The sequence below is a fragment of the Nitrospirillum goiasense genome (assembly GCF_034427435.1).
Classification (GTDB): Bacteria; Pseudomonadota; Alphaproteobacteria; order Azospirillales; family Azospirillaceae; genus Nitrospirillum.
Map to the genome: position 1 here is coordinate 1487428 of NZ_JAXQNP010000003.1, position 57671 is coordinate 1545098.

Sequence of the window (57671 nt, forward strand, 5' to 3'; positions counted from 1 at the left end):
GTCCTCCGGGCAGAAGCCGAAACCCAGGCGGATGGCGTCGCGCGGGCTGCGCAGGGTGACGGCCTTGCCGTCGACGACCAGTTGGCCCTGGTCCGCCGCCTCCGCCCCGAACAGCAGCAGGGCGGTTTCCGTGCGGCCGGAGCCGAGAAGGCCGGCCGCTCCCAGCACGGCGCCGGCATGCAGCTCGGCATCGAACGCCCCGACCAGGCGGCGCCGGCCCAGGCCCTGCGCCCGTACCAGCGGGGTGCCATTGGCCGCGGTCTTCGCCGGGCGGCGGCCCAGATGGCTTTCCGCCGTGGGGGCCTTGCCCAGCATCATGGCCACCAGCTCCAACCGCGGCAGTTCGGCGGTCAGCCGTTCGCCCACCAGCCTGCCGTTGCGCAGCACGGTGATGCGGTCGGTCAGGGCGTAGACCTGGTCCAGGAAATGGGTGACGAAGACGATGGCCAGGCCCTGGTCGCGCAAGGTGCGCAGCAGGGTGAACAGCGTCTGCACCTCCGCCGTGTCCAGGCTGGCGGTGGGCTCATCCAGGATCAGCACCTTGGCCGACAGGTCGACCGCGCGGGCGATGGCGATCAATTGCTGCACGGCGGTGGAAAAGTCGGACAGCGGCCGGCTGGCATCGATGGTCAGGCCGAAGCGGCGCAGCAGGGCCGCGCCCTCCCGGTTCATGCGCGCGCGGTGGACCAGGCCCCAGCGCGTCGGCTCCCGCCCCAGATAAAGGTTCTGCGCCACCGACAGGTTGGGCAGCAGCGTGATCTCCTGATAGACGGCGGCGATGCCGGCCTGGACGGCGCCACCGGGGCCGTCCGGATCGATCTCCACCCCATCCACGGCGATGGTGCCGCCGTTGCGCGGCTGGGCGCCGGTCAGGAGGTTGATGAGGGTGGACTTGCCGGCGCCATTCTCCCCCAGCAGGGCATGGATCTCGCCCGCCCGCAGGGTCAGGTCCACGCCGTCCAGCGCCCGCACGCCCGGGTATAGCCGTGTCAAACCCCGGGCCGCCAGCACCACCGGGGTTTCAGGACTGGCCATCAGTACAGATCCTTGCGCCGGGCGTATTCGGCGGCGGCGGTGTCGGGCTCATACAGCTTGGACGGCGTCTGCACCCACTTGGGCGGCGGGGCATGGTCCTTGCGGTAGGCCAGCAGGATGTCATAGGCGCGCGGCGCCATGTCCGGGGCCAGTTCCACCGTGGCGTTGGCGTCGCCGTCGGCCATGGCCTTGAAGATGTCGGGCACGCCGTCGATGGACACGGTCAGGATGTCGGTGCCGGGCTTCAGCCCCGCCTCCTTGATGGCCTGGATGGCGCCGATCATCATGTCGTCGTTGTGGGCGTAGACGGCGCAGATGCTGCCCGGCGCCTCCGCCTTCAGGAAGCCCTCCATGACCTCCTTGCCCTTGGCGCGGGTGAACTCACCCGACTGGGTGCGCACCAGGTGCAGGTTGGGGGCGGTGGCGATGGCCTCCTCAAAGCCCTTCTTGCGGTTGGCCACCAGGCTGGCGCCCACGGTGCCCTGGATTTCCACGATGCGGCAGTCGCGGCCCTGCACCTTGCCCGCCAGCCAGCGGCCGGCCACGCGCCCCTCCTCGATGGTGTCGGAGGTGACGGCCGTCAGATAGAGGTCGACGTTGGGCGTGTCGATCTGCCGGTCCAGCAGGATGACGGGGATGTTGGCGGCCTTGGCCTCGCCCAGCACCTCATCCCACCCGCTGGACACGACGGGGGCCAGCAGGATGGCGTCCACGCCCTGGGCGATGAAGGAGCGCACGGCCTTGATCTGGTTTTCCTGGCGCTGCTGCGCGTCGGAGAATTTCAGGGTGATGCCCCGCCGCTCCGCCCCCTGGCGGGCCAGCTTGGTCTCGGCGGCGCGCCAGCCGGATTCCGACCCGATCTGGGAAAAGCCCACGGTCAGGCCCTTCTTGTCGCCGCTGTCGCACCCGGCGGCCAGGCCGCCCAGGAAAACGGCGGCCCCGATACCCATGATCCGGCGTGACAGTGTGCGGCGTCTCGGCAGCGTTTTCATATCCATCCCTGTTCCTGTTCGTCCTTGCCGGCGGGGGCGCCGTAGGGCTTATCGTGCGAATAGGCCCACGGGCGCGGCCTTCACGGGCGCGATCTGTTGTTATGGGTCATATGATATTATTTATGGGGGCGGCTCAAGCCCCTTTGCGGCCCCATCGCACTGGGACGCGCCTCCCCCGAAAAGGGCTTGGAAGGAACAGAAATAGTATTATTAAATGAGCACGTCCAGCCCCGCCATTCCCGGCCCGGGCGGGAGGCTCATCACAGTCACTTAAAACAATCGTCAGGGAAACACCCATGGTCCTGCGTCTGCTTCAATTTATCGATGCCACCGGTGCGCGCGCCGTCGCGGCCCGCCAGGATGACGGCCCGGCCCACACGGTGCCGGGTGCCGCCAGCGTTTATGAACTGGCGCAGCGGGCCATCGCGGCGGGCACCGGCCTGGCGGTGGTGGTCGACGCGGCGGGCGCGGGTGATGTCGTCGACCTGGGGGCCGTGGTGGCCGAGGGGCGTCTGCTGGCGCCGCTGGACCATCCCGATGCCGCCCATCTGCTGGTGAGCGGCACCGGCCTGACGCACCTGGGTTCCGCCGAGGGGCGGGACAAGATGCACAAGGACCTGGCCGATCCCGCCAAGCAGACCGACTCGATGCGCATGTTCCGCCTGGGCCTGGAGGGCGGCAAGCCGCCCGTGGGTCAGGTGGGGGCACAGCCGGAATGGTTCTTCAAGGGCGACGGTGGCATCATCACCGCGCCGGAGGCACCGCTGGCCTCCCCCGCCTTCGCCCTGGATGGCGGGGAGGAGCCGGAGATCGTGGGTCTGTACGTCATCGGTCCCGACGGCACGCCCTTCCGCCTGGGCTACGCCCTGGGCAACGAGTTCTCCGACCATGTCACCGAGCGGCAGAACTATCTCTATCTGGCGCATTCCAAGCTGCGGCCCTGTTCCTTCGGGCCCGAGCTGCTGGTGGGGCCGTTGCCCGCCGACATCCGGGGCACGACCCGCATCGTCCGCGATGGCCAGGTGGCGTGGGAGAAGCCCTTCCTGTCGGGCGAGGCCAACATGTGCCACAGCCTGGCCAACCTGGAGCACCATCATTTCAAGTACGCTGGCTTCCGCCGTCCCGGCGATGCCCATGTGCATTATTTCGGCACCGCCACCCTGTCGTTCAGCGATGGCTTCACCACCCGTCCTGGTGACCGGTTCGAGGTGGAGGCGGCTGCCTTCGGCCTGCCTTTGCGCAATCCGCTGACGGTCAAAGCGCCGGAAGCGGTGACCGTGGCCGCTTTGTAAGCGGCTTTCCTAGCCCCGCCAGCGCTGGTGGGGTTGCCTGCCCGATGACGAATACCGCAGCCGCCCTCCCGCCCCGGGGAGGGCGGCTTTTGGCGTTTGTACGGCGTGCTTCCGTACAAGCCTTTGAAAATATGCACATTTTTGTTCTCTCTGATGCATCCGTGCCACACCGCCGGATAAATCATACGATATACGATATAAGATATTTGACAGGTTTATGGCATTTGCGGGACGCTGACCCAGCGCGCACTAACGGGGGTGCGCGGTCTGGGAGATAAAAATGCGAAAGACTCATGCGAAGTCCGCCCCTGGGGCGGCGCTCCGCTCGGGCCGTGCGTCGGCCCTGGCGGCAGGGGCCGCCGTGGTGGCCTTGATGGTGGGTGGTCAGGCGCTGGCGCAGACGTCGGCCGCGGACGACCTTCAGGAAATCGTCGTCACCGGTTCCCGCATCAAGCAGGCGAACCTGACGACCGCCAGCCCCCTGACCACGGTGGGCCAGCAGGAACTGCAGTACCAGGGCACGACCAATATCGAGAGCGCCCTGAACCGCCTGCCCCAGGTGACGGCGGATTCGAACGAGAACGGCTCCAACGGGTCGGACGGCACGGCCCGCGTCAACCTGCGCAACCTGGGTTCCAACCGCAACCTGGTGCTGATCGACGGCCAGCGCATGCTGCCGGTCGAGATGAACGACCTGAACTTCATCCCCACCGCGATGGTGGAGCGGGTGGACGTGGTGTCGGGCGGCGCCTCGGCGGTCTATGGTTCGGACGCCGTGTCGGGCGTCGTGAACTTCATCCTGCGCAAGAACCTGGACGGTGTCCGCGCCGACCTGCAGTACACCATCGCGCAGCATGACAATGGCAACACCGCCCTGCGGTCGTTGAGCCAGGCCAAGGGCTTCCAGACGGCGCCCGACGAGGTTTGGGACGGCATCAAGAAGAACGTCAGCGTCGCCGCCGGCAAGAACTTCGACAACAACAAGGGTAACGTCACCCTGTTCGCCGGCTATCAGTACGCCATGCCGGTCACGCAGAATAAGCGCGACTATTCCAACTGCGACCTGAACCTGGCCACCGCTGACACCTTCACCTGCGGCGGTTCCAGCAACAACGCCTATGGCCTGTTCTATCCGCTGTCGGGTCCCAACGCGAACACTACGCTGGTGAACGCCAAGGACGGCAGCAAGACCTGGGTGCCATACAACAGCAGCTTCGCCTACAACTACACGCCCACCAATTACATCCAGCGGTCGGACAAGCGCGAGAACGCGGGCGTACAGGCCCATTATGAATTTGCCAAGGAAGTCGAAGCCTACGGCAACTTCATGTACATGAACGACCACACCTTCTCGCAGGTGGCGCCATCGGCCCTGTTCCAGGGCACGACCTTCAACATCAACTGCGACAACCCGCTGATGTCGGCATCGCAGGCGTCCACGCTATGCGGCACCGCCGCCGGCACGCCCACCGACGCCCAGAGCTTCATCGGCTACCGCCTGACCGGCCCCGGCAGTCAGCCGCGCCGTGACGACCTGCGCCATATCGATTATCGCGGCACCTTCGGCCTGCGCGGCGAGGTCTGGGACGGCTGGAACTACGACGCCAATTTCCTGTATTCCAAGACCATCGTGAATGAGACGTACCTGAACAACGTCGACAACACGAAGGCCCAGCGCGCGCTGGAGGTGGTGAACGTCAACGGGGTGCCGACCTGCAAGTCCGTCATCGACGGCACCGACCCGACCTGCGTTCCCATCAACGTGTTCCAGTACAACGGCATCAGCACCGCCGGTTACAATTACCTCTATTCCCCCAGCCACACCCATGACGCTGAAACGGAAAAGGTGGCCAGCCTGTCGCTCACCGGCGACCTGGGGCAGTATGGGGTGAAGAGCCCCTGGGCCAACAAGGGCGCCGCGCTGGCCCTGGGCTTTGAGCACCGGGAAGAGACGCTGAACTTCACCGCCGACGCGGTGGCGCAGGCCGGCGGCACCATGCCGTCCTCGGGCGCCCTCAGTGTCAACGAAGGGTACATGGAACTGCAGGTCCCCCTGGTCCAGGACAAGCCCCTGGTGCAGGATCTGCTGTTCAACACCGGCTATCGCTATTCCAAGTACGATTACCTGGACAGCGGCGTCAGCACCTACAAGTTCGAGCTGCAATACGCCCCGGTGACGGACATCCGCTTCCGCGGCAGCTATAACCGCGCCGTCCGCGCGGCCAGCATCTCTGAACTGTACGCGCCGCAGTCGGTGGGCAACGTCTCGGCCCAGGATCCATGCGCCGGGTCCAGCCCGACGGCCTCGCTGGCGCAGTGCGCCCTGACCGGCGTCTCGGCCGCCCAGTATGGCAAGATCGCCGAGTGCCCGACGGACCTCTGCTCCGCCCAGGGCGGCGGCAACCCGGCCCTGAAGCCGGAGACGGCCGACACCTTCACCGCCGGCGTGGTGCTGACGCCGACCTTCCTGCCCAATTTCTCGGCCACGCTGGACTATTACAACATCACCGTGGACGGCTACATCGCCGGCGTGGATGCCCAAACGGCCATCAACCAGTGCGCCACCACCGGCAGTTCCTACTTCTGCGGCCTGTTCCACCGCGATCCCAAGTCCGGCGTGCTGTTCGGCACCGACGGCTACATCAAGTCCACCAACCAGAACACCGGTTACCTGAAGACCTCCGGCGTCGACGTCGACCTGTCGTACAAGCTGGATCTGGAGGACGTCGTCAACCACAACTGGGGCAGCCTGGACTTCAACCTCAATGGCACCGTGCTGCTGACCAGCGAGACGGAGCAGTTGCCGGGCCTGGGCACCTATGACTGCACCGGCCTGTTCGGCCCCACCTGCGGCCAGCCCAGCCCGCGGTGGCGCCACCAGTTCCGCACCACCTGGTCCAGCCCCTGGGTCCCGGCCACGGTGTCGGTCAACTGGCGCTTCATCGGCCCGACGACGCTGTCCAGCAACACGGCCAACGCCTTCCTCACCTCCGACTATGTCGGCATCAACGCCCGGCTGCCGTCGTACAGCTACTTCGACGTGGCGATGACCTACAAGATGACCGACTACCTGTCGCTGCGCGCGGGTGTGAACAACATCCTCGACCGCGACCCGCCGGCCATCTCGTCGGGCCTGCTCAGCAGCTTCGGCAACGGCAACACCTACCCCGGCATCTACGACCCGCTGGGCCGCGTCATCTTCGTTGGCGCGACGGTGGAGTTCTAAGGCCTGGGCCTGGAACGAAGATATCCCCGCCCGGGTGGTCCCGGGCGGGGTTTTTTGTTGGAAAGCGGGCCATCCGCGCCACAAAATGTCGTTTGAAACGGCTAGGGCAGTTAAGCTGTTGACGCCCGCGCTGATCGGTGTCCAAACAGCTTCCGGCCAATGTGCGCCCGCCCCAGGGCAAGGGGGCGGCCGGTTGGTCTCAGGGGGCTAAAACACGTTCTAGATGGGGACTGCTTTATGACGTTCTGGACGCGCCGTAAGGCGTTGGACGCTTTGGCCCACGTGGACCAAAGCCGGCAGTTGCGCAAGACCTTGAGCTGGCCGCACCTGGTGGCCCTGGGCATCGGCGGCATCATCGGCACCGGCATCTACACCCTGACCGGCATCGGCGCCGAACGCGCCGGCCCCGCCGTCATCCTGGCCTTCGCCGCCTGCGGCATCCTCTGCGCCTTCGCGGCCCTGACCTACGCCGAAATGGCCACCATGATGCCGGCTGCCGGCAGCGCCTACACCTACACCTACTCGGTGCTGGGCGAGGGGCTGGCCTGGATCGTCGGCTGGTCCCTGGTGCTGGAGTACGCCGTCACCTGCAGCGCCGTGGCGGTGGGCTGGTCCGGCTATATGGTCGGCCTGCTGGAAAGCATGGGCATACACCTGCCCAAGGAGCTTATCGCGGGTCCTTATGCCGGGGGTTGGATCAACCTGCCGGCCGTCGTCATCACCGCGCTGGTCACGGCGCTGCTGGCCAAGGGCGCCAAGGAAAGCGCCACGGTGAACATCGCCCTGGTCGCCATCAAGATCATCGCCCTTGCCGTGTTCGTGGGCCTGACCGTGTTCAGCCTGGTGCCGGAGAATTTCACCCCCTTCATGCCCTATGGCTTCGTCTCGCACATGGACGACGCCGGCCACGTGCGCGGCGTGATGGCCGCCGCCGCCATCGTCTTCTTCGCCTTCTTCGGCTTCGACGCCGTGTCGACCTCGGCGGAGGAGGTGAAGAACCCCGGCCGCGACCTGACCATCGGCATCCTGGGTTCCATGGTCATCTCCACCATCATCTATATGATCGTGGCCGCCTGCGCCGTGGGCGCCTGGCCCTTTGCCGAGTTCGCCGCCAGTGGCGAGCCGCTGGCCTTTATCCTGCGCAGCCTGAACCACCCCGGCGCCGCCTGGGCCATCGGGGCCGCCGCCATCGTGGCCCTGCCCAGCGTCATCCTGGTGATGATGTTCGGCCAGACCCGCGTGTTCTTCGTCATGTCGCGTGACGGCCTGCTGCCGCGCGGCCTCAGCGACCTGGGGCCCGACCGCCGCTCGCCGGTGAAGGTCACCCTGCTGGTCGGCCTGTTCGTGGCCTTGTTCGGCGGCTTCCTGCCGCTGGCCACCATCGCGGAACTGTCGAACGCCGGCACCCTGGCGGCCTTCATCTCCGTGTCGGTCTGCGTCATGGTCCTGCGCGTGACCAAGCCGGACTTCCCCCGCCTGTTCCGCTGCCCCGCCGTGTGGGTGGTGGCCCCGCTGGCGGTCATCGGCTGCCTCTACTTCCTGTATTCCCTGCCGGGCACCACGCTGCGCAACTTCGCCATCTGGCACGTGATCGGCCTGGTGATCTACCTGGCCTACAGCCGCCGGACCAGCCTGCTGAACAAGGCGTAACAGGGATATTGACTTGGTAAGGAAGGCCGCCTGCCCCGATGGGTCGGCGGCCTTTTTTCTATTTCCGCCGCGCCTCGCCCCAGGCCTTGGCCTGGCGGATGTAATCGGCCATGGCGGCGCGTTCCTTGGTGAAGGTGTCATCGACCACCGTGATGGTGGGGATGGCGCGCTGATGCGGCGGAATCTCGGACTTGTAGGTGCCGAAGCCGGCCTCGTGCACGCCGGTGCTGCCCCGGCCGGGGGCCGGGCGGCTGAGATGCTGGTAGTTGCGGATGTGATCGTCGCAGGCGGCCGGGGCCAGGGTGTAGCGGGCAACATGGCTCATGGGGATGAAGGCCATCTGCGCGTCGTACAGCATCTCCCCCACCGGCGGGATGCCGGGGTGGCGCTGGGCCAGGTCCGCCACCAGTTGCCGCGTGCCTTCATGCATGTCGGCCTTGGTGTTGTTGATGGCCGCCCCGGCGATATCCAGGAAATAGCCGTCGACGCCGAACTGCGTGATGGTGGCCGAGATACGCTCCCCCAGCCAGCGGCGCCAGGACGCGACGCCCAGGTTCATGAAGGGCATCCACCCCTCGCCCGAGCGGTCGTTGTCCCAATCCACCCAGTTCAGGTCGAAGGCATCGCCGTCCACCCGCTCCGTCGTCGCGTCGGCGAACAGCTTGAACTCCTCCCACACCTTGTTGGCGCTGTTGGTGCCGAACATGGGGACGATGCGGAAGCCCAGCTTCTGCGCCTGGCTGACCAGGCGTTTGAAGCCGTCCACCCCGCCCATGCGCGGGTCGGGCTGGTACAGCGGATAGTTCCAGTAATAGCGGCCGTCCCAGGCCGGCAAGAAGACCATGACCCGCTTGGGATCGATCTGCGTGGCGGCCCAGCGCAGGATCTCCAGCATGCGGGCATAGTCGTTGAAGATGTAGCCGGTCCAATGCGCGCCATGGATGCTCAGCACCAGGTCCACGTCCCGCATCCACGCCGGCATGTCGGCCCGCGTGGCCAGCTTGGGAATGCCGTAGGTCTTCTCCACATGGGCGAAATGATCGGCCGCCGCCGCCGCGTAATCCGCCGCCGGGCCCACCCGCCACGGTGGCGTCGCCAGGCTGTTGGCCTTGGCCCAGCCCTCGCCCTCATGGATCAGTTCCACGCGATAGCCGTCCGGCCCCGGCTGGAAGAAGAAGCGGCAGGTGCGCACCGCTGTCTGCCGCGCCGACAGGGCGTAGTGCCGGCCATCGGCGGTCTTCAGAATGGCCAGGGGGGTGGCCATGCCCTGGAAGAAATTGGGATACTCGAAGACCTTCTCGTCATCCTTCAGGTCGGTGAAGTCCTGGCCGGAGACGGAAATTTCGCCCCGCGGCAGGCCGCGCGCCACGGTGGTGATGGATTTCACCGGGTGCTGGGCCTCCGCCCGCACGGTCCATTGCACCGTGCCGTCGCCCTCCACCGTGAACTCGGCCACCAGCTTACCCGGCGCCTTTTCCTGGCCGCCGGCCCACAGGAAGCCGTCGCAGGTCAGCGTGGTGCGGTTGCCGTCGCGCACCACGCGCGTCACCGTGGGGTCGATGGCATAGGCGTTCTCATAGGTCTGCACCCGAAAGCCCATCAGCAGGGGGCCCACCTGCACCGACGCCTCGGGAAAGTCGAAGCTGAACTGCAGCACCGCCTCGCCCTTGGCGGGGGTGTAGACGCCGCTGCGCGAGGTCAGCAGTTGCAGGTCCGGGCTGGGGGCGGCACCCGCACCCGGGGTGGCCGCACCGCCGGAGGCGGTGGTGGCGAGCGCCACGGCGGTGCCGGCGCCGCTGGTCAACAGGGCGCGGCGGGTGACACCGTGGGGCTGGGGGAAGGGGGGCACGGATGACGTCTCCTTGTTCCTGCTTGTTATTTTCCGGCGGCTTATTTTCCAGCGGCGGGGTGAACCCGAATGGTTTACAACCAAGCCGTCGCCCGATAGTAATATTATACGACTTTAAAAAACACCACAGGGAGTGCCCCGAGGAATGACCCGTATCCTGCGCCCCGCCGGACGTCTCGCCGTTGCCGCCTTGCTGGCCGGCACCGCCTTGGCCACGGCCACCGCCGCCATCGCCGCCGGCTCCTCCGCCACCGTGGCGGTCCAGGTCGACCATCCGGGCGCGGTCATCGCGCCGGCCATCTACGGCCAGTTCGCGGAGCATCTGGGCACGCAGATTTATGGCGGCATCTGGGTGGGGCCGGATAGCCCCATTCCCAACATCCGCGGTTACCGCAAGGATGTGGTCGAGGCGCTGAAGAACCTGCATGTCCCCGTGGTGCGCTGGCCCGGTGGCTGCTTCGCCGATGAATATCACTGGCGCGACGGCATCGGGCCCAAGGATCGCCGGCCGGTCATCGTGAACACCAACTGGGGCGGGGTGGAGGAGAACAACGCCTTCGGCACCCATGAGTTCATGGACTTCTCCGAACTGATCGGCGCCGGCACCTACGTCAACGGCAACCTGGGCAGCGGCAGCGTGCGCGAAATGGCCGACTGGGTCGCCTACATGACGGCGGACAACCACGGCTCCCTGGTCCAGGAACGCCGGGCCAACGGCCGGGACAAGCCCTGGACCCTGAACTGGTTCGCCGTGGGCAATGAGGTCTGGGGCTGTGGCGGCAACATGCGGGCCGATTATTATGCCGACCTGCTGCGCCAGACCCGCACCTTCCTGAAGCCGGGCGCCGGCCAGCCGACGAAGTTCATCGCCGTCGGCCCCAGCGACGACGACACCGCCTGGACCGAAACCATCATGGCCCGCGCCGGCAAGGAGATCGACGCGCTGTCCATGCACTATTACGACGTGGCCTCCTTCAACATGGTGCCCAAGGGCACCTGGGCCAAGAAGGGCTCCGCCACCGAGTTCGGTGAGGCGGAGTGGTTCGCCAGCATCTTCGGCGCCTATCAGATCGGCACCTACATCAGCCACCACAGCGCCATCATGGACAAGTATGATCCGGAGAAGCGGGTCGCCCTGGTGGTGGATGAATGGGGTACCTGGCATGACCCGACCCCCGGCAGCAACCCCGGCTTCCTGCAGCAGCAGAACACCCTGCGTGACGCGGTGGTGGCCGCCATCAGCCTGAACATCTTCCACGCCCATGCCGACCGCGTGCGCATGGCCAACATCGCCCAGATGGTCAACGTGCTGCAGGCCATGATCCTGACGGACGGGCCGCGCATGGTGCTGACCCCCACCTACCATGTCTTCGACATGTACAAGGGCTTCCAGGGCGCCACCAGCCTGCCCGTGACCGTGACCGGCCCGGACTACAGCCAGGGCGGCCGCGCCGTTGCCGCCGTCAGCGCCTCCGCCGGCCGGGGCACCGACGGCGTCACCCGCCTGGCCCTGACCAATGTCGACCCCAACAAGGCGGCCCCCGTGCAGGTGACGTTGGCCGGGTTGAAGGCGGGCAAGGTCACCGGCCGCATCCTGACGGCCCCGGCCATGAACAGCGACAACACCTTCGACCATCCGCAAACCGTGGTGCCGGCGGCCTTCAGTGACGCCAAGCTCTCGGGCGACACCGTCAGTGTGACCCTGCCGGCCAAGTCCGTAGTCGTTCTGGAACTGAAATGACCAAGCGTTTCCTTGGGCACGCCCCTGGGCGTGTCCTCGGTCTTGTCCTTGCCGTCCTGGCCGGTGTTCTTCTCACCGGCCAGGCGTTGGGCGCTGACCTGACGGGCGACTGGGTTTTCCAGGCCGCCCCGTCCTTTCCCCGTTTCACCAAGATGGTCATTCGCCACGATGCGGATGGCCTGCGGGGCACCATCACGTCGGAGTGGTATGGCGACTTGCCCATGCTGGATCTGAAGGCGGTGGGCGGGGGCCCGGCGGGGGAAAGGCTGGTCTTCCACATCGACAACGGCAATCCCAAGCTGAAGCCCCTGGATCTGACGCTGTCGCCAGATGGGGCGGGCGTCCGGCTGACCGGCCAGGTCTGGTACGAGAAGCAGGAGGCATCCGCCCACCGCGCCACGGCGGCGGAGATGGCGGCCCTGGCCTTCCCGACCTACCCGCTGCCCGCCCCGGCTTACGTGCCCGGCAACGGCCTGGCGCGCACCCCGCCCATGGGGTGGAGCAGCTGGAACAAGTTCGCCGAGGCCATCGACGACAAGACGGTGCGGGAGATCGCCGACGCCCTGGTGCGCAGCGGCCTGCGCGATGCCGGCTATGTCTACGTCAACATCGACGACGGTTGGCAGGGCGACCGGGGGCCCGACGGCGTGCTGCGTCCCAACGCCAAGTTCCCGGACATGAAGGCCCTGGCCGATTACGTCCATGCGCGGGGGCTGAAGCTGGGCATCTACAGCTCCCCCGGTCCCAAGACCTGCGCCGGCTATGCCGGCAGCTACGGCCATGTCGAACAGGACGCCCGCACCTGGGCGGAATGGGGCGTCGATTACCTGAAATACGACCTCTGCTCGGGCGAGGGCTTCTACCATACTGCGGAGACGGTGCGGGCGGTGTACCAGCAGATGGGCGCGGCCCTGGTCGCCGCGGGGGCCGCCACCGGCCGCCCCATCGTCTACAGCCTGTGCGAATACGGCCGGTTCGATGTCGGCGCCTGGGGCCGCGAGGTGGGCGGCAACCTGTGGCGCACCACCGGGGATATCGAGGACAGCTACGCCAGCATGGCGGCCATCGGCTTCGACAAGAACGGCGTGCCCCACCACACCGGCCCGGGCGGCTGGAACGATCCCGACATGCTGGAGGTCGGCAACGGCGGCATGACGACCGAGGAATACCGCACCCACATCAGCCTGTGGGCCCTGACGGCCGCCCCCCTGCTGATGGGTAACGACGCCCGGTCGATGACCCCGGACACGCTGGCCCTGCTGGGCAATGGCGAGGTCATCGCCATCGACCAGGACCCGCTGGGCCGCCAGGGCTTGCCGGTGCTCAAGCGGGATGGGATGGAGATCTGGACCCGGCCCTTGGCCGACGGCTCGGTCGCCGTGGGGCTGTTCAACCGCACGGACACGCCGGTGACCCTCAGCGCCGACTGGTCCGCCCTGGGCCTGGGCGATCACCCGCGCGTGCGCGACCTGTGGGCCCACCGCAGCGTGGCGCCGGATGCCGCGCGTACCGTGCCCGCCCACGGCGTCGCGCTGTTGCGGGTAAAACCGTAGGTGGTAGCGTTAACATCGCATCGGGCATTTTTATTCGGGAAATGCTATGGTGGGGAATGGCGTTCCGCCATATCCCCGCCTTCCGACTGAAAACGCCGCATGAGCATTGTCGTTCGCAGCCTGCCCGACCAGGCCTATGAAATCGTGCGGGAGCACATCCTGCTGGGCACCATGGCGCCGGGCACGCCGGTACAGCAGGGGGCGGTGGCCAGCCAACTGGGCATCAGCAAGATCCCCTTGCGTGAGGCCTTGAGCCGGCTGGAGCAGGACGGCCTGGTCACCTCCTTCCCCAACCGGGGCTATGTGGTGAACAGCCTGACGACGGCGGAGGCGACGGAGGTGTTCGCCCTGCGCCTGAAGCTGGAACCGGGGGCGTCAGCCGATGGCGCCCGCCGCGCCACCCCCGCGGACCACGATAACGCCCGTGCCGCCCTGCTGGCGCTGGAGCGGGAGCAGGGCACCGCCGGCACCGGCCATGTCACCCACAACCGCGCCTTCCACATGGCGCTGATCCGCCCCACTGGCGGCATCACCGTGCAGTTGATGGAACGCCTGCACATCCTGTCGGAGCGCTATGTCCGGGTGCACCTGGAACCCCAGGGCCGTGACGGCCGGGCGCGGGACGAGCACCGCGCCCTGTTCGACGCCTGGATGGCCGCCGACGCCCCGGCGGTGGAAGCGCTCACCGCCCGGCACATCCAGGGCACGCTGGACGATTTGCAGCGGGAGCTGGCGGGGTGAGGGCCTATGAGATTAAATGGTATCTTATCTGATGGCGACTTAGAAATTTACTGCGGAAAAATGGGGAATTGGGGTTTTCACAAGGAGTTTCGGCGCAGATGGCGTGACGCATCAATTCGAATACCGAAGTCTTTTGGCTAGAGATTCCAACGTATTGATATTTTGAATCTTTCACTCTATTTTTAGTTTTGTTCGATCGGAAATTCTCCTGCGGAGACTCTGAGATCGGCTTTGGAGCTCTCTATGTGAAAGCTCCTATTGTTAACATTAAATTCAATACCTTTCTTGATGGAGATCATAAAGAATGAATGACGGTACAAATTCGGGTGCAGATATTCTAAATGGACTCGAAATTTCTCTTGGTGCTCAGTGTACGTTTCAGGTGGTTGGCATTGTTGGGGCAGCAGGGGCGGGAACGTCATGGACAGCACGGATATTGGTGCGCCTTCTCAAGAGGAGAAATGTATCTGCAACCATAATTAAAGCACGAGATTGTCTTAAAAAAGCGCTTGGAGACGTTTGGATAAAGGCTGTTGATCTTGGGAAGACAGACCCTGTTCATTCGGCGCATGAGCTTCAGAAACTTGGAAACAATCTGAGAAGAGATCACGATGATGCAATTGTTGCGAGTGCAATGATCGCTGCTATAGCGGATTTCTTGGCCGGGGATAATCCGCCCCATGTATTTATATGTGATTCATTGCGCCATCCAGCAGAGGCAAAGCTCCTAAGGATGGTATACGGTGATGCATTTTGGACCCTCGGGACTGTTTGTGATCTTGATACGCGGCGTGATCGGTTAAAGAAAAAGTTCACTATTCCCCAACTGAGAGAGCCAGTCGAGGCCGATTTAGAAAAGTTTATCGAGCGCGATCAAGATGATGCTTCAGATAAGCACGGTCAGCATGTGGCAGAGGCGTTTGAGTTGGCTGATTATTTCGTAGATACGTCGGCATCACTCTCCGATCCAGATGCACCTGACACCGAACTGGATGAGTGGCCTGTCGCGGCTGACCTTGGACGCTTTCTCGATCTTGTGCGCGGTGATAGAAATATGTTGCGCCCGACCGATGCGGAGCGGGCCATGTATCATGCCTATGCTGCTCGCCTCGGTAGTGCTTGCCTTTCGCGGCAAGTGGGTGCCGCCTTAATTGATAAAGACGGCCAGCTTATTTCTACGGGTTGCAATGAAGTTCCCCGGGCCGGTGGTGGCCTCTACGGGCAAGGTGAAGGTGAAAATAAGGAGAGAGAACGTGGCAGATGTCATAGCATGAATGGTTATTGTAGCAATACAATTCAGAGAAATGAAATAATTGAAGACATAATATCTGTATTAGATCAGAACGGATCGAAAAATATAGATGTAGATGATAGAGAAGAATTAGTAAAAAAATTAAGGAAATCAAGAATTGGTCAGCTCGTAGAATTCAGTCGTTCGGTCCATGCGGAGATGGATGCTGTGGTTTCTGCAGCGCGAAAGGGAGTTTCTACTGTCGGTTCTAGGCTGTTTGTAACCACTTTCCCTTGCCATAACTGTGCACGTCACATTGTGGCTGCGGGAATCGATGAAGTTCAGTTTATTGAACCTTATTTAAAAAGCAAGGCGCTTCTATTGCACGCAGATTCTATAACTCAGAAATATTATGGCTGGGTTTCTCCAAGTAAAGCACGGGCGCTTGGCCAAGAAGGGCCGTATTATGTTTTGTTCCGTCCATATGTTGGCGTTGCGCCACGCCTGTATCGTCGTGCTTTCGTAAAAGATGGAGAAGTGAAAGATGGTACAACTGGATTTTTGCTTCGAGATCAGAAGCCGGCCTATATGCGGTTGCGGCCATTGAGTAATGGGGTTGAGAATCTACAGAATTCAATCAGAGATAAATTCAATTCAATATTTAAAACTTAGGAATTTTATTTTATTGTTCTATGCGTCTTTTAAGAGAGTTCGGAGTGGGTAAGTAATTGCGTCCCGCCCAAATCTCCGCCGCCACCCGGTCTGCCTCGGCCGGCTCATGCGCCAGGCCCAGGGCCAGCACGCCCAGGGCGATGGTGGCGATGACGGTGGCGGTGGCCGCTTCCACGCCCGGGTCGCCGCGCCACACCGGCAGCAGACCTTCGCTGTCCGCCTTGCCGGCGGTCAGCGCGGGGAGGGGGAGTTCCTGGCGGTCGGTGCCCACCTGGACATACGCCGTGGTGGGCTTGGCGGGGTTGCGTTCCACCTCGCCGCCGCCGCCCTTGACCACCACCAGGCGGGGGCGGTTCAGGCGCTGGGCCACGCCTAAGTGCAGGTCGATATAGGGCGGGTGGAAGACGCCATCGACGGCGGCAGCGGTGTCGAAGGGGTCCAGCAGGCGGCAGACGGTGTTGATGGGGCTGCGCAGGCCCAGCAGGTGGCGCAGGTTCAGCAGGCGATCCAGCTCGGGGCTCAGCGCCGACAGGGGTAGGTAGGCGAAGCCGGTCTCGGCCACCAGGGCCTTGGCGTCCGCGCGGCTGGTGGCGGGGCGCAGGCCCAGTTCGCCCAGGGCGTCGGGCACGTCGCGGCCCTGGGTGAAGGCGTTGCTGCCGTGCATGAGGACGCGGTGCCCGGCCTGGGCCAGCGCCAGGGCCGACAGCAGGAACCAGGGCTCATCCCGGGTGCGGCCCGCGCCGTAGGACGGCCAGTCCAGGTCGGCGGCGCCGGTGCACAGCCCGTCGCTCAGGCCCGCCGCATCGCGCGCGGCCTCCACCAGGCCCGCCACCTCATCCGGGTCCTCCCCACGATAGCGCAGCAGCATGAGGAAGGCGCCCACCTGGTGGGGATCGGCCTCGCCCTTCAGCACCATGCCCAAGGCCGTGCGCGCCTCTTCCCGCGTCAGGGAGCGGGAGCGGCCGGGGCCGCGCCCCAGGGTGCGGACGTATTGGGCGAAGATGTGTTCATCGGTCATGGGGCAGGCAAGCTCAATCTCAGGCGGCGCGGGAGCGCACCTCGTTCATCGCGGACTCTACCGCGTCCCGCCGCCGCAATGCCACCACCCGTCCCACCAGCACCAGGGTGGGGCCCGTCACCCCCGCCGCCGCCACGCGGGCCGCGATGTCGGCCACCGTGCCGGGCAGGCGGCGCTCACTGGACAAGGTCGCGTTCTCGATGGCGATGGCCGGCGTGGCGGGGTCCAGGCCGGCGGCCAGCAGGCGCTGGGTGACCTGGCCCAGCGTGCGGCTGCCCATATAGATGGCGATGGTGCCATCGCAGGCGGCCAGGGCGTTCCAGTCGTGGGCGGGCAAAACCTCGTCCGCACCCCCTTCCTGGCAAGCGTGCCCAGTAATCAGGTGCAGGCTGCGGCTGTAGCCGCGCTGGGTCAGGGGCATGGCCATGGCGGCGGCGGCCGCGCAGGCCACGGTGATGCCGGGCACCACCTCCGCCACCACACCGGCGGCGGCCAGGGCCTCCAGCTCCTCGCCCGCGCGGCCGAAGACCATGGGGTCGCCGCCCTTCAGGCGCACGACATGGGCGCCCGCCTGGGCGTGGCTGACGATCAGGCGGTTGATGGCGGCCTGGCTCATCTCATGCCGGCCGCAGCGCTTGCCCACGTCGATGCGGCGGGCATGGGGCGGCGCCAGGTCCAGGATGCGCGGGTCGACCAGCTTGTCGTACAGCAGCACGTCGGCGCTTTCGATACGGCGCAGGGCCTTCACCGTCAGCAGCTCCGGATCGCCGGGGCCGGCGCCCACCAGGCTGGCGCGGCCGGTGACGTTAGGCTGATGCATGGACATCGCGGAGGATCTCCTTCAGTTCGGGGATGCAGGACCCGCAGTTGGTGCCGGCCTTCAGGCAGGTGCCGATCTCTTCCGCCGAGGTCAGGCGGTTGGCGACGATGGCGTCCCGGATGGTGACCAGGCCGACGGAGAAGCAGGCGCAGACGGTGCGGCCGGCGGACTTGACGCCCGAGGCCCCCAAACCGCCAGGGGCGCGGCCGGACAGCAGGCTGGGCCGGGCCGCGTCCGTCACCTTGTCGCCCAGCAGGGCCGCCAACACGTCGCGCGGCGGCAGTTGGGCGCCCTCGCCGGCGGCCAGGAACAAACAGGCCTCCAGCCGGCCGTCCACCAGGATGGCGACGCGCAGCAGGCCGCGCCCGGCGTCGGTCAGCTGCAGCCACTCCGCCCCCGCTGGCGGGTGCAGCAGGCCCTCGACGAAGCGGGTCAGGGCCGCCCCGGCCGGCAGGGCGTCCGACCCCACCAGCTCGAAGGCGTGGCCGTTGCTGAGCGGTACGCGCGACCAATAGGCGACACCCTGGGGCCGCACGGCGGCGCGGTGCAGCAGCAGGCCGCGCCAGGCCACCGCCACCTTCTCCGCCCGCACCGGCGTCAGCTTCAATTCCGGCTGGCCGGAAATGGGGTCGAGGGCGGCGTTGACCAGGCGCCCGGCGGGCCCGGCGGAGCAGAACTCATCCGTCCAGTGCATGGGCAGGAACAGGTCCCCCACCCGCTGGCCGGCGTCGACGGTGGCGCGCACCACCGTGCTGGCGTGGACGCTCTCGATACGCATCAGGTCGCCGTCGGTGACACCCAGGCGGGCGGCATCGGTGGGGGACAGGGCGGCGCGCGGCTCCCCGGTGTGGGCCAGCAGGCGGGGCACGCGGCCGGTGCGGGTCATGGTGTGCCACTGGTCGCGGATGCGGCCGGTGTTCAGCACCAGGGGATAGGCATCATCCGCGCGGGCGGCGGTCGGGCGCCAGGGGGTGGGCACCAGGCGGCCCCGGCCGTTGGGCGTGGCGAAGCCGCCCTGGCCGAACAGCCGCCCGCCTTCATCCCCCGCCCAGCGCACGGGCCAGCGCACCGGCGCCAGGGCGTCGTACTGCCCGTCGGTCAGCATGGCCAGGCCGCTGATGTCGAAGGGACGGCTGCCGGCGTTCTCGAAGCCGGACAAAGCGGCATGCTCCCGGAACACCGCCGCCGGGCTGGTCCAGGAAAAGGCGTCCTTCCAGCCCATGCGCTGGCCCACGGCGGCCAGCACCCGCCAGTCGGCCCGCGCCTCGCCCGGGGCCGCGCGGAAGGGGCGCTGGCGGCTGATGACCCGCTCGGAGTTGGTGACGGTGCCGTCCCGTTCCCCCCAGCCGGCGGCCGGCAGCACCACGTCGGCCAGGGCCGTGGTGTCGTTGGGCCAGCAATCAGACACGACGACGAAGGGGCAGGCGCGCAACGCCTCCCGCACCCTGTCGGCGCGGGGCAGGCTGTCGGCGGGGTTGGTGGCGATGATCCACAGGGCCTTGATGCGGCCGTCCAGCACGGCGTCGAACATCTCCACGGCCTTCAGTCCCGGCTTGGTCGCCAGGTTGGGCGCCCGCCAGAAGCGGCGGACGCGGTCGATCGCTTCCGGCTGGTCGAAGCGCATGTGGGCCGCCAACTGGTTGGCCAGGCCGCCCACCTCGCGCCCGCCCATGGCGTTGGGCTGCCCGGTGATGGAGAAGGGGCCGCAGCCGGGCTTGCCGATGCGCCCCGTCGCCAGGTGGCAATTGATGATGGCGTTGACCTTGTCGGTGCCCACCGACGACTGGTTCACGCCCTGGGAATAGACGGTGACGACGCGCGGGGTGGAGGCGAACCACTGGTAAAACCGGGCCAGGTCCGCCGGGTCCAGGCCGGTGAGGGCGGCGGTTTGGTCGGCCGTCTGGCGGGCGGCGGCCAACGCGGCCTCGAACCCTTCCGCGTGCGCCGCCATCCAGGCATGGTCCAGTTGGTCCTGGTCGGCCAGGTGGGCCAGCAGGCCGTTGAACAGGGCGACGTCGGTGCCCGGCCGCACGGCGAGGTGCAGGTCGGCATCCTCACAGGTGGCGGTGCGGCGGGGGTCGATGGCGACGATGCGGATGGGCCGTTTGGCCCGGGCGGCCAGCAGGCGCTGGTGCAGCACCGGGTGGCACCAGGCGGAATTGCTGCCCACCAGCACCACCAGGTCCGCCAGTTCCAAATCCTCATAGGTCCCTGGCACCACGTCGGCGCCGAAGGCGCGATTGTGGCCGGCGACGGAGGACGCCATGCACAGACGGGAATTGGTGTCGATGTTGCCGCTGCCGATGAAGCCCTTCATCAGCTTGTTGGCGACGTAGTAATCCTCCGTCAGGCATTGGCCGCTGACATAGAAGGCGACGCTGTCGGGCCCATGCTCCGCGATGGTGGCCTTGAAGCGCTGGGCCACCAGGTCCAGGGCCTGGGTCCAGTCCGCCGCCCGGCCGTCGATCAGGGGGCGGGTCAGCCGCTCCCCATCCTTCAGCGTCTCCGCCAGGGCGGACCCTTTGGAGCAGAGGCGCCCCCGGTTGGCGGGGTGGGTGGTGTCGCCCACCACCCGGCCATCAGCCTGGGCCACGACGCCGCAGCCCACGCCGCAATAGGGGCAGGTGGAGCGGACGGCGCCGGCGAGGGCACCGGCTTCAGCGTCCCGTGCCATCCCCTCCGGCATCACGCCACCATGGCCAGCAGGATGCGGCCGTCCTGCACCCGCACGGGGATGCGGGTGACGCAGCCGTCGTCGGGGGCGCAGGCCTCGCCCGTTTCCAGGTCGATCACCCAGTTGTGCAGGGGGCAGGTGACGGCGTGGCCGTGCACCGTGCCCTGCGACAGGGGGCCGCCCTTGTGCGGGCAGCGGTCGTCCACGGCGAACACGGCGTCGTCCAGGGTGCGGAAGACGGCGACGTCGCCCCGGGGGGTGGCGACCACGCGCGCACCCTGGCGGGGGATGTCATCCACCGCGCCCACCTCGACCCAGCGGCCCTCGATACCAACGCTGTCCATCATCATCACTCCACCGTCGCCAGGGTGCGGAAGGGGGCGGCGGCCGCCTTGCCGGGCGCGCGCTCGGCCCAGGGGTCGTCCTGGCTGAATTTCTGGGCGTACAGGAACTTGGCGTAGAGCGCCTTGCGGCCCGCCTCATCCGCCACGATGCGGTCCTTGACGTGCTGCAGGCCCACGCGCTCGATCCAGGGCGCCGTGCGCTCCAGATAGCGGGACTCCTCGCGGTAGAGCTGCAGATAGGCGCCGCAGTATTCCAGCACCTCCTCCTCGGTGGTCACCTTGCACAACAAGTCGGTGACGCGGACGTGGATGCCGCCGTTGCCGCCGACATGCAGTTCCCAGCCGCTGTCCACCGCCACCACGCCGAAGTCCTTGATGGTGGCCTCGGCGCAGTTGCGCGGGCAGCCGGACACGGCCAGCTTCACCTTGTGCGCGTGCCAGGACCCCCAGGTCATGCGCTCCAGCTTCACGCCCATGCCGGTGCTGTCCTGCGTGCCGAAGCGGCACCATTCCGATCCCACGCAGGTCTTCACCGTGCGCAGCGCCTTGCCGTAGGCGTGGCCGGAGACCATGCCGGCGTCGTTCAGATCCTTCCACACATGGGGCAGTTGCTCGCGCGTCACGCCCAAAAGGTCGATGCGCTGGCCGCCCGTCACCTTCACCGTGGGGATGGCGTACTTGTCCACCACGTCGGCGATGGCGCGCAGCTCATCCGCCGTGGTCAGGCCGCCCCACATGCGCGGCACCACGGAATAGGTGCCGTCCTTCTGGATGTTGGCGTGGTTGCGCTCATTCACGAAGCGGGACTGCTGGTCGTCCTGGTACTCACCGGGCCAGGCCACCAGCAGGTAGAAGTTCAGCGCCGGGCGGCAGACGTGGCAGCCGTCCGGGGTGGTCCAGCCCAGGGTGGACATGACCGCCGGCATGGAGCGCAAGCCTTGGGTGACGATGGCGTGGCGCACCTGGTCATGGCTGTGCGTCGTGCACTTGCACAGCGGCTTCTCCCCCGTCGGTTTGGCGTAGCTGTCGCCCAGCGACAGGGCCAGCAACTGCTCCACCTGGGGCGTGCAGCTGCCGCAGGAGGCGGACGCCTTGGTGCGGGCGCGCACCCCCTCCAGGGTGGTCAGGTCATGCTCCGCGATGGCGCCCATGATCTTGCCCTTGCACACGCCGTTGCAGCCGCAGATCTCGGCCTCATCGGGCAGGGCGGCCACGGCGGCGGTGGGGTCGGCGGCGGGCGCGCCGGCCGCCAGGCTGGCGAAGGCCTGGCCGAAGATCAGGGTGTCGCGCAGCTCACCCAGCGGCTTGTCCTCGCGCAGCAACTGGAAGTACCAGCCGCCGTCCTGGGCGTCGCCGTACAGCACGGCGCCCACCAGTTTGTCGTCGCGCAGCACCAGGCGTTTGTAGGTGTTGCGGGCGGCGTCGCGGAAGACCACCTCCTCCGTCGTTTCGTCGCCGATGAAGTCGCCGGCGGAGAAGACGTCGATGCCCGTGACCTTCAGGCGGGTGGCCATGGCGGTGGGGACGTAGTCGCTGGTGGCGTCCTCGCGCGCCAGATGGTCGGCGCAGACCTTGGCCATGTCCCACAGCGGGGCCACCAGGCCATAGGTCTTGCCGCGATGCTCCACGCACTCGCCCACCGCGAAGATGTCGGGGACGGAGGTGCGCATGTCGTCGCCCACCTCGATGCCGCGGTTGATGGCCAGGCCGGCGGCCCGCGCCAGGTCGATGTTGGGACGGATGCCGATGGCCAGCACCACCAGGTCGCCCGGGATCTCCCGCCCGTCGGCCAGGCGCACGCCCTGCACCCGGCCGTCGCCGAAGATCTCCTCGGTCTGGCCGTTGGTGAAGAAGTTCATGCCGCGCTCGTCCAGCTCGCGCTGCAGCAGCTCGGCCGCCGCCTTGTCCAGCTGGCGCTCCATGATGGTGCCCATCAGGTGGACGACGGCCACCTGCATGCCCCGGCGCAGCAGGCCGTTGGCGGCCTCCAGGCCCAAGAGGCCGCCGCCGATGACGATGGCGCGCTTATGCGTCTGCGACGCCGCGATCATGGTGTTGACGTCGGCGATGTCGCGGAAGGCGCAGACGCCGGGCAGATCCAGGCCCGGCACCGGCGGGGCGATGGGCCGGGACCCCGTGGCCAGCAGGACCTTGTCATAGGCCACCACCCGGCCGCTGGCGGAGGTCACGGTGCGGGCCTGGGTGTCGATGGCCGTCACCGCGTCACCGGTGATCAGCTCGATCCCATTCTCCTCGTACCAGGAGCGGGGGTTGATGACGATCTGCTCCAGGTCCTTTTCACCGGCCAGCACGGAGGACAGCATGATGCGGTCGTAATTCACGTGCGGTTCGGCGCCGAAGACCGTGATGTCGTACTTCAGCGGGTTGCGCTTCAGCAGTTCGTCCACCGTCCGCATGCCGGCCATACCGTTGCCGACGACCACCAGCTTCTGGCGCGGGGGCATATGCGTGTCCATGGGGGAACCCTTCCCTTGAAATCGCCAAATCAGAGCTATTGAGGATCAGACGCGGCCAATCAGACGCGGGCCGCGCCCAGGGCGGCGGCGCCCCAAGTGGTGCGCCACCGGCGCTTCACCCCGGTCAGGCCGACCAGGGCCGCCAGGGCCAGCAGGGCGAACAGCAGGAAGCCCGCCTGGTAGCCGCCGGTCAGTTGCTTGGAGTAGCCGAGGCTGGAGGCCAGGTAGAAGCCGCCCACGCCGCCCATCATGCCGACCAGGCCGGTCATGACGCCGATCTCACGGCGGAAGCGCTGGGGCACGAGCTGGAACACGGCGCCGTTGCCCATGCCCAGGGCCAGCATGGCGACGACGAAGACGGCCAGGGCCATCCAGGCCTGCGGCAGGGCGAAGCTGACCACCACCAGGGCGCTGGCGGCGATGGTGTACATGACGGTCAGCGAACGCACGCCGCCGATGCGGTCGGCCACGGCGCCGCCGATGGGCCGCACCAGGGACCCGGCGAAGACGCAGGCGGCGGTGAAGTAGCCAGCGGTGATGGGGCTGAGGCCGTACTGGTCGTTGAAGTAGATGGTGAGGGAGGAGGCGAGGCCGACGAAGCCGCCGAAGGTGACGCTGTAGAAGAACATGAACCACCAGGCGTCGCCGATCTTCAGCACCGCCAGGTATTCCGCCAGCGACTTGGCCGGCGGGCATTCCGGGCTGTCCTTGGCCAGCACCAGGTACAGCGCCAGGGTCAGCGTCAGCGGGATGGCCAGCAGGCCCAGCACGTTGTTCCAGCCATAGGCGACGGCCAGGGCCGGCGCGAAGAGGGAGGCGAAAACGGTGCCGGAGTTGCCGGCCCCCGCCAGGCCCAGGGCCGTGCCTTGGTGCTCCGGCGGATACCAGCGCGAGGCCAGCGGCAGGGCCACGGCGAAGCTGGCGCCGGCCACGCCCAGGATGGTGCCGGTCAGCAGGGTGGCGTTGAAGCTGTGCACCCCGAAGTACCAGACGGCGACCAGCCCGGCGATGACCACCACCTGCGCCAGGAGACCGGTGCGCTTGGGCCCCAGGTGATCCACCAGGATGCCGTTGATGACGCGGAAAAAGGCGCCGGCCAGGACGGGAACCGCCACCATCAGGCCCTTCTGCGCCGGCGCCAGGCCCAAGTCCTTGGCGATCAGCACGCCCAGCGGCCCCAGGATGACCCAGGCCATGAAGCTCATGTCGAAATAGAGAAACGCCGCGAACAGGGTCGGCAGATGTCCAGCCTTCAGGAAACTCTTGTTCATCGGGTGCGCCTCCGGGCAGGGCTGCGGGCCTTTGGCGACGGGGGCGGCCATGGGTCAGGCGCCGCCTATCACCAGAAGGGGGTGGTGGATCGGGGTCAGGCCGAAATGGGCCTGGGGGTGGAGTAGGGCCCGGTTGGAACCGGACGCTGACAGGCCGCCGTTGACCCGCCGATCAGACCACATGGGATGCGCGCCATTGCATCATCCCGGAGGCGGGGCCGCCCCGCCGTTGGGGCCGCCCCGATGCAGAAAAGAACCTTTTGGTCCCCTGCTCGTGTAATCTTCTTCGCAACCGCCGTGCCAGTTTCGCTGTCGCGGAAAACCTGGGGTTTCACCGTGGCGGGCGGCGGCACAAATGCCTTTTATTTGAGCAATCGCTAAGTCGACTGCGCAAATGATTAATTCATAGGCAATAATCGAGGGTGGCGCGGATGGGAGCAGGGCAGATCGAACTGCGCGCCGGCTGGTGCAGCGAAACCGGCCGCCGCCCGCGCAATGAGGACTACGTGGGCGTGTGCCTGGGCACCGCCACCCAGCGCGCTCGCCAGGGGACGGTGGCCGCCATCGCCGATGGCGTGTCGGGGGCGCCCGGGGGCCGCGTGGCGGCGGAGCTGGCGGTGCGCGCCTTCATCGATTTCTACCTGGGTGAACGCCAGACCTTGGGTGTCCGGCGGGCGGCCGCGCACGCGGCGGAGGCCATCAACCGCTGGATCCATGCCCAGGGTCGGGTCGACCCGGAACGCACGGGCATGGCCACCACCCTGACCGCCGTCATCCTGCGCGACCGCCGCGCCCATATCCTGCATGTCGGCGATAGCCGCCTGTACCGCCTGCGCGACGGCCGGCTCAGCCTGCTGACCGAAGATCATGTGCACAGCGGCCCGGACCAGCGCCACATCCTGCGCCGCGCCATCGGGCTGGAGGACGCGCTGCGCGCCGACTACACCACCGAGCCCCTGCGCGAGGGTGATCGCCTGGTACTGCTGACCGACGGTGTCCACGGCGTGCTGTCGTCCCGCGACTTGGCCCGCCTGGCGGCGGCGGAACCGACGCCGGAGGCGGCCAGCCAGCAGTTGGTGGCGGCCGCCCTGTCGGCCGGCAGCCACGACAACGCCACCGCCCTGGTCATCGACGTGGTGGCCCTGCCGCCAGCCGACCGGGATGAACTGGCCGAGATGACGGCGGATCTGCCCATCCTACCCCTACCCAAGCCGGGGGATATCGTTGACGGCTATCGCATCGGCCGCCCGCTGTCCGATGGCCGCTATAGCGCCCTGTTCCTGACGGAACCGGCGGGGAAGGAGGCGCCGCTGGTGCTGAAGTTCCCCAAGCCGGCGGTGGCGGCCGATGCCGTATACCGCCTGGCCTTCGTGCGCGAAGGCTGGGTGGCGGCCCGGGTGCGCAGCCCCTGGCTGGGGGAGGTGGTGGAGGTGCCGCCTGGCCGGCAGACGCGGCTTTACACCGTCATGCCCTATTACCCCGGCCAAACCTTGGCTCAACGCTTGTTGGCGCCGCCGCGCGTGGGCGTGGCGGAGGGGGTGCCCCTGGCGGTGAAGCTGGCCAAGGCGGTGGCGGCCCTGCATCGCGCCGGCATCATCCACCGCGACATCAAGCCCGACAACGTCATCATCGACGGCGCCGGCGGCCTACGCCTCATCGACCTGGGCGTGGTGCGTCTGCCGGGGATGGAGGACTTCCCGGCCGAGCAAATCCCCGGCACGCCCAGCTACATGGCGCCGGAACTGCTGGCCGGGGAGCCGGGTGATGAGCGCACCGACCTCTACGCCCTGGGGGTCACCGTCTATCACCTGTTCACCGGCGCCTATCCCTACGGCGAGATCGAACCCTTCCAGCGTCCCCGCTTCGGCGTGCCCGTGCCGGTGCAGCAGCGCCGGCCGGACCTGCCCACCTGGCTGGATCTGTCGGTCATGAAGGCCGTGGCCGCCAACCCCGCCGACCGTCCCGGCGACGTGCTGGAATTCGCCCTGGAACTGGAGGCCGGCGCCGCCCACCCCACCCCGCGCCCCACCCGCCGCCGCTCCCTCTACGACCGCGACCCGGTGCGCTTCTGGAAGCTGACGGCCCTGGCGCTGCTGGTCCTGCTGATCCTGTCGCTGGTGCGGGATTAGGCGGCAGATTATGAGCCGGAGATCAGCATATCGAGGGCGTTGATGACATTGAAATAGTGTTGGGAGTTTAGGCTGCTGACCGGTGGCCCTAATTCTTTGCGCGGCACAGTCGCGATGGACTGGGTCAGCATCACATGCACAATGCCATCGATATTAAAAACGGGATTCAGCCGCTCCAGGATCCGTAAATCGGCCTGCTGTGGCAGCAATGGCACAACGGCAGCGGTGGATAAGCCAATCAACAGATTAGCCTGTACCTCCAGAATGAAGCCAGGTCGCCGTGGAAGACGATATAGGTCCAACTGCGCCATTAGAATTGACGAAATTCGGACAGCGGCACGCCGTTCTTTTCAACGTAGGCGTTCCAATCGTCAATGGCCCCTTGGTTTCTTTCGAGCCATTGAGCGGCCTTCTTCTCAGCTATCTCCGTTGCCAGGCCCCGCTCGCAAGCACGAGAAATATTGATGCCCAAAACCTTCGCTTCGGCAACGAGGGCTTCAGGGAGGGAGACATTTGTCCCTTTTCTGGGACCGGATTCGGTGCTTGCGGGGGGAACCATTTGAGGTCGCATGGGAGCCTCCATAAACATGCGCACAAAACATGCGCGTCTTCATGAACTCAGTATGTGCGCCTTTTCAGGCTCAATCAATGAGCGGAGAAGGTATTTACCCAGGCCAGGATACCAAGGAGGCCAATCCCTATAACGGCCGTCAGCGCGAAGGTCAGTTGGAGAAACGGCCCATAGAGGGGGTTCCTCAGGAAAGGGGGGCTGGCCTTGGTGAAAATGCGTCCATGCCCATGGCGCCAGGCCATCAGACGCGCGATCCGTTCCTTGGTCCGTTTGGCCCGCCTGGCGCCGGTCACACCATAGACTACAAGTCCAATGGCGAAGAGATAGCCGGGGAGCAAGGCCTCCATAATAAATCCCGCCAAATCCAACGGCGATGATCCGCAGACGATCAATTGATGACGAGTGTATGCGTACCCAAAGCCCACAACAAGGCGCAGCCCACGCAGAGGGCGACCAGGCTCAGTACCCGGTACAGCGGCACGTAAAAAGGCACGTCGAGGAAGAAGATATCCAGGCCGGCCAGGACGCGCCCCTTCGCGTGGTTGGCTTTGGCGCTGGATAATAGCCTTTGATGGTTGCGCCGCGCGCGAACGAAGCCGACCAGGCCCTGAATGATGAAAAGCGCGGCCACTCCATACGCGATGACTTCAGTCATGGCAGAATGACACCCGCCGCCGCGTCATACAAATCCGGTCGGTAAATCCGGGCGGCCAGCGTTTCCGCCTCGGCGGCACTGACCGGCAGGTCGCGCCAGCGGGTCATCTGGTCCAGGAACCAGCGGGCCTGATCCAGGGTGGGGCGGGTGGCGGCGCCGAAGACGCAGACGTCGGTGTCCTGGCCCAGGCCGTCGCGGGTGCCGCCGGGCAGGGACGCGGCGATGATTCCGGGGTCCAGGTTCAGGAAGGCCGGCTGGGCCAGGGTGGCGGCGATGGCGGGCGTGTTGGCCGGGTCGGCGCAGTCGGCGGCGGCGCGCAACAGGGCGCGCAGGACACCGTGCAGGGCCTCGGGCTGCTCCTCGGCCCAGGCTTCGCGCACTGCCAGGCACTTTTCCGGATGGCCGGGCAGGATGTCGGACGACAGGGCCACGGTGCGGCCCACGCCGGCCGCCGCCGCCACCGCACCCCAGGGGGCGCCGGCGCAGAAGCCGTCGATGCGGCCGGCCTCGATGGCGGCCACGCTGTCGGCCGGGGGCACGATGGCCCAATCCACGTCGGCCTGGGGGTCGATGCCGGCGGCGTGTAGCCAGCTTTTGAACAGCAGGGCGTGGGTGGACCAGGCATGGACCACCGCCAGGGTGACGCGGGGGCCGCCGGCATGGGAACGGCCCCGCAGCAGGGTGGCCAGGCGGCGGCCGGCCTCGGCCGCTGTGGGGCGGCCGCCTTCCAGGATAGGGCCGGCCAGTTCCTCGGACAGCGTCACGGCGTCGCCGTGCTGGCTGAGGCTCATGGGGATGATCAGGCGGGCCGCCGCCGGGCGCAGGCCCAGCGCCATGGCCAGCACCAGCGGTGGCAGCATCACGGCGGCATCCAGCAGGCCATAGGACAGCTTGTCCGCCAGGTTGGCCCAACTGGGTTCCACCGACAGGGTGACGTCCAGGCCCTCGGCCGCGAACAGGCCGGACGCCTGGGCGTGGATGACCGGGGCGCTGTCGGTCAGGCGCAGCAGGCCGATGCGGACGGGGCGTGGAAGGGTCATGACCCGCTTCCCTTCTTCTGTTCAGCGGCGGCCACGATGTCGGCGGCCACGGCGGCCAGCTTGCGGCTCTGCTCCATGGCCTGGCGGCGTAGCCAGCGATAGGCGTCCGGTTCCGCCATGCCGCGCTGGCGCATCAGCAGGGCCTTGGCCTGGTCCACCACCTCCCGCTCCCGCAACGACGTCTCCGCCTTGTGCAGGCTGGTTTCCACCTGGCGATAGCGGCGGAACATGGCCACCGCCGCCTGCACCACCGGCTTTAGGACGGGCAGCGAGGCGCCGACGACGTTGTAGGAACTGACGCCGGCCTCGATCGCTGCCTCCATGAAGGCGGGGTCGTCCTGGTCGACGAACATGACGATGGGGCGCGGGTCGTGGCGGGAGATGGCGCGGATGTCGTCCAGCCCGTCGCGGTCGGGGCGGGCCATGTCCACGATCACCAGGTCCGGCGCCGTCCGCGCCACGGCGTCGGCCAGCAGTTCCCCCGGACCCAAGCGGACGATGTCCGTGGCGCCGGCGGCCATCAGGTCCGCCTCGACGATGCGGCCGGGGTCGGCGGGGTGGACGGTGTCGGCGATCAGGACTTTCACCGGCGGCACACGGGGGAATTGGGGTGGCGAAGGCAACCACCTCTAATCGCCATTAGCCCCCGTGCGCAAGCGCGGTGATGCTGCCCGTGCGCAAGCGCGGTGATGCTGCCCGTGCGCAAGCACGGTGATGCTAACGGTGTCGGTCCGCTCAGAGAACCGGCAACAAACGGTCGATGGCGCGGGCCAGGTCCACGTCCCGCTGCGACAGGCCGCCGGCGTCGTGCGTGGTCAGGCGGATGTCCACGCGGTTGTAGACGTTGGACCACTCCGGGTGGTGGTCCGCCTTCTCCGCCAGCAGGGCCACCTGGGTCATGAAGCCGAAGGCCGCGGTGAAGTCGGTGAAGACGCAGCGGCGGGTGATGGCGTCGCCCTCCGGCGTCACGCTCCAGCCGGGCAGGGGGGAAGATCGGCGGCGTCCAGGCGCTTGACCATGATGGGCCTCTTCAGTCGGCGGTGGGGGCGGTGACGGGAATCAGCGCGCCGTTGATGGCGCGGGCGGCGCGGCTGGCCAGGAAGACGATGGCGTCGGCCACCGCCGCCGTGGCGGTCCAGGTCTTGGGGTCGACGTCCGGCATGTCCGCCCGGTTCTGCGGCGTGTCCATCACCAGGGGCAGTACAGCGTTGACGCGGATGCGCCCGCCCAGTTCGGTGGCCAGGCTTTCGGTCAACCGGGCCACGGCGGCCTTGGAGGCGGCATAGGCGCCCATGCCGGCACCGGCCTTTTCCGCGGCGGCGGCGCCCACGTTGACGATGGCGCCGCCGTTGGCCAGCCCACCCTCACCCTCCGGCACGATGGCGGCCCGGCACATGTTCAGGCAGGTACGGGCGTTCAGGGCGAACAGCTTTTCCCAGGTGGCGGGGTCGCCCTCCGCCACCGTTTGCCAGCGGAAGCCGCCGGCCACGTTCACCACCACGTCGGCGCCGCCCATGGCCACCTTGGCCTGGAGGAAGGCGGTGCGGGCGGCGGCCTCGTCCGTCAGGTCCACGCCGCCCAGGTGCAGCAAGCCGTCCGTGACGGCGGCCGGCGCCGGCGCATGGTCGACCACGGTGACGCGATGGCCCGCCGCCAGGAAGGACTTGGCCACCGCCGCGCCCAGGACACCGGCGCCGCCGGTGATGATGACCTTTTGCTGGGTCATGATGGTCTTCCCTTCTCTGGTCGTTACAGGGCTTGCGCCGGCGCCACCTGACCCCGGCAGTCGCCGAAGCCGATGGCGACATACCCCTCGGCCACCGCGCGGCCGGCCAGGATAAGCTCATCGCCGTCGGCCAGGAAGGTCCGCGTCTCCCCGGTCGGCAGGGTGATGGGCGCTTTACCGCCGCGCGTCAATTCCAACAGGCTGCCTACGCCGCTATCATCAGGGGTGGAGATGGTGCCCGTGCCCAGCAGGTCGCCGGGGTTCAGGTCGCAGCCGTTGCAGGTATGGTGCGCCACCAACTGCGCCGCCGTCCAATAGAGGTTGGTGGCGGGCCCGGTGCCCAGGCGGTGCGGGGCCAGTCCCGCCTCGCGCATGCGAGGCGTGCGGATCAGCACCGACAGCTCGATGCGATAGGCCCCGCGCTCCTGGTCGGCCTCATCCCACAGATAGGGCAGGGGCTTGGGATCGTCCGCCGCCCGGGCCGCCTGGCGGGTGCGGAAGGGGGCCAGCGCCTCCGCCGTCACGATCCAGGGCGACACGGTGGTCAGGAAGTTCTTGGCCAGGAAGGGGCCCAGCGGCTGGTATTCCCAGGCTTGCAGGTCGCGGGCGGACCAGTCGTTCAGCAGGCACAGGCCGGCGATGTGGCTGTCCGCCTCGCCAATGCCGATGGGGGTGCCAAGCTCATTGCCTGGTCCGATCCAGATGCCCAGCTCCAGCTCCAGATCCAGGCGCTGGCTGGGGCCGAAGGTCGGCGCCTCCGCGTCGGGGGCCTTGCGCTGGCCGTTGGGGCGGCGCACCTCCGTCCCGGTCACGCGGACGCTGGAGGCGCGGCCGTGATAGCCGATGGGCACATGCTTGTAGTTGGGCAGCAGCGGGTTGTCGGGGCGGAATTGCCGGCCGACATTCAGCGCGTGATGGATGCCGGCATAGAAATCGGTGTACCCGCCGATGTGCGCCGGCAGATGCAGGGTGCAGTCCGCTGCGGGGTAAAGCAGGCCTTCCACGGCGTTCCGCTCTTCGCTGCCGCTGGCCAGCAGCTGCGACAGGCGGCGGCGCAGGGCGCGGCGGGGTTTCGCGCCCAGGGCCAGCAGCGGGTTCAGCGTTGGCCCGCTGGCGGCGATGGCGGCGTCCAGCGCCGCCCCGGTGAGCAGGCCGGAGCGGCTGGCCTTGGCCAGGTCCAGCACTTGGCCGCCGATGGCGACGCCGCCGCGCGGCGCCTCATCCCCGGTGCTGAACACGCCCAGGGGCAGGTTCTGGATGGGAAAGTCGGCATGGCCGTTGGCGCTGCCGACCCAACTGGTCAGGGCCGGGTTGTGCGTCTCATCGATCACGGGATGGATCATCGCGGCAACTCCGCCTTGGTGAAGCCCGACCAGCAGTCGTCATAGTCCAACTGCATCAAGGGTGTTTCGATGGCGAAGCGGGTGGGGCGGATGACCCAGCGGCTTTCGAACATGAAGGCCATGGTGTTCTCGATCTTGTGGGGCTTCAGGTCCGCCGCCACCGCGCGTTCGTAACTGGTGCGGTCGGGGCCGTGGCCGCTCATGCAGTTGTGCAGCGAGGCGCCGCCGGGAGCAAAGCCGCCGGCCTTGGCATCGTACTGGCCGTGGATCAGGCCCATGAATTCATTCATGACGTTGCGATGGAACCAGGGCGGGCGGAACGTGTCCTCCGCCACCATCCAGCGCGGCGGGAAGATGACGAAATCGCAATTGGCCGTGCCGGCCATTTCCGACGGCGCCGTCAGCACGGTGAAGATGGACGGGTCCGGGTGGTCGTAAGACACGGTGTTGATGGTGTTGAACCGCGCCAGATCGTAGGTGTAGGGCGCCAGGTTGCCGTGCCAGGCCACCACGTCCAGGGGGCTGTGGTCCAGGGTGGTGGTCCACAGGCGGCCCTGGAACTTCTGCACCACCTCCGTCCGCTCATCCACATCCTCGAACCAGGCGACGGGGGTCAGGAAATCGCGCGGGTTGGCCAGGCCGTTGGCGCCGATGGGCCCCAGGTCGGGCAACTTGAAGGGCGCGCCATAATTCTCGCAGACATAGCCCCGGGCGCGGCCATCCGGCAGCAGGACGCGGAAGCGCACGCCGCGCGGCACCACCGCGATCTCCCCGGGCGCCACCTCCATGCGGCCCAGCTCCGTCTCCAGGCGCAGGCGGCCCATCTGCGGCACGATCAGCAGCTCGCCATCCGCATTGTAAAACACCCTTGATGTCATGGGCTGGTTGGCGGCGTAGAGATGGATGGCGATGCCGTTGTTGGTGCCGGCGTCGCCATTGCCGCCATAGGTCACCAGGCCGTCAACGAAGTCGGTGGGGGCGTCGGGCAGGGGCAGCGGATCCCAGCGCAGGCGGTTCGGGGTGGGCGGCACCTCGTCGAAGGGGCCGGAGCGCAGCAGGCTGGACCGCGCGTAAGGCTGGAAGGGCGCGTGGCTGGCGGTGGGCCGCAGGCGGTACAGCCAGGACCGGCGGTTCTCCGCCCGGGGGGCGGTGAAGGCGCTGCCCGACACCTGCTCGGCATACAGGCCAAAGGGCACTTTCTGCGGCGAATTGCGCCCCACCGGCAGGGCGCCGGGCACCGCCTCCGTCGCAAAGCCGTTGCCGAACCCGCTCATGGTTGCGAGAGGAGCGTTATCCAGGGTCATGGCCATTGCCTCCACCAGATCGTTTCATTTGAAACGATATAAGGGGTGATGCGCGGCGCTTGTCAAATGGATAAGGCGCCGACGCAGGGGGCGTCCTCGGGCCGTGGCACCGCCGTGGCGCCAGTGTATACCCAGCGGCGCGCGAGAACCTTTCAATCGCATGGGCTCATCCGGGCGCCGCCGGAAAAGTTGCGCGGCTGAACCGCCCCGCCTGAAACAGCCTGATCAGATCGGCAGGGCGGTGGTGTATTTCACCTGGCTCAGGGCGAAATGCGATGCGGCGGCGGCCACGGCCGGGTGGGCCAGCAACTCGCGCATCAGGAAGCGTTCGTAACTGGCGACATCGGCCACCACCACCCGCATCAGATAGTCCCATTCGCCGGACATGCTGTGGCAGTCCATGATCTCGCCGCGCGTCTGGATGAAGGCCTCGAACTCCTGGCGGTCCTTGGTGGCATGGCTTTTCATGCGCAGTTGGCACATGACGCTGACGCCGCGGCCCACCTTGGCCGCGTCCACCAGGCGCACGGCCGGGCCCAGGATGCCCGCCGCCTCCAGTGCCTTGATGCGCCGCCAGCACGAGGCGGGGGAGGCGCCGACCTGCTCCGCCAGCGCGGCGTGGCTCAGGCTGGCGTCACGCTGCAGGGCGCGCAGGATGCGGTGATCAATATCGTCAAACTGATCAATCTCTTTCATTCCACACCGCCTCGTGAAATACGGTTCCCATAAATGTCCCAGTGCCCATGGCAATGAAAGGACATTGTCAGGGATCTCGCATAAAATCATTCAGCAACAATAGCGGTGCGCCGCCGCGCGTCCCGCTCCGCCCATAAGGGAGTTTCCGCTTCATGTCCGTCCCGACGCTTTTCGACGCGCTGGCGCCGCAGCCCGCCGACACGCTGCTGTCCCTGATCGCCCTGCACCGGGACGATCCCCGGCCCCACAAGCTGGATCTGGGTGTCGGTGTCTACCGGGACGACAGCGGGGCGACGCCGGTGATGCGCGCCGTGAAGGCGGCCGAGGCCCGCTTGCTGGAAACCCAAGGCAGCAAAAGCTATCTGGGGCCGGAGGGCGACATCCGGTATGCCGAGCTGTTGCAGCCCATCGTGTTCGGCAAGGCCCTGCCCGCCGAAACCCTGGTGGGGGTGCAGACCCCCGGCGGCACCGGCGCCCTGCGCTTGGCCGCGGAACTGATCAACGCGGCCCGGAAGAACGCCAAGGGGCCGGGCGCCAAGGTCTGGCTGGGCACGCCCACCTGGCCCAACCACGCGCCCATCATGGCCGCCGCCGGTCTGACGGTGGCGACATACCGCTATTACGACCAGGCGACGCAGACCGTCCTGTTCGATGAGATGATGTCGGCGCTGCGGGGTGCCGACGCCGGCGACGTGGTGCTGCTGCACGGCTGCTGCCACAACCCCGTGGGCGCCGATCTGGACCGTTCCCAGTGGCGGGCGGTGGCCGAGGTGGTGGCCCAGCGCGGTCTGATCCCCCTCATCGACCTGGCGTACCAGGGCCTGGGCGATGGTTTGGAGGAGGATGCCGCCGGTGCCCGCCTGGTGCTGGATGCCGCCCCGGACGCCTTGCTGGCCTATTCCTGCGACAAGAACTTCGGCCTGTACCGGGAGCGGGTGGGCGCCCTGTACGCCAAGGGCGGTACGCCGGCGCGCACCGAGCTGATGCGGTCCAACATCCTGCTGCTGGCCCGGGTGAACTGGTCCATGCCGCCGGACCATGGCGGCGCCCTGGTGCGCGTCATCCTGGACGATGCCGCCCTGACCGCCGACTGGCGGGCGGAACTGGACGGCATGCGCACCCGCATCAACCGGGTGCGCCAGGCCTTGGCGGCCGGTGACCCCTGGCTGGCGCCGCTGGGCCGCCATCGCGGCATGTTCTCCCTGCTGCCGCTATCGCCGGACCAGGTGGCGACGCTGCGCCGTGAGCACGCCGTCTACATGGTGGGCTCTGGCCGCGCCAACGTGGCCGGTCTGACGCTGGACACTGTGCCCCAGTTCATCGACGCCGTGCGCGCCGTACGCTGAGGGCTCCAAAAGACTGGGGCGAAGGGGGCCAGCTCTGCCCCCTTCGTCCGCTCCCTGAAACGGTCAGGCTGTCTTGCGGACCGAGGCCATGGCCGCTTCCTGCGGAGCCTGCAATTCCCGCAGACGCCGGCGCCAGGCGTCGGCGATCTGGATGTCCAGGCTGCCGCGCTCCGGCGTCCAGCCCAGGATGCGCCGGGCCTGCGTGGCGTCGCCCACCAGGGCGGGCGGGTCGCCGGGCCGGCGGGGCCCGACATGCCAGGGGATGGGCAGGCCGGTCACCCGTTCCGCCGCCTCCATGACCTCGCGGACGGAATAGCCATTGCCGTTGCCCAGGTTCAGGGCCATGGATGGCCCGTCGTCCAGCAGGTGCTTCAGCGCCAGGATGTGGGCGTCGGCCAAGTCGCTGACATGGATGTAGTCGCGGATGCAGGTGCCGTCCGGCGTGGGGTAGTCGGCGCCGTTGACGGTCAGCCCATCCTTGCGGCCCAGCGCCGCGTCCAGCACGTTGGGGATCAGGTGCGGCTCCGGATCATGGTTCTCGCCCAAGTCGCCGTCGGCATCGGCCCCCGCGGCATTGAAATAGCGCAGGATGACGGCGCGCAGGCCCCAGGCGGGCTCGCAGTCGGCGATGATGCGTTCCATCATCTGCTTGCTGGCGCCATAGGGGTTGATGGGCGCCTGGGGGTGCCCCTCGGTGATGGGCACGCGCTGGGGCACGCCATAGACGGCGCAGGTGCTGGAAAACACCAGGTTGCCGACGCCGGCGTCGCGCATCGCCTCCAGCAGGGCGATGGAGCCCGCGACGTTGTTGCGATAGTAGAGCAGCGGGTCCTCAACGGACTCACCCACATGGGCATAGGCCGCGAAATGCATGACGGCGCAGGGCTGGTAATCGCGCAGTACGTCGGTCAGCCGGGCCACGTCGCCGATGTCGCCGACCTCCAGCGGGCCGTACAGCACGGCCTCACGCGGACCCCGGCTCAAATTGTCATAGGTGACGGGGCTCAACCCCGCCTTGGCCAACGCCTTGCAGGCATGGCTGCCGATGAAACCGGCGCCGCCGGTCACCACAACAGTGTCACTCATGGCCTCTATCCCTTCACAGTCTTCTCCCCGACAACTCGGGGGGCTTCTGGTGGGTCCCCGGCGACATGGCCGATGGCGAATGGTCAGGACGCGGGGCTTGGGCGCATCCCGCCTTCAAGCGGGGGCTGTTCCAGCGGGACCCCGGCCCGCCGGGCGAAAAAACGGCACAGAGCCCGGATCTCCTCACCGGCGACGAAGGTCTCGTCGGGCAGGGACAGCAGGCGCTGCCGCTTGCGCTCATAGTCCTCGGGCGTGAGCTCCTGGAAGAAGCGCACCATCGTCTCTTCCAGGGGCTGGTCGAAGCCCCAGCCCACGTTATGGCGGGTCACCAGGCGGTCGACCTCGAAACCCCGGACGCTCAGGCAGGGCACGCCGAAATAACCAGCCTCGTAGAACCGGTTGGGCAGCAGCCAGCGTGAGTTGTGCTCCGTGTTCTCCAGATCCAGCGCCCAGGCGAAATCGACGCCCGCGTACATGTCCGCCAATTCGCCGGGATGGTCATAACGCCCGCCGTACAGGATGTTGGGGCAGGCCTCCAAAGTCTTGAAGAAGCTCTTCTCATCGACGGTGGTCAGCACGCCGCGGAAGCGGATTTGCAGCCGGTCGGGCAGGCGCTGCGCCAGGCGGCGCATCAGGTCCACGGTCTGTTCCCCCCGGATCAATCCGAAATAACCGATGACCCAGGGGCGGTCCGGCGGCATCAGCGGCCGCGTGCCGGCGGATGCCGGGGCGGGGCTGGCGGCCAGGGCCGCCGGCCGTTCCGGCAGGCCCGGCCGGGGCAGCTTGTTTTCCACCAACAGCCACGGCCCGCGGAACTTCTGCGTCGGCGCGTAATAGTGGCGGTGGAAGCCGGGCGAGGACAGGACCAGCAGCTTCACCTGCGTCAGGCACAGCCGCTCCACCAAGCGCAGGGCCAAGGAGCGCAGGCCGTGGGCCACGAACATGGGCTGGATGTCCAGCACCTCGTAAACCAGCTCGGCCTTGCGGCTGATGAACCACTTCATCACCAGCGCCAGCAAAAGCTGGTCGATGTTGCGGGCATAAAGGACGGTGGCGTCGGTGAGCCGCGCGCGATTGCGGAAAATGACGCGCAGGGCGCCCGCCAGGGCCTGCAGGCGGTGGACATACTTGCCGTCCACGGTGCGACCCAACAGCACATGCGGCCAGGGGGGGCGGTAGCCGCTGTTGTACCGCGCCCGCTCGAAACCCAGGACCAGGACGGGCAAGCCGTTGTCCAGGAACTCCCGCACGCGCTTGATGGTGCTGACGTCCGTGATGTCCTGGGTCAGGAACACCACGCCGACCTTGCCGGCGCCCGCCGATCCCCGTCGGGAGCCGATATGTTCCGCCATCCAGTCGCCCACGGGCCAATCACCCACGGAGCGGTCGCCCGCAAGCTCCGCCCCGCCATCGTGGCCGTCTGGCGGTGAGGCGGGGACATCGGTGGACGAAACGGTGGCGCTGGCAGCCGGACTATTGTCCATGAGCGCTGCGCTGGGAATTCTTGACAGCACGGATGTCCCCATTTGCGGCCTTTGCGAAGTAATTCATCATGAACCGGCGCCGATTTTCCGTGCTGTGACAAAACAGGGCCGCCTAATCATTAAAGGGCGTATGCCTTTTTTCGTGGGGGTGGCTCCTGTGATTGAATTGGGGCAGGTAAAGCCGCCCCGGTCACAGGTTGGTCACTGGCGGGTCGACGGCGGTCCTGTTTGATTTCAATCACCACATCAGCGGCTTCGCTTGCCCCAAGGGCGGCGATCCGCCACCGGATCAACCGACGGAAGAGACCCAGGCCGTGGCCGAGCGCACTCCTTCACCCCAATCGCATCCGTCCGGGCGCCCCGTGCAACCACCGCCGGTCTTCGGGGGGTTCCCGGAGGAAGAGGTCGCCGCAGCTGCGTCCGTGGGCGAGGGGCGGCAGGCCGAACGCCGGTTCGACCGGGTGGCCATCACCTCCGTCTTCGGTGATCCGACCCATCCCCGGACCTGGTCCGGCGCCCCCCGCAACCTGGGCGTGGCGCTGGAAAAGCTGGGCGTGACGGTGGAGGGCTTCCACCCCCACCTGTCCAAGACCTTCAAGATGGGTTTGGCCGCGCGCCACGTCATGGGCGGCTACGGCAAGCTGATGACGTCGGAGCAGTTGTACCGCGCCGCCCCCGCCCGGCGGCACCTGGCCCGGCAATTGGCCGCCAAGGCGGCGGAACGGGGCACGCGCCACATCATCCACACCGGCGCGCTGGACCTGCCGGCGGTGGAGGCCCAGGCCACGGCCGACCCCATGTTCGACCGGGCGCACCGCGTCCACCACTACCTCTATTGCGACCACACCTGGGCGCTGGCGGCCGAACACCGCCCCGACATCGCCGGCTACAGCCCGCGCGCGCTGGCGGCGTATGAGGATCTGGAGCGGCGGTCGCTGCACTGCGTCGACCACATCTTCACCTTCGGCCGCTACGTCCGCGACCACATCATCAGCCACTACGGGGTGCCGGCGGCCCGGGTCACGGCGGTCGGATCAGGCATGGGCGACATCAAGCCCTATATCGGCCCCAAGGACTACGCCAAGCCCAAGCTGCTGTTCGTCTGCAAGCACCTGTTCCGGGAAAAGGGTGGGGAACTGGTGATCGAGGCCTTCCAGCAGGCGGTTCTGCGCCGGCCGGACCTCAGCCTGACCATCGTGGCCGATCCCTCCGTCCGCGACCGGGTGCCTGAGCATCCCGCCATCGAGTTCCGCTCCGCCTTGCCTTGGGCCGAATTGCAGGAGCTGTACCGCCGCTCCTCCCTGCTGGTGCAGCCCATGCTGAACGACCCGTGGGGCCAGGTGTATCTGGAGGCGCTGATCTCCCGCACCCCCGTCCTGGGATTGCGGCGCAACGGCCTGCCGGAAATCACCGGCGATGGCCGCTACGGCTTCCTGGCCACCCGCGCGGACCCGCAGGAATTGGCGACCCTGATCGTCCAGGCCGTTTCGGACCCGCAACGCCTGGCCGTTATGGGCGCGCGCGGACAGAACCACGTCCTGGAAACCTATACCTGGGACCGCGTCGCCCGCGCCGTGCTTTTCCCTTGAACACAACGACCCCACGACAAGGGGCGCCAAGAATAAATGGAAAGAAGCGCCCCAAACAACAATCCGGAAACAATCCCCAAGATCTTGCTGGCAACAGCGACCAACCCATTGATGAACGGAGCAGCTATGTCGAATAGAACCGCGTTGATCACCGGCATCACCGGCCAGGACGGGTCGTACCTGGCCTCGTTCCTCCTGGCCCGTGGCTATGTGGTCCATGGCCTGAAGCGCCGTTCCTCCTCCATCAACACCGACCGGTTGGATCACATCTACCGGGATCGCCACGAGGGCGGCTTCGAGTTCTCGCTCCACTATGGTGACATGACGGACAGCCTGGCGCTGACCCGCTTGATCGCGGAGACGCGGCCGACCGAAATCTACAACCTGGCGGCCATGAGCCATGTGGCGGTCAGCTTCGAGATGCCGGAGTACACCGCCAACGTGGACGCCACCGGCACGCTGCGCCTGCTGGAGGCGGTGCGGTCGCTGAAGATGCAGGACGATGTCCGCTTCTACCAGGCCTCCACCTCCGAACTGTACGGCGGCATCAGCAGCGACCCGCTGTCGGAAACCACGCCGTTCCACCCGCGCAGCCCCTACGCGGTGGCCAAGATGTACGGCTACTGGATCACGGTGAACTACCGGGAGGCGTACAACATGCACGCCTCCAACGGCATCCTGTTCAACCATGAATCGCCGGAACGCGGCGAGACCTTCGTCACCCGCAAGATCAGCCGCGCCGTGGCGGCCATCGAGCGCGGCCTGCAGAATTGCCTCTACCTCGGCAACCTGGAGGCCCGGCGCGACTGGGGCCACGCCCGCGACTATGTCGAGGGCATGTGGCTGATGCTGCAGCAGGACAAGCCCGACGATTACGTGCTGGCCACCGGTGAGGCCCATTCGGTGCGCGAGTTCGTGGAACTGGCCTTCCACTGCATCGGCCGCCCCCTGGTGTGGCGCGGCGAGGGCGTGAACGAGCGGGGGTATTGCCGCCGCACCGGCAAGGTGCTGGTCGCGGTCGACCCCGCCTACTACCGCCCGGCCGAAGTCGACTTCCTGCTGGGCGACCCCACCAAGGCCAAGACGGTCCTGGGCTGGCAGCACCGCATCGCCTTCGAGGAGCTGGTCTACGAGATGGTGAATGCCGACCGCGCCCTTCTGGATCGCACCCCCGTCAAGCAGTGGGAAGGACAGCACGATGCACAAGCCCCCTTACGAGCTGCGCAATAAGCGCGTCTGGGTCGCGGGTCACCGCGGCCTGGTCGGCTCCGCCCTGGTGCGGCGGCTGGAGCGGGAGGGGTGTGAGATCCTGACCGTGGGCCGCCACCACTGCGACCTGCGCAACAGCGGCCAGGTCGACCGGTGGATGAAGGACCTGCGTCCGGACGCCGTCTTCCTGGCGGCGGCCCATGTCGGCGGCATCCACGCCAACGACACCCGGCCGGCGGAGTTCATCTACGACAACCTGATGATCGAGGCGAACGTCATCGACAGCGCTCACCGCTCGGGCGTGGAGAAGTTGTTGTTCCTCGGTTCCTCCTGCATCTATCCGCGGATGGCGCCCCAGCCCATCCCGGAGGAGGCGCTGCTGACCGGCCCGCTGGAGCCGACCAACCAGTGGTACGCCATCGCCAAGATCGCCGGCATCAAGCTGTGCCAGGCCTATCGCCGCCAGTATGGCTGCGACTTCACCTCGGTCATGCCGACCAACCTGTACGGCCCCGGTGACAACTTCGACCTGATGGCCAGCCATGTCGTGCCGGCCCTGATGGTGAAGGCCCACAAGGCCAAGCAGGAAGGGGCGAAGGCCCTGGAAATCTGGGGCAGCGGCACGCCCTTGCGGGAGCTTCTGTACGTGGACGACGCCGCCGACGGTATGGTCTTCGTCATGAAGCATTATTCCGGGGAGGAGCCGCTGAACCTGGGCAGCAGCCAGGAGGTGTCCATCGCCGAGCTCGCGGAACGGATTTGCCGGGTCGTGGGTTTCCAGGGCGACATCGTGCACGACCGCAGCAAGCCTGACGGGACGCCGCGCAAGATCATGGACAACAGCCGACTGGAAGCCTTGGGCTGGCGGGCCCCCACGTCGATCGACGACGGCCTTGCCCAGACCTATCGCTGGTATGTGGAAAACATCGCCTCCGTCCGGGGCGCGCCGGTTGTCCACGCCTGACGGTGACGGCTCTGGCCGCCGGCTCTCCCCGGCGGATGGACCGTCCCCACCGCCGCCGGCCAGGCGATTGCCCTCGTCCGGCCGGTGGCGGTTCCACCCCAACAACGGCGGCGCCCGCGTCCGCGCCGCCGGTGAGAGGTGTTAATGCGTGATCGGAACGGCGACCTGAATACCGCCCACCTCATCGGTGACATCGGCCGCCGGGCGACCCGGGGCGGAACCGTGATGATGGGGGCCCAGGTGGTGAAGCTGGTGGCCCAGTTCGGCTCCGTCATCGTGCTGGCGCGGGTGCTGGCGCCGGCTGAGTTCGGCCTCATCGCCATGGTCGGGGCCATGACGGCCCTGTTCGAAATCGTGAAGGAGCTGGGCCTGTCCGCGGCCACGATGCAGAAGACGGACATCACCCACGAACAGGTCAGCGCCCTGTTCTGGATCAACACCGGGGCCGGTTGCCTCATCGCCGCCTGCCTGGCCTTGGGCGCTCCCGCCATCGCCCACTTCTACGGGCAACCGGATCTGGAGCCGGTGACCCGCTGGCTGGCACTGGGCTTCATCATGAGCGGCGCCACGGTGCAGCATTGGGCCCTGCTGCGCCGGCAGATGCGCTTTTCCGCCATCGCCATCGCGGAGACCGGCAGCGAGCTGCTGGCCTTCGTCGTGGCCGTCGTCCTGGCCTTCCAGGGTTGGGGTCACTGGGCCCTGGTGGCGCAGCGCCTGGCCGCCCCCTTCCTGGTCATGGCCGGCTGCTGGGCCCTGTGCCGCTGGCGGCCGTCGCCGCCGCGCCGCACGTCGGGCATTCCCGAGCTGCTGGGCTTCGGCCTGTCGGTGTCGGGATGCGGAATCCTTGCCACCCTGGCGCGCAGCATCGACCAGATCCTGGTGGGCCGCCTGTTCGGCGCCGCCACCCTGGGCCTCTATGAGCGCGCGGCGCGGCTGGTTCTGGTGCCCATGAACAGCATCAACGCGCCGCTCTACTCCGTGGCCATGCCGGCATTGAGCCGTCTGGTGGATGAGCCGCAGCGCTTCCGCCGGGCGTTCGGCGTCCTGATCGAGCGGGTGGCCATGGTCACCATGCCGGCCGCCGCCGGCGCCGCCGTCGCGTCCGACTGGGTGACCAACCTGCTGTTCGGCCCGAAGTGGGAGGCGATGTCCCCCCTGATCACCTGCTTCGCGCTGGTGGCCGCGGTGCAGCCCACGCTGATGACGGCTGGCCTGATCTACTTGCCCCAGGGGCGGTCGCGCGACCTGCTGCGGTCCACCGCCATCGACGTGGCCTTGGCCGTCGCCTCCTTCATCGCCGGCATCCCCTTCGGCGCCGTCGGCGTCGCCGGGGCCTATGCCGCCGTCGGCCTGGTGCTGCGCCTGCCGGTCTGTTTCTACCTGGCCGCCGGGCAGGGGCCGGTCACCCAGGGCGACCTGTACCGGCGCATCCTGCCGTCTGTCGCGGCGTCGCTGGCGGTCGCCGGCGTCGTCTGGGTCTTGCGCAACGGCGTGATGCCCGACAGCCTGCTGGCGGCCCCGCTGGTGGCGCTGGCGGTGGCCGCGGTGGTGGGGATGCTCACCGCGGGGCTGGCCTTCCTGCTCATGCGGCCCAGCCGCGACGCCATGACCAGCGTCCTGCGCTCCCTCGTGTCCCGGCCCCACCCGGCGCCGACGGCCTTCGCCAAGGAGGTGGCTGAATGATCCCCGGTGCGCTGAGACGCGGGGCGAAGCAACTGGTTCGCACCGTCTGTCCCACGCCGATGATGCTGTGGCTTGAACACAAGTACTTCGAGCATTTCGGTGAGGCCGAAACCCGCCTGGTGCGCCACCTGTGCGAGCCTGGGCGTGATGCCATCGACGTGGGTGCCAACGAGGGCTGCTACATCCATTTCATGCGGCCCCATGCCCGGCGGGTCTACGCCTTCGAGCCCGTTCCCTGGCTGGCGGCGCGCCTGTCGGCCAAGTTCGGCGACGACGTCGTGGTCTACCCCACCGCCCTGTCGCAATCCTCCGGCGTCGCCCAGCTGCACATTCCCATGGTGGCGGGACAGCCGGAGACGGGGCTGTCGACCCTGTCCCCCACCGCCCTGGCCGACCAGCCGACGCAGCGTGAGCTGAAGGTGACTTCCGCCCCCCTCGACGCCGTTTATTCCGGCGATGTCGCCTTCATCAAGATCGACGTGGAGGGACACGAGGAGGCGGTGCTGGAGGGCGGCCGGGAAACCATCACCCGCTGCCATCCCCGCATCCTGGTGGAGATCGAGGAGCGGCATTCCCGCGGCTCCATCGACCGCATCGCCCGCTTCTTCGACGCCATCGACTACCAGGGGTATTTCCTGCATCACAACAAGCTGCGCACCCTGGACAATTTCGACGTGGCCACGATGCAGCGGCCGCAGGACATCCAGGACTATCGCCCTGGCCTGGCCCGCAGCCAATTCGCCGACTATGTGAACAACTTCCTGTTCCTGCCCCGGCAGGAATCCCCCGGCACCCTGGCCAACATCGCGGCCGAGCTGGCCCAGGAATAGCGGCCTCCAGTCCACGGGGTGTCCGGGCGACGGGGTGCTGGCCGCGTCAATTTTCGCGTGGAAGTTGACAAGAACAAATAAAGAACATATGTTGCTCTTCCAACAACAGGGAGAGCGATCATGGATGGCTGGCAGCGTCGATACCGCGTGAGCAATAGCCCTGGTGGCCTGGGCCTGAGTTGCACGGCCGAGGGCTTGGCCCTGGCCGGCGTGCCCCTGCTGGCCAAGGGGGCCGGCGGCTTCCAGGTCCGCCCGGCGGCGGAGGTGGCGGTGTTGCTCCAGCGCGCCTACGCCGGCGCCGCCCCTGGCACCACCGTGCTGCCCGCTCTCGCCAAGATCGCCGATGCCTTGAACCGGGGCGACCTGGCCCAGGCCATGATCCGCGCCGTGCATCTGCGCCTGCCTGAACTGGATTGGGACGCCGCCGTCCGGCTGGCGCGGGCAAACGACAACCTGGCGAAGTACAGCCCGGATCAGCCGCGGGATTGGCATGGACGGTGGGCGAGTGGGGGTGGGACACCGCCAGTGACTCCCTCTCGCGACGGGTCGGCTGTAAGCGTCGATTATCAGCTGCAGGCGACACCAGAGCCAAGGATGAAGGTGCACGTCTCAAGATGCAGAAGAGAGGGAGATCTGCGCCGACAATTTCTCGCTTCATCATCAGGGGACTGAAAATGTTCATCGGTAGACTGGTTAAGAGCGCTTGGATATGCCGTATCCTATCCATTATTTCGTGCTCCACCCTGTTATGTCTTTTCTTGATGTTGAAATTCCCTCCGATGTCAGTCTACGCGGAAGAGACGGAGCGCTCAGCCCTGGCGGCACTCATAAATTACATCGGCACAAGGGACTTAAAGGGGAATATTATTTTTCGATCAACGGATCGGACCCCAGTGACGAAATTTTCGATGAAATGAGAAATAAATACCCGAAGACAATTCTTCATAAATTGAGCGAAAGCGAAGGGTATGAATTTTGTTTTGGGACCTATATTGATGATGGCCGCGAAATAAAATGCGCGCCGCACCCGTTGATGCATGCCAGATTCATAGCGATGCCACTGTGGCATGTGGCGCTGGTTTCGGCTGGCACAACAGGCAGCGGCGGCCAGTTCTGGGTGCTCAACGCCTACGGCCGATGGATCGTGCTCACCGGACAGGTCGGATATGTGTGAGGAATCAGCGGGCTATATGATCAGCGACAGCCCGGTCTCTTGGGGCGTGGTTGGCTGGTCCGCGATGTGCCGCCCGCCAACCTTGGTCGACAGGGCGTAGGCCGCCCGCATCAGGGCGGCGGTGGCCCGCCGTTCCGACGGGCTGGGCGGCAGGTTGATGGCGCCGCCGATGTCAAAGGGGGAAAGGGTGTCCGCCGCCGGGCTCACAGGCTCCGGCCCGTTGGAGGGGGTGATCGGCCAAGTGTCCATGGGATGCCCCTCCTTTCGCTTGGATCAGTGCAGGGCCGCCAGGGGTGGAATGGCGGGCGGGGCGGGGGGCAGGGCGGCCGCCGGCAGGATGACAGGGTCCAGCGGGGCGGGGACGGGGGCGAGCGCCGCGCGTCTGGCCCGGGCGTGCAGCACGCTGCAGGCGCCGATGAGGAAGAGCACGGTCCAGGTCTTGGGGCTGACATAGGCGCCGGACGCCTGGCCCAGCACCGCCCAGGACAGCCAGCACATCGGCACCGCGGGCACACCCAGCGCGCGCAGCCAGCCGCTGATGGCCAGGATCATGATGATCCCGCCGCACAGGCCCAGATAGACCCAGTGCAGGAAGAAATAGTTGATCAGCACCTCGTTGGGCTCGGGGATGTTCCACAGCGGGCTGAACGCGCCGGAGCGCAGGAAGACGTCGGCGATGTTGTCGCTGACCAGCTGCTCCCCCGTCAGGCCCACGCCCAGGATGGGGTGGTGCTTCACCACGTCCACGGCCACCAGGAAGGGGCCGATGACGCGATAGAAGAAGCTCTCATCGTTGCCCGAGGCGATCTCATGCAGGCGGTTGGCGTAGACCGTACTGCCCAGGATGGCGAAAGCGGCGATGGCCAGGATGCCCACCACCCCCAGCTTGATGATACGCATGGCGGTGGACTGGCCGGGGTCGTCGCTGGGCCCCAGCTCATACAGCGCCAGCAGCAACACCAGCAGCAGCAGGGTGGGGCCGGGCATGGCCACCATGGCGGCACCCGTCATGGCCAGGTAGCCCAGGCGCTTGTGCTTCCAGTCGCTGGTCAGCAGCCAGGAGAAGGCGAACAGGGTATAGGCGAAGGTGACGGCCGAGGGTTCGGTGGTGAACAGCTTGGGCCGCACCTTGCCGTACAGCAGCTCATCCCGGATGTCGGACTCGTAGATGCCCTGGTGGTAGATGGCCAGGCGCACGGCGTCGCTGATGCGGTTCAGGCCGGCATAGCTTTCCAGCAGGGTGCCGATGACGATGGTGACGATGAACACCAGCATCAGGCGGGAGAAGGCCGCGGCGCCCGCCTCCACCACCGTTAGGAACAGGGCGTAGGAAATGACCAGCGAGTACATCATCTGCAGCAGGCCGGTGGTGCGCTTGGACAGCAGGTCCAGCCCCGGCGCGTAGAGGATGGAGGCCAGCAGCAGCAGGGTCACGCCCAGGAAGGCCGCCAGGCCGGTGGGGGAGATGCTGTGCCGGCGGCGCCAGAGCAGCATGAGGCCGGAGATGCCGGCGATGGCCGCCGGAAAGGGGATGCTGGCGGTGATCTGTATGGAAAAGCCGGTGTAGATGCCCAGCAGGAAAATCACCAGCAGGACCCAATCGGCGCGCGCCATGCCCGGCCTGGGTGCCCCCATCCCCCTATCCAGATACCAAGCGGGTTGCGGCGCCCATGCGCCGATTTCAGGGGCCGTCCACTGGGTCGCAAGGGTCATCACTCTGCCTCAGGGCTTGGTGGCTATGGTGGTGGGGCCGTTTTGGGGTTCTTGGCTGAAAGTTTCTCAGGGACGGTATCGGGGCGGGCCGTTGCCGCCGATGGCCACCAGGGCGCCGGGCGGATAGGGCCGGGGCGGCGGTGGCGCCGGGATGGGCGCGGGCGCCGTTCTGCGCTTGTGCGCCTCGGCGTGCAGCACGCTGCAGGCGGCGATCAGCATCAGGACGGTCCAGGTCTTGGGGCTGACATAGGCACCGGAGGCCTGGCCCAGGATGGCCCAGCCCAGCCAGCACAGCGTCAGGGCATGCACCCCCAGGCTGCGCAGCCAGCCGCTGATGGCCAGCATCAGCACGGCACCGCCGCAGAGGCCGAGATAGACCCAGTGCAGCCAGAAGTAATTCGTCATGACCTCATTGGCGTCGGGAATGTTCCAGAGCGGGGAGAATGAGGCGGACCTGAGGAACACCGTGGCGATGGTGTCGGCGATCATCTGCTCGCCCGTCAGCCCGATGCCCAGGATGGGATGGTGCTTCACCACCTCCAGCGTCACCAGGAAGGGGCCGATAACGCGGTAGAAGAAGCTTTCGTCGTCGCCGTTGGCGATATTGTCCAGCCGTGCCGCGTAAACCGAACTGGCGATGATGGCGAAGGCGATCAGGGCCAGGGCGGCGACGGCGCCGATCTTGATCAAACGCACGCTGAGCAACGGGGCTGGCCCGTCGTCGCCCTTGGGCACCATCTCGTGCAGGCCCAGCAGCAACAGCATCAGCAGCAGGGTGGGGCCGGGCATGGCCACCATGGCGGCCGCCATCATGACGAGATAGCCCAGGCGCTTGTGCCGCCAGCTGCTGGTCAGCAGCCAGCAGAAGGAGAACAAGGTGTAGGAGAAGGTGACGGCCGACGGTTCCGACGTGAACAGCTTCGGCCGCACCTTGCCGTACAGCAGCTCATCGCGCAGGTCGGCGTCGTAGACGCCCGAGGTGTAGATTTTCTGCCGCACGGCGTCGCTGATGGCCGCCAGCCCGGCATAGGTTTCCAGCAGGGTGCCGACGATGATGGTCAGGATGAAGACCAGCATCAGGCGGGAAAAGGCCGCGGCCCCCGCCTCCACCACCGTCAGGAACAGGGCGTAGGAGATGGCCAGCGAATAGACCATCTGCAACAGGCCGGTGGTGCGCTTGGACAACAGGTCCAGGCCCGGCGCGTAGAGGATGGACGCCAGCAACAGCAGGGTCACGCCCAGGAAGGCCGCGAGGCCAGCGGCCGAGATGCCATGCCGGCGGCGCCACAGCAGGATGACGCCGGTGATGCCGGAAATGGCGGCGGGGAAGGGGACGGTGGGGGTGATCTGGATGGCGAAGCCGGTGTAGATGCCCAGCAGGAAGCCTACTAGCAACACCCAGTCCATCACCCCCAGCGGATGCCGCGCTGCGCTGTCGTGGGGAACGGCGCCGTATCCCGCCCATTCGGTCCACGTCGTCATGCTGCGCCGATGGCCGTCAGCAACTGCGGCCCCCTGCTGGTCCAATGGAAGCTGTCGCGGCAGGCGCGATAGGCGGCGTTCTGCAGGTTGTTCAGGCGGTCCAGGTCGTCGATGGACTGGACCACGCCCATGGCCAGGTCCTCGTGCCCCGGATACAGCAGGATGCTTTCCTCCTGCTCCAGCGGCACGCCCGCCACCGAGCCCTTGAGGGCCAGGATGGGCAGGCGGTTGAAGACATAGTCCAGCACCTTCAGCTTGAAGCCGCCGCCGTTGCGTTCCGGCACCAGGGCGATGCGGGCGGCGTCCATGTGGCGGCGCACGTCATCCACCGTGCCGGTGAAGCGGGTGGCCAGCACCCGCTTGCGCATGCTGGCCAGGAAGGTGGCGTCGCCGCTGCCCACCACCTCCAGCTCCACGCCGTTGGCGGCGAAAATGGCGTCGGCCACGCTGATGAACTCTTCCAGGTTCATGCGCTTGGCGATCCAGTCGAAGCTGCCGACGATGACGGCGCGGCGGGGCAGGTCGCGGCTGATGGGCTTTTTCTCGCGTTCCGTCGCGCGATAGCCGGGCGTCAGCACCGCGATGGATTTGTCCGGCCAGCGTTCGCGGTAGAGGTCGGCGTCATCCGGAGTGATGGCGGTAACCAGGTCCGCCTCTTTCACGATGGCCCGCTCCAGCCGCGCCACCTTGGCGGCATCGAAGCGCATCGCCTGGTGCTTTAGGGGATTGGACTGGTTCTGCGCCAACTGCGCCCGCAACAATTCCTCGTGATTGTGCGAGACGTAGACCAGCTTGGGCCGGTTGTGGGCGTGGGGGAACTGGCGTTTGAAATCCGCCAGCGCCCAGCCGGACCCCACACCGTCGATGACCACGCTGTGCCAGGGACCGGAGGCCAGCAGATGCCGCAGCCGGGCATGCATGTCCGGCGTGCCGCAACGGTGGGCGATGTTGGGCAGGGGGGAGCGCAGGCTGCTCCAGCGCGAGCGGGGCTTGTGCTCCGCCAGATGCCAGTCGATGGCGCCGTCGCCCGCCGTCTCCCGCGCGCCGTCGGCGCGTTTGCCGTCCGGGCGGCTCAGCCCCAGCACCGCCATGTCGGCGCCCGCTTGCGCCAGGCTGCCGATCAGTCCCCCGGAATAGATGAACTGTCCGTTATGGGGCGGATCGGGGTCGGCCAGCGTGATCCAGAGGCAGCGCATGGGCTACGTCCCTTCTATCGTGGTCTATCGCCGGCCCCCTTAGGCGCCGGGCGCGGGCATCCGCCCGCTTGGCTTCCTCAGCTTCCAGTCCACTGCGTTCCCCGGAACCTTCCGGCGGACGCAGTTGCGTCCTACAACGGCACCAGGCGAGCCTGATGCCGTTGGTGTCAGTAGGCGTTCTTGGTGAAGATGCTGCTGGTGATGGTGCGGGCGATGATTTTCAGGTCGCCCAGCACGGTCCACGTCTCGATGTAGCGCAGGTCATGCTCCACCCGCTTCACGATGTGCTCCACCGTGCTGGTCTCGCCCCGCCAGCCGCTGACCTGGGCCAGGCCGGTGATGCCGGGCTTCATGCGGTGGCGGCTGTCATAGTGGGCGACGGCGTCGCGGTACAGCAGGCCGCCGGCCTTGGCGGATTGGGCATGGGGGCGGGGGCCGACGATGGACATCTCGCCACGCAGCACGTTGATGAACTGCGGCAGCTCATCCAGGCTGGTGCGGCGCAGGATGCGGCCCAGGCGGGTGATGCGGGGGTCGTTGCGCTGCGCCAGCTTCTCGGCGTTCGCGTCCGCCATGTGGTGGTACATGGAGCGGAACTTATACACTTCGATCAACTGGTTGTTGTAGCCGTGCCGCTTCTGCTTGAAGAGGACGGGGCCCTTGCTCTCCAGTTTGATGGCCACGGCGATGGCCAGCATGATGGGGGAGATCATGACCAGGATGAGGGCGGCCAGCACCCGGTCCTCGACCGTCTTGGCGATGGCGCGCCAGCCGGTCAGGGGATGGCGCAGCAGGTCCAGCACCGGCGGCTCGCCATCGGCGGAACGGCCATGGACGGCCACCGCGTCCAGGCTGATGGCCACGTCCACCGGCGCCTGGCTCAGCACATGCAGCGCTTTGGCCAGGACGGGGTTTTCACCCGACAGGGGCATGGCCAGGATGACCCGGTCGACCCGGCCGGCGCGGACCTCGCCCAGCAGCGCGTCGAGGCCGCCGAGGATGGGATAGCCGACGCAGAAGCGGGCATGGCTGGCGCGGTTGTCGTCGTAAACGCCGATGACGTGGCGATCATCGCGCGGGGTGGCGCGGTATTGGCGCAGGAGATGCTGGCCTTCCGGACCGGTGCCCACGACCGCGACGTTCTGGGTCATGCGGCCGGCGCGGTGCCAGGTGCCGACCGCCACGCCGGCGGCCAGCCGACCCATCGCCAGCCCGCCCAGGGCCAGCAGCGACCAGATGGCCAGCCAGTTGGTCATCGATGGATCGAGGGCGCCCAGGAGATGGAGCAGGGCGGCCAGGCCGCCAGCGGTGAGGGCCCAGGCCGAAGCCAGGGGCAGCAGGCTGTCGGCGGGCTTGCGCAGGCGGTCCAACCGCCGCGCGCCGGTCCAGCGCAGGGCCGCCATGCCCAGCAACAGGCCGACGATCAGCACCAGGCCGACCAGGGGCCGGGCCACGCTGCCGTCCGCCACGGCGTAGCCGGCGGCACCGGTGACCAGGATGGCGAGGGCGTCCAGCGCGGCGGCGGTGCCGGTGATGACCTCCGGCGCCAGGGGGCGCCCGCTGCGCGGCGGGTGCGTCATCGCGGCGGGCAGGCCCACCGGATTGTCGCGCAGGGTGATCAGGGGGGTGGAAAGGGCTTCGGACAGGGCTGGGGGCATGGGGTTGGGTTCCTGAATGCGGCGACCGATGGCCAAACGCGCCCACGCGATGGGGTGCGACGGCTGGCCAAGGTGGCTGATCAACAGCCGAGTTCGCCCAGATCAGGCCATGCCCCCGCCAAGAAGTCCTGTGACCAAGCTGGGACTTGCTCGCAGGTGCGGCAATCAAGCCCAGTCATATGCCAATCAGGCAGTGCCCATGAGGCTAGAGATTATTTCGGAAGCGAAGTTTTGCGGACTCTGATGGCGGATATAGTTCGCCGCCGCTTCCTGGTCGAAATAACTGCGGGTGTCGCTTTCCGATAGATATTCTATGCCTTTGGAGAGAGTGTCGCTGTTGGTGGTGTCCAGTGACAGGCCCAGCCGGTGGGTGCGGGCCAGGCAGCCCAATAGGCCCAGGTCCTGGGTCAGGACCGGCTTGCCCGCCTGCGCCGCCCACAGCAGCACGCCGCTGGACCCGACGAAGCGCTGATAGGGGGCCAGAACGACGGAAGTTTCCTTGATCAGGGCGTTGATCTCGCCGCTGGTCAGGCGCCGGTCTTCCAGATGGATCCATAGGTCTGGCTGTTCCCGCCGCACCCGGGCCAGGGCGGCGTACACCCGCTCCCGCAGTGCGGGATCGACCTTGCCGGCGATCATGACGCCCACCTTGGCCGCCGCGTCCGTGGGCAGCCGGCACAGGGCGTCCAGCAGGGACAGCACGCCCTTGCGCTCGCTTAAGAATCCGAACAGCAGCAGGGTCACGCGGTCGGCGGGCATGCTGTTGGCCAGCCCCCGCTCCTCCGGCTTTTCATTCACGAAGGGATGCACGGGATCGACCACCGTCCGTACCTTACCGCCCTGGGCGTAGCGTTCATGGGCATAGGTGGGGAAGTAGGGGTCCAGGGTCAGGACCCGGTGCACGGCGGCGTTGCGCAGCATCAGGGGGTAGAGCAGGGCCTTGCGCGCGTCGCGCATCCATTCCTTCAGGCTGGGTTCGTAGCTGCCCAGCGCGCGATAGTGGACCGAGGGCCGGAACAGCACGCCACACAGGCGCCGGCCCCGCGCGCCCAGCGACAGGGCCAGCGGCAGGGTCAGATGATCCAACGATAGGAAATGCCCGGCCTCGGACCCCGTCCGCTCCAGATAGCGGCGCATGACCCACCAGCGGGCGAAGCCGCGCACCGGCAGCAGAGGGTGGCGGCACAGCGCCTGTTCCGATGGCTCCAGCGGCAGTATCCGCACGCGATCCGGCCGGCCGGCGGCGTCATCGGCCGACAATTCGTCGTACAGCTCGCGGGCCACCACGAAGGACACCCGGTAGTTCCGCCGGTCGGCGGCGGCGAAGTGCATCAGGTGCTTCAGCCATTCGCAGGGGTGCCCCTCCGCGTCCGGCTCGAAAATCACGAAGGAGCGGGGACTGTCCGCGAGCGGTGCCGCCCGCGCCCCCGCGGGAACCTTATTTGGCATAGAGCGCATCCAGTCGCCGCACCAATCCCCCCAGGACGTGGGACCGGGAATAATGCTGTTCGACGAAACGCCGGCCCCGCGCCCCCAGTTCCCGGCGCAGCGGCGCGTCACGGACCAGGCTGAGGACGGCGTCGGTGAAGGCTGCGGTGTCGTGGGGCGGCACGCAGACGAAGGCGCCGCTGCGCTGCTGCAAATGCCACAGGGGGCTGTGCGGCTTGGCGGTGGTGACGAAGGGGCGGCCCACGGCCATGATGTTGAAGATCTTCGACGGGATGGCGAAGGCGGCGGCGTCCGGCTCCTGCGGCACCAGGTGGATGTCGCCCTCGCTCAGGCCCTGGCGCAACTGGTCTGGCGGCAGCAGGCCGGTAACGCGCACGCGGCGCAGGGCCCGGGTGGCGATCTCCTCCTCCAGGGCGGGACGCATGGCGCCGCTGCCCCGCAGGATGATCTCCACGTCGTCGGTGCGGCGCTGCAACTCCTCCGCCATGGACAGGACTTGGCCCAGGCCCTGCTTCAGGCCGAAGTTGCCGCTGTACAACAGGCGGGCGGCGATCTTGGGCGGCATTTTGTGTACTTGGGGGATGATGGCCGGGCCGTCGTTGGCCGGAACCCGTGGGGGCTCAGGGTACAAGCGGTCAGTGTCGACCCAGATAGGCACGACCTCGATGTCCTGCGTCACGCCCAGGTCCCGCAATTGCTCGGCCATGTGATCGGTCAGCACCACGATCAGGTCGACGCGGTTGAGGACGGTGCGTTCGCACCAGCGCATGGCCTTCACCAGGCCGCCGCTGGACACCATGTTCAGCCCCTGGGCCATGCCGGACTGGATGTCGTGGATGATGGCGACATGGCGGCCGTCGCGCTGGCGCACCAGGCAGCCCAGGGCGACCGTCAGGATGGACGGGCAGAGGCTGATGACCAGGGGCTTGGGCTTCAGCCGGCCCGAGGCCCGGGCCCACAGCCCCGCCAGCAGGAAGCTGGCCTCCGCCAGGATGCGGGCCTTGGCGGAGCCCTTGCGCGGGATCATGGCCCGCAGGCGCTCCACCCGCACCCCGTTCATCACCTCGTGCCCGTCCCTGAAGTCCCGGTACTGGGTGAAGACCTCATTGCCCGGATAGTAGGGCAGGCCGGTGAACACCGTGGTCTCACATCCCTTCTGGGTCAGCCATTCCGCGAGGTCGGCGCACTGGGGGGCGGAACCGATCAGTTCGGGGGGATAGGCGCGGGTCAAAAGGGCCGCCTGGGGGGAAGGGACGGAGGAAGGAGGAAGATCCATCCCCTTGGTTCCCTCGGGCGGCAAGTCACGCAGGGCCTCTCGCTCCATGGGGCTATCCTTAACCGAAGTGGCATCGACCAGGGGCGCTCAGCCGAAGTGATCGGCCAGGGGGCGGGCGTAGTCGTAGTTCAGCGGGCCATAGCCGTACTGGCGGTAGCGGCGCGGATCGACGCGGGACATGATCACGCCGGCCAGGTCGCACTGCACCTCCACCAGTTGGCGCAGGGCCTGCAACGCGGCGTTGCGGCGGGTATGGTCCCAACGCACGGTGAACAGCACCTTATCCACCATCCGCGACATGGCCAGCACCTCCGCCCCCACCAGGACCGGGGCCGTGTCGATCAGCACCAGGTCGTAGTTCTTGGCGAAGGTCTGCAACAGGACCCGCATCCGGTCGGATGTCAGCATGCGGGTGTCCTTGGAGGTCCAGTGCCCGGCGGTGATCAGCTCCAGCCCCGACAGGGTGTCGTGGTGGATGCAATCGTCCAGCACCACGCTGTCATCGGTCAGCAGCGAGGCCAGGCCATGCTTGTTGGACACGTTGAACAGCTTGTGCTGGGAGGGGGAGCGCCAGTCGCAGTCGATGATCAGGATGCGCCGGCCATGGCTGGCCAGCAGGCGGCCCAAGGCGGCGATGATGACGCTCTTGCCCTCCCCGGGGGCGGCGGAGGACAGCAGCACGGTGCGTGGGCTGTACTCCATCTCCGACAGTTCCAGCGCGATGTGGATCTTGCGCAGGGTTTCGGCGAAGGGGGACACGGGCTCGCGCAGCACCTGGGCGGTGGGCGACTTGCCCTTCACCTCCGGCACCAGGGCCACGACCGGGATGCCGGTGGCGCTTTCGATCTGGCTGCCCTGGCGGAAGGTCTGGTCCGCCTCCTCCATCAGCAGGGCGATCAGCATGCCGGCCACGGCGCCGACCAGGGTGCCCAGCAGCAGGATCAGGGCCTTGGGTGGATAGCTGGCGGCCACCGGCGGCGTGGCGCGGGAGATGACGCGGGCGTCCGGCGCCTCCAGTTGCTGGCGGCCGATCAGGCGCTTCTCTTCCGTCAGCATGGTTTCCAGCAGATGCCGGTTGACGGCGGCGTCGCGCTCCATCGCCTCCAGGTGGATGGCGTTCTGGTTGTCGGCGCCCAGCGAGCCCTTGGCCTCGTTGAAGTCGCGCAGCACGGCCTGATAGCGGGCACTGGCGGTGCGGGCCACGTTCTGCAGGCCGTTGATGATGCCCTGCATCTCCGCCTTGATCTTGCGCTGCGCGTCGGCGATCTGGGCCTTGGCGTCGGTGACCTGCGGATGCTTGTCGCCATAGGTGGCGGACAACTGGGCCAGGCGCTGCTCGGCGGCGGCCTGCTGCTGCTTCAGCGACTGGATCAGGGGATTGTTCAGCACCTCCGGCACGCTGTCGCCGGTGATGCCCTGGCGCATCAGGTTCTGGGCGTCGTTCAGGTGCGCCTCGGCGTCGGCCTTGGCGGTCTGGGCGGTGATCAGCTGGGTGTTCAGCTCCGTCAGGCGCTGGCCCATGATGCCGGTGCCGTTCTGCTGATCGTACAGGCCGTATTGCTTGCGGTAATCCTCGATGGCCTTCTCGCTGTCCTCCACCTGGTGGCGAAGGTCGGCGATGCGGCTTTCCATATATTCTTCCACCCGGCTGGCGGTGCCGACCTTCACGTCGCGCTGCTCCGCCAGATAGGCGTCGGCGACGGCGTTGGCCACCAGGGAGGAGGTGTCCGGATTGCGCGTGGTGGCGGATATCTTCAGCACGTCCGTCCGGCCGACCGTCGCGATGTCCAGCTTGGACACCAGGATGTCGACCGTGCGGTTGTTGATGATGGCCGCCAGGCGCGCCTGGTCTTCCGGCGTTTCTGGCGCCTTGGCCTTGGGCTTGGTCAGCCATTCCGCGACGCTGGCCGGCAGCAGGCGGGCCCAGGCGGGCACCTGCGGCGCCGCCGTCTTGGCGTCCGGGTTGAATTCCGGGTCATCGTTCAGATGCAGCCGGTCGACCACCTTCTGGGCCAACTCCCGCGACTGGGCGACCAGCCCCTCGCTCTGCACCCGCTCGGCGTTGAAGGTGATGGACGCGATCGTGGGACCGATGCCCTCCATCGAGGGCTGGGGCACGCCCACCAGCACCCGCGCCTCGGAGGTGTAGCGCGACGGCATGCTCCATCCGACGATGCCGGCCAGAAGGGCGGCACCCACGGTGCAGGCCAGGACCAGGCGGCGGTGCGCCCAGATCTTGCGGTAGGTGTCCAACACATCCCGCTGCTGCTGTTGCGGCGGCGGCATGTAGAGGGGGCGGGGGGCCGGCGGTGCGGCGGTGAGGCGCCGGGGGAGGATGGGACCACCACCCAGGGCGCGGGGCTGCTCGGGCAAAGTCATCAGAAATAGCGCTCCCGGACTGTGATGACGTCACCGGGCTGGACCGGCGTCGTCGGTTCGGCGTCGACCTGGGTTTTGCTGCCGTCCTTGGCGGTGCGCTGCAGACGGAAATCATCCTCGCGGGCGCGGTAGGTGAAGCCGCCGGCCAGTGCCACGGCGTTCAGCACCGTCATGCCCGAGACGTAGGCGTAGCTGCCGGGGGTCTTGACCTCGCCCAGGATGTAGAAGGGCCGATAGCTCAGCACCTCCACGCTCACATGCGGGTTCTTGATGTAATTGGGGGATAGGCTGCTCTCCAGCGACTTGCCCAATTCGCCCGCCGTCAGCGAGCCGGCATGCACCTGCCCCACCAGGGGGAAGGACAGGGTGCCGCTGCCGTCCACCGCGTATTCGCCCGACAGATCCTGCTGGCCGAACACGGTGATGCGCACGCGGTCGCCGGGCCCCAACTGATAGTCCGCGGCGGCCACGCCGCCCGGTGCCGGCGCGCCGGGGCGGCCGGTGGTGTCGTTGTTGGCGACGACGTTGGCGTTGGTGGCGGCGTTGGTGGCGGCGTTGGGCGCCGGCGGCACGGCGCCGTTCTGGGCGCGGGCCATGACGGGAAGCACCAGGGCGGCGGCCATGACGGTGACGACCGCCAGCCTGGATGCCGCCGATCGGGACGCCAATGAGGGCACCAGCCGGTTAGGGTATTGGGAGGTGAGGCTGGAAGGCAGCATTCCGGCACCTTCTGCTAGATGGGCGGCGGCCCGACGCCGGGGCGCCGGGGTCTCGTCCGTTGGTTTACCTGGTGACGGCCCGTTTCTCGCCGGGCCCACACGATGGTTTTATCAAACACGGGTGGTGGCGGTTGTGATCAAACGAGGGCCGCCCCCGCATGTGCTGTGATCGCGATGGATACAGCCAGTATTCCCTTACATATGGAAGGTTAGTCCGACCAATATGTTGTGGTCAGCATAGCCGATTCCGGTCCCGTTAGATGACCGGACTTGATAGTTATAGCGCACATTGATGGCGGTCATTTGATTGAGCATGTATTTACCGCCAAGGCCGACGCCATATACATCATCTGTTCGGCCTATGTTCTGGAAGTCGTCAGACTC

The 57671-nt window shown here is 67.3% G+C and carries 48 protein-coding genes (2 of these 48 only partly in view); 16 read left to right on the forward strand and 32 right to left on the reverse strand.

Annotated features, from left to right (window positions below; all coding sequences use genetic code 11):
• Together ULB03_RS20830 and ytfQ are read right to left on the reverse strand one after the other, a co-directional pair.
• Positions 1-1035, reverse strand: the 5' portion of a protein-coding gene (locus ULB03_RS20830; RefSeq protein WP_322484991.1) for a sugar ABC transporter ATP-binding protein. 498 nt of this gene lie to the left of the window's left edge; only the first 1035 of its 1533 coding nucleotides appear in the window; the start codon lies at positions 1033-1035; its stop codon lies off the left edge, out of view.
• Positions 1035-1985: a galactofuranose ABC transporter, galactofuranose-binding protein YtfQ gene (ytfQ, locus tag ULB03_RS20835; protein ID WP_322484992.1), complete on the reverse strand. Its 951-nt coding sequence runs from the start codon at positions 1983-1985 to the stop codon at positions 1035-1037. Before ytfQ ends, ULB03_RS20830 begins: the two co-directional genes overlap by 1 nt.
• Before the next feature lie 338 nt (positions 1986-2323).
• Here ytfQ and araD1 point away from each other — a divergent pair, with 338 nt between their 5' ends.
• The 3 genes from araD1 to ULB03_RS20850 all read left to right on the forward strand — a co-directional run bounded on the left by araD1 (position 2324) and on the right by ULB03_RS20850 (position 8195).
• Complete coding sequence (gene araD1 / locus ULB03_RS20840) at positions 2324-3319, forward strand: AraD1 family protein (protein WP_322484993.1); 996 nt, start codon at positions 2324-2326, stop codon at positions 3317-3319.
• 280 nt (positions 3320-3599) lie between these two features.
• A complete protein-coding gene (locus tag ULB03_RS20845; protein ID WP_322484994.1) occupies positions 3600-6545 on the forward strand; it encodes a TonB-dependent receptor plug domain-containing protein in 2946 nt (981 codons plus the stop codon).
• Positions 6546-6782: 237 nt separating this feature from the next.
• Positions 6783-8195, forward strand: coding sequence for an amino acid permease (locus ULB03_RS20850; RefSeq protein WP_322484995.1), 1413 nt, complete (start codon positions 6783-6785; stop codon positions 8193-8195).
• 58 nt (positions 8196-8253) lie between these two features.
• Here ULB03_RS20850 and ULB03_RS20855 read toward each other — a convergent pair whose 3' ends face one another.
• A complete protein-coding gene (locus ULB03_RS20855; protein WP_322484996.1) occupies positions 8254-10044 on the reverse strand; it encodes an alpha-amylase family protein in 1791 nt (596 codons plus the stop codon).
• Between the two features lie 145 nt (positions 10045-10189).
• Here ULB03_RS20855 and ULB03_RS20860 point away from each other — a divergent pair, with 145 nt between their 5' ends.
• From ULB03_RS20860 to ULB03_RS20875, 4 genes are all read left to right on the forward strand, one after another.
• Positions 10190-11785: an alpha-N-arabinofuranosidase gene (locus ULB03_RS20860; protein ID WP_322484997.1), complete on the forward strand. Its 1596-nt coding sequence runs from the start codon at positions 10190-10192 to the stop codon at positions 11783-11785.
• Positions 11782-13338, forward strand: a complete 1557-nt coding sequence (locus ULB03_RS20865) for a glycoside hydrolase family 27 protein (RefSeq protein WP_322484998.1) — start codon at positions 11782-11784, stop codon at positions 13336-13338. Before ULB03_RS20860 ends, ULB03_RS20865 begins: the two co-directional genes overlap by 4 nt.
• A 99-nt stretch (positions 13339-13437) precedes the next feature.
• Positions 13438-14079, forward strand: a complete 642-nt coding sequence (locus ULB03_RS20870; protein ID WP_322484999.1) for a GntR family transcriptional regulator — start codon at positions 13438-13440, stop codon at positions 14077-14079.
• Between the two features lie 304 nt (positions 14080-14383).
• Positions 14384-15982 (forward strand): anti-phage dCTP deaminase, encoded by a 1599-nt coding sequence (locus tag ULB03_RS20875; protein ID WP_322485000.1) that lies wholly within the window; start codon positions 14384-14386, stop codon positions 15980-15982.
• A 10-nt stretch (positions 15983-15992) separates the two neighbouring features.
• Here the strand turns inward: ULB03_RS20875 and ULB03_RS20880 are convergent, their stop codons facing one another.
• The 6 genes from ULB03_RS20880 to ULB03_RS20905 are packed head-to-tail and all read right to left on the reverse strand — an operon-like array spanning position 15993 to position 24586.
• Positions 15993-17000: a glycosyl transferase family protein gene (locus tag ULB03_RS20880; protein ID WP_322485001.1), complete on the reverse strand. Its 1008-nt coding sequence runs from the start codon at positions 16998-17000 to the stop codon at positions 15993-15995.
• A 19-nt stretch (positions 17001-17019) separates the two neighbouring features.
• Positions 17020-17826: a uroporphyrinogen-III C-methyltransferase gene (gene cobA, locus ULB03_RS20885; protein WP_322485002.1), complete on the reverse strand. Its 807-nt coding sequence runs from the start codon at positions 17824-17826 to the stop codon at positions 17020-17022.
• The gene (locus tag ULB03_RS20890; protein WP_322485003.1) at positions 17807-20494 is read right to left on the reverse strand and encodes a molybdopterin-dependent oxidoreductase; all 2688 of its coding nucleotides are present in this window, start codon (positions 20492-20494) and stop codon (positions 17807-17809) included. Before ULB03_RS20890 ends, cobA begins: the two co-directional genes overlap by 20 nt.
• A gap of 11 nt (positions 20495-20505) precedes the next feature.
• Positions 20506-20844, reverse strand: a complete 339-nt coding sequence (gene nirD / locus ULB03_RS20895; RefSeq protein WP_322485004.1) for a nitrite reductase small subunit NirD — start codon at positions 20842-20844, stop codon at positions 20506-20508.
• Positions 20844-23315 (reverse strand): nitrite reductase large subunit NirB, encoded by a 2472-nt coding sequence (nirB, locus tag ULB03_RS20900; protein ID WP_322485005.1) that lies wholly within the window; start codon positions 23313-23315, stop codon positions 20844-20846. Before nirB ends, nirD begins: the two co-directional genes overlap by 1 nt.
• A gap of 59 nt (positions 23316-23374) precedes the next feature.
• Complete coding sequence (locus ULB03_RS20905; protein WP_322485006.1) at positions 23375-24586, reverse strand: nitrate/nitrite transporter; 1212 nt, start codon at positions 24584-24586, stop codon at positions 23375-23377.
• Positions 24587-25017: 431 nt separating this feature from the next.
• Between ULB03_RS20905 and ULB03_RS20910 the strand changes: the two genes are divergently transcribed.
• Positions 25018-26715, forward strand: a complete 1698-nt coding sequence (locus ULB03_RS20910) for a protein kinase domain-containing protein (RefSeq protein WP_322485007.1) — start codon at positions 25018-25020, stop codon at positions 26713-26715.
• A gap of 8 nt (positions 26716-26723) precedes the next feature.
• Here ULB03_RS20910 and ULB03_RS20915 read toward each other — a convergent pair whose 3' ends face one another.
• The 11 genes from ULB03_RS20915 to ULB03_RS20965 all read right to left on the reverse strand — a co-directional run bounded on the left by ULB03_RS20915 (position 26724) and on the right by ULB03_RS20965 (position 34050).
• Entirely contained in the window at positions 26724-27026 is a 303-nt protein-coding gene (locus ULB03_RS20915; protein WP_322485008.1) for a CcdB family protein, read from the reverse strand.
• Positions 27026-27286 carry a type II toxin-antitoxin system CcdA family antitoxin gene (locus ULB03_RS20920; protein ID WP_322485009.1) on the reverse strand — a complete coding sequence of 87 codons (261 nt, stop codon included), beginning with the start codon at positions 27284-27286 and terminating at the stop codon, positions 27026-27028. Before ULB03_RS20920 ends, ULB03_RS20915 begins: the two co-directional genes overlap by 1 nt.
• Positions 27287-27360: 74 nt before the next feature.
• The gene (locus ULB03_RS20925) at positions 27361-27633 is read right to left on the reverse strand and encodes a hypothetical protein (RefSeq protein ID WP_322485010.1); all 273 of its coding nucleotides are present in this window, start codon (positions 27631-27633) and stop codon (positions 27361-27363) included.
• Positions 27634-27674: 41 nt separating this feature from the next.
• Positions 27675-27941, reverse strand: coding sequence for a hypothetical protein (locus ULB03_RS20930; protein ID WP_322485011.1), 267 nt, complete (start codon positions 27939-27941; stop codon positions 27675-27677).
• Complete coding sequence (locus tag ULB03_RS20935) at positions 27938-28981, reverse strand: CmpA/NrtA family ABC transporter substrate-binding protein (RefSeq protein WP_322485012.1); 1044 nt, start codon at positions 28979-28981, stop codon at positions 27938-27940. The genes ULB03_RS20930 and ULB03_RS20935 overlap by 4 nt, the downstream gene beginning before the upstream one ends.
• Complete coding sequence (locus ULB03_RS20940; RefSeq protein ID WP_322485013.1) at positions 28978-29568, reverse strand: ANTAR domain-containing response regulator; 591 nt, start codon at positions 29566-29568, stop codon at positions 28978-28980. Before ULB03_RS20940 ends, ULB03_RS20935 begins: the two co-directional genes overlap by 4 nt.
• 148 nt (positions 29569-29716) lie before the next feature.
• Positions 29717-29965: a 4a-hydroxytetrahydrobiopterin dehydratase gene (locus tag ULB03_RS20945; RefSeq protein ID WP_322485242.1), complete on the reverse strand. Its 249-nt coding sequence runs from the start codon at positions 29963-29965 to the stop codon at positions 29717-29719.
• 46 nt (positions 29966-30011) lie between these two features.
• Positions 30012-30707, reverse strand: coding sequence for an SDR family NAD(P)-dependent oxidoreductase (locus tag ULB03_RS20950; protein WP_322485014.1), 696 nt, complete (start codon positions 30705-30707; stop codon positions 30012-30014).
• Between the two features lie 23 nt (positions 30708-30730).
• Positions 30731-32050 carry a fumarylacetoacetase gene (gene fahA / locus ULB03_RS20955; protein WP_322485015.1) on the reverse strand — a complete coding sequence of 440 codons (1320 nt, stop codon included), beginning with the start codon at positions 32048-32050 and terminating at the stop codon, positions 30731-30733.
• A complete protein-coding gene (gene hmgA / locus ULB03_RS20960; protein ID WP_322485016.1) occupies positions 32047-33354 on the reverse strand; it encodes a homogentisate 1,2-dioxygenase in 1308 nt (435 codons plus the stop codon). The genes fahA and hmgA overlap by 4 nt, the downstream gene beginning before the upstream one ends.
• A 225-nt stretch (positions 33355-33579) precedes the next feature.
• A complete protein-coding gene (locus ULB03_RS20965; protein WP_145729309.1) occupies positions 33580-34050 on the reverse strand; it encodes an Lrp/AsnC family transcriptional regulator in 471 nt (156 codons plus the stop codon).
• Between the two features lie 152 nt (positions 34051-34202).
• Here ULB03_RS20965 and ULB03_RS20970 point away from each other — a divergent pair, with 152 nt between their 5' ends.
• Positions 34203-35396: an amino acid aminotransferase gene (locus ULB03_RS20970; protein ID WP_322485017.1), complete on the forward strand. Its 1194-nt coding sequence runs from the start codon at positions 34203-34205 to the stop codon at positions 35394-35396.
• A gap of 63 nt (positions 35397-35459) precedes the next feature.
• Here the strand turns inward: ULB03_RS20970 and galE are convergent, their stop codons facing one another.
• Positions 35460-36482: a UDP-glucose 4-epimerase GalE gene (gene galE / locus ULB03_RS20975; RefSeq protein WP_322485018.1), complete on the reverse strand. Its 1023-nt coding sequence runs from the start codon at positions 36480-36482 to the stop codon at positions 35460-35462.
• Between the two features lie 83 nt (positions 36483-36565).
• Positions 36566-37966 carry a glycosyltransferase family protein gene (locus ULB03_RS20980; protein WP_322485019.1) on the reverse strand — a complete coding sequence of 467 codons (1401 nt, stop codon included), beginning with the start codon at positions 37964-37966 and terminating at the stop codon, positions 36566-36568.
• Positions 37967-38328: 362 nt separating this feature from the next.
• Here ULB03_RS20980 and ULB03_RS20985 point away from each other — a divergent pair, with 362 nt between their 5' ends.
• The 7 genes from ULB03_RS20985 (at position 38329) to ULB03_RS21015 (ending at position 45415) form a co-directional block, all read left to right on the forward strand.
• Positions 38329-39555, forward strand: a complete 1227-nt coding sequence (locus ULB03_RS20985) for a glycosyltransferase family 4 protein (protein ID WP_322485020.1) — start codon at positions 38329-38331, stop codon at positions 39553-39555.
• A 126-nt stretch (positions 39556-39681) separates the two neighbouring features.
• Complete coding sequence (gmd, locus tag ULB03_RS20990; protein WP_145729315.1) at positions 39682-40785, forward strand: GDP-mannose 4,6-dehydratase; 1104 nt, start codon at positions 39682-39684, stop codon at positions 40783-40785.
• Positions 40754-41728 (forward strand): GDP-L-fucose synthase, encoded by a 975-nt coding sequence (gene fcl, locus ULB03_RS20995; RefSeq protein ID WP_322485021.1) that lies wholly within the window; start codon positions 40754-40756, stop codon positions 41726-41728. Before gmd ends, fcl begins: the two co-directional genes overlap by 32 nt.
• Positions 41729-41872: 144 nt before the next feature.
• A complete protein-coding gene (locus tag ULB03_RS21000) occupies positions 41873-43411 on the forward strand; it encodes a lipopolysaccharide biosynthesis protein (protein WP_322485022.1) in 1539 nt (512 codons plus the stop codon).
• Positions 43408-44241, forward strand: coding sequence for an FkbM family methyltransferase (locus ULB03_RS21005; RefSeq protein WP_322485023.1), 834 nt, complete (start codon positions 43408-43410; stop codon positions 44239-44241). Before ULB03_RS21000 ends, ULB03_RS21005 begins: the two co-directional genes overlap by 4 nt.
• A 120-nt stretch (positions 44242-44361) precedes the next feature.
• A complete protein-coding gene (locus ULB03_RS21010) occupies positions 44362-44913 on the forward strand; it encodes a hypothetical protein (protein WP_322485024.1) in 552 nt (183 codons plus the stop codon).
• A 37-nt stretch (positions 44914-44950) separates the two neighbouring features.
• On the forward strand, positions 44951-45415 hold the full coding sequence (locus tag ULB03_RS21015) for a hypothetical protein (protein ID WP_322485025.1): 465 nt from the start codon (positions 44951-44953) through the stop codon (positions 45413-45415).
• Between the two features lie 12 nt (positions 45416-45427).
• Here the strand turns inward: ULB03_RS21015 and ULB03_RS21020 are convergent, their stop codons facing one another.
• From ULB03_RS21020 to ULB03_RS21065, 10 genes are all read right to left on the reverse strand, one after another.
• The gene (locus tag ULB03_RS21020; RefSeq protein WP_322485026.1) at positions 45428-45664 is read right to left on the reverse strand and encodes a hypothetical protein; all 237 of its coding nucleotides are present in this window, start codon (positions 45662-45664) and stop codon (positions 45428-45430) included.
• Between the two features lie 24 nt (positions 45665-45688).
• Entirely contained in the window at positions 45689-47050 is a 1362-nt protein-coding gene (locus ULB03_RS21025) for a hypothetical protein (RefSeq protein WP_322485027.1), read from the reverse strand.
• 144 nt (positions 47051-47194) lie between these two features.
• The gene (locus tag ULB03_RS21030) at positions 47195-48610 is read right to left on the reverse strand and encodes a hypothetical protein (RefSeq protein WP_322485028.1); all 1416 of its coding nucleotides are present in this window, start codon (positions 48608-48610) and stop codon (positions 47195-47197) included.
• Positions 48607-49806, reverse strand: coding sequence for a glycosyltransferase (locus tag ULB03_RS21035; RefSeq protein WP_322485029.1), 1200 nt, complete (start codon positions 49804-49806; stop codon positions 48607-48609). Before ULB03_RS21035 ends, ULB03_RS21030 begins: the two co-directional genes overlap by 4 nt.
• Before the next feature lie 167 nt (positions 49807-49973).
• Entirely contained in the window at positions 49974-51464 is a 1491-nt protein-coding gene (locus tag ULB03_RS21040) for an undecaprenyl-phosphate glucose phosphotransferase (RefSeq protein WP_322485030.1), read from the reverse strand.
• Positions 51465-51650: 186 nt separating this feature from the next.
• Complete coding sequence (locus tag ULB03_RS21045) at positions 51651-52913, reverse strand: glycosyltransferase (protein WP_322485031.1); 1263 nt, start codon at positions 52911-52913, stop codon at positions 51651-51653.
• A complete protein-coding gene (locus ULB03_RS21050; protein ID WP_322485032.1) occupies positions 52903-54237 on the reverse strand; it encodes a glycosyltransferase in 1335 nt (444 codons plus the stop codon). The genes ULB03_RS21045 and ULB03_RS21050 overlap by 11 nt, the downstream gene beginning before the upstream one ends.
• 39 nt (positions 54238-54276) lie before the next feature.
• Positions 54277-56568: a GumC family protein gene (locus ULB03_RS21055; protein ID WP_322485033.1), complete on the reverse strand. Its 2292-nt coding sequence runs from the start codon at positions 56566-56568 to the stop codon at positions 54277-54279.
• Positions 56568-57287, reverse strand: a complete 720-nt coding sequence (locus tag ULB03_RS21060; protein WP_322485034.1) for a polysaccharide biosynthesis/export family protein — start codon at positions 57285-57287, stop codon at positions 56568-56570. Before ULB03_RS21060 ends, ULB03_RS21055 begins: the two co-directional genes overlap by 1 nt.
• Before the next feature lie 195 nt (positions 57288-57482).
• A protein-coding gene (locus ULB03_RS21065; protein ID WP_322485035.1) for an outer membrane beta-barrel protein crosses the window boundary here: on the reverse strand, positions 57483-57671 show its final stretch. It continues 1152 nt past the right edge of the window; only the last 189 of its 1341 coding nucleotides appear in the window; the start codon falls outside the window, past its right edge; it ends in the stop codon at positions 57483-57485.

Coding starts and splice junctions, on each gene's coding strand:
- galE (WP_322485018.1), bottom strand. CDS start 36,482: ATGAGTGACACTGTTGTGGTGACCGGCGGCGCCGGTTTCATCGGCAGC.
- ULB03_RS20875 (WP_322485000.1), top strand. CDS start 14,384: ATGAATGACGGTACAAATTCGGGTGCAGATATTCTAAATGGACTCGAA.
- ULB03_RS20980 (WP_322485019.1), bottom strand. CDS start 37,966: ATGGACAATAGTCCGGCTGCCAGCGCCACCGTTTCGTCCACCGATGTC.
- ULB03_RS20870 (WP_322484999.1), top strand. CDS start 13,438: ATGAGCATTGTCGTTCGCAGCCTGCCCGACCAGGCCTATGAAATCGTG.
- nirB (WP_322485005.1), bottom strand. CDS start 23,315: ATGGACACGCATATGCCCCCGCGCCAGAAGCTGGTGGTCGTCGGCAAC.
- ULB03_RS21040 (WP_322485030.1), bottom strand. CDS start 51,464: ATGCCCCCAGCCCTGTCCGAAGCCCTTTCCACCCCCCTGATCACCCTG.
- ULB03_RS20880 (WP_322485001.1), bottom strand. CDS start 17,000: ATGACCGATGAACACATCTTCGCCCAATACGTCCGCACCCTGGGGCGC.
- hmgA (WP_322485016.1), bottom strand. CDS start 33,354: ATGACCCTGGATAACGCTCCTCTCGCAACCATGAGCGGGTTCGGCAAC.
- ULB03_RS21010 (WP_322485024.1), top strand. CDS start 44,362: ATGGATGGCTGGCAGCGTCGATACCGCGTGAGCAATAGCCCTGGTGGC.
- ULB03_RS20915 (WP_322485008.1), bottom strand. CDS start 27,026: ATGGCGCAGTTGGACCTATATCGTCTTCCACGGCGACCTGGCTTCATT.
- ULB03_RS21055 (WP_322485033.1), bottom strand. CDS start 56,568: ATGACTTTGCCCGAGCAGCCCCGCGCCCTGGGTGGTGGTCCCATCCTC.
- ULB03_RS21000 (WP_322485022.1), top strand. CDS start 41,873: ATGCGTGATCGGAACGGCGACCTGAATACCGCCCACCTCATCGGTGAC.
- ULB03_RS20970 (WP_322485017.1), top strand. CDS start 34,203: ATGTCCGTCCCGACGCTTTTCGACGCGCTGGCGCCGCAGCCCGCCGAC.
- ULB03_RS20860 (WP_322484997.1), top strand. CDS start 10,190: ATGACCCGTATCCTGCGCCCCGCCGGACGTCTCGCCGTTGCCGCCTTG.
- ULB03_RS21060 (WP_322485034.1), bottom strand. CDS start 57,287: ATGCTGCCTTCCAGCCTCACCTCCCAATACCCTAACCGGCTGGTGCCC.
- ULB03_RS21020 (WP_322485026.1), bottom strand. CDS start 45,664: ATGGACACTTGGCCGATCACCCCCTCCAACGGGCCGGAGCCTGTGAGC.
- ULB03_RS21030 (WP_322485028.1), bottom strand. CDS start 48,610: ATGACGACGTGGACCGAATGGGCGGGATACGGCGCCGTTCCCCACGAC.
- cobA (WP_322485002.1), bottom strand. CDS start 17,826: ATGTCCATGCATCAGCCTAACGTCACCGGCCGCGCCAGCCTGGTGGGC.
- ULB03_RS20950 (WP_322485014.1), bottom strand. CDS start 30,707: ATGACCCAGCAAAAGGTCATCATCACCGGCGGCGCCGGTGTCCTGGGC.
- gmd (WP_145729315.1), top strand. CDS start 39,682: ATGTCGAATAGAACCGCGTTGATCACCGGCATCACCGGCCAGGACGGG.
- ULB03_RS21015 (WP_322485025.1), top strand. CDS start 44,951: ATGCCGTATCCTATCCATTATTTCGTGCTCCACCCTGTTATGTCTTTT.
- ULB03_RS20865 (WP_322484998.1), top strand. CDS start 11,782: ATGACCAAGCGTTTCCTTGGGCACGCCCCTGGGCGTGTCCTCGGTCTT.
- ULB03_RS20910 (WP_322485007.1), top strand. CDS start 25,018: ATGGGAGCAGGGCAGATCGAACTGCGCGCCGGCTGGTGCAGCGAAACC.
- ULB03_RS20930 (WP_322485011.1), bottom strand. CDS start 27,941: ATGACTGAAGTCATCGCGTATGGAGTGGCCGCGCTTTTCATCATTCAG.
- nirD (WP_322485004.1), bottom strand. CDS start 20,844: ATGATGATGGACAGCGTTGGTATCGAGGGCCGCTGGGTCGAGGTGGGC.
- fcl (WP_322485021.1), top strand. CDS start 40,754: ATGCACAAGCCCCCTTACGAGCTGCGCAATAAGCGCGTCTGGGTCGCG.
- ULB03_RS21025 (WP_322485027.1), bottom strand. CDS start 47,050: ATGGGGGCACCCAGGCCGGGCATGGCGCGCGCCGATTGGGTCCTGCTG.
- ULB03_RS20845 (WP_322484994.1), top strand. CDS start 3,600: ATGCGAAAGACTCATGCGAAGTCCGCCCCTGGGGCGGCGCTCCGCTCG.
- ULB03_RS20920 (WP_322485009.1), bottom strand. CDS start 27,286: ATGCGACCTCAAATGGTTCCCCCCGCAAGCACCGAATCCGGTCCCAGA.
- ULB03_RS21050 (WP_322485032.1), bottom strand. CDS start 54,237: ATGGAGCGAGAGGCCCTGCGTGACTTGCCGCCCGAGGGAACCAAGGGG.
- araD1 (WP_322484993.1), top strand. CDS start 2,324: ATGGTCCTGCGTCTGCTTCAATTTATCGATGCCACCGGTGCGCGCGCC.
- ULB03_RS20925 (WP_322485010.1), bottom strand. CDS start 27,633: ATGGAGGCCTTGCTCCCCGGCTATCTCTTCGCCATTGGACTTGTAGTC.
- ULB03_RS21005 (WP_322485023.1), top strand. CDS start 43,408: ATGATCCCCGGTGCGCTGAGACGCGGGGCGAAGCAACTGGTTCGCACC.
- ULB03_RS20890 (WP_322485003.1), bottom strand. CDS start 20,494: ATGGCACGGGACGCTGAAGCCGGTGCCCTCGCCGGCGCCGTCCGCTCC.
- ULB03_RS20850 (WP_322484995.1), top strand. CDS start 6,783: ATGACGTTCTGGACGCGCCGTAAGGCGTTGGACGCTTTGGCCCACGTG.
- fahA (WP_322485015.1), bottom strand. CDS start 32,050: ATGATCCATCCCGTGATCGATGAGACGCACAACCCGGCCCTGACCAGT.
- ULB03_RS20935 (WP_322485012.1), bottom strand. CDS start 28,981: ATGACCCTTCCACGCCCCGTCCGCATCGGCCTGCTGCGCCTGACCGAC.
- ULB03_RS20965 (WP_145729309.1), bottom strand. CDS start 34,050: ATGAAAGAGATTGATCAGTTTGACGATATTGATCACCGCATCCTGCGC.
- ULB03_RS21045 (WP_322485031.1), bottom strand. CDS start 52,913: ATGCCAAATAAGGTTCCCGCGGGGGCGCGGGCGGCACCGCTCGCGGAC.
- ULB03_RS20905 (WP_322485006.1), bottom strand. CDS start 24,586: ATGAACAAGAGTTTCCTGAAGGCTGGACATCTGCCGACCCTGTTCGCG.
- ULB03_RS21035 (WP_322485029.1), bottom strand. CDS start 49,806: ATGCGCTGCCTCTGGATCACGCTGGCCGACCCCGATCCGCCCCATAAC.
- ytfQ (WP_322484992.1), bottom strand. CDS start 1,985: ATGGGTATCGGGGCCGCCGTTTTCCTGGGCGGCCTGGCCGCCGGGTGC.